General features: G+C 67.7%; 54 protein-coding genes, 2 tRNA genes and 1 pseudogene (1 of these 57 only partly in view). 45 read left to right on the top strand and 12 right to left on the bottom strand.

Going from position 1 to position 54,852, the window contains the following annotated elements:
* The 21 genes from rpsQ to prfA all read left to right on the top strand — a co-directional run.
* Positions 1 to 196 carry the 3' portion of a 30S ribosomal protein S17 gene (rpsQ, locus tag KQ305_RS00530; protein WP_015109409.1) on the top strand. Its footprint begins 56 nt before the window's first position, so the window shows 196 of its 252 coding nt (coding positions 57-252); its start codon lies off the left edge, out of view; it ends in the stop codon at positions 194 to 196.
* Positions 197 to 206: 10 nt separating this feature from the next.
* Positions 207 to 572 carry a 50S ribosomal protein L14 gene (gene rplN / locus KQ305_RS00525; RefSeq protein ID WP_015109410.1) on the top strand — a complete coding sequence of 122 codons (366 nt, stop codon included), beginning with the start codon at positions 207 to 209 and terminating at the stop codon, positions 570 to 572.
* A 1-nt stretch (position 573) separates the two neighbouring features.
* On the top strand, positions 574 to 930 hold the full coding sequence (rplX, locus tag KQ305_RS00520; RefSeq protein ID WP_259723512.1) for a 50S ribosomal protein L24: 357 nt from the start codon (positions 574 to 576) through the stop codon (positions 928 to 930).
* Positions 931 to 1,052: 122 nt separating this feature from the next.
* Positions 1,053 to 1,592, top strand: coding sequence for a 50S ribosomal protein L5 (gene rplE / locus KQ305_RS00515; protein WP_015109412.1), 540 nt, complete (start codon positions 1,053 to 1,055; stop codon positions 1,590 to 1,592).
* 20 nt (positions 1,593 to 1,612) lie between these two features.
* On the top strand, positions 1,613 to 2,014 hold the full coding sequence (rpsH, locus tag KQ305_RS00510; protein ID WP_259723511.1) for a 30S ribosomal protein S8: 402 nt from the start codon (positions 1,613 to 1,615) through the stop codon (positions 2,012 to 2,014).
* 16 nt (positions 2,015 to 2,030) lie between these two features.
* Positions 2,031 to 2,570, top strand: a complete 540-nt coding sequence (gene rplF, locus KQ305_RS00505) for a 50S ribosomal protein L6 (protein WP_259723510.1) — start codon at positions 2,031 to 2,033, stop codon at positions 2,568 to 2,570.
* Between the two features lie 32 nt (positions 2,571 to 2,602).
* Entirely contained in the window at positions 2,603 to 2,968 is a 366-nt protein-coding gene (gene rplR, locus KQ305_RS00500; RefSeq protein WP_259723509.1) for a 50S ribosomal protein L18, read from the top strand.
* A 14-nt stretch (positions 2,969 to 2,982) separates the two neighbouring features.
* On the top strand, positions 2,983 to 3,657 hold the full coding sequence (gene rpsE / locus KQ305_RS00495) for a 30S ribosomal protein S5 (RefSeq protein WP_259723508.1): 675 nt from the start codon (positions 2,983 to 2,985) through the stop codon (positions 3,655 to 3,657).
* 8 nt (positions 3,658 to 3,665) lie between these two features.
* On the top strand, positions 3,666 to 4,121 hold the full coding sequence (gene rplO, locus KQ305_RS00490; protein ID WP_216910421.1) for a 50S ribosomal protein L15: 456 nt from the start codon (positions 3,666 to 3,668) through the stop codon (positions 4,119 to 4,121).
* Positions 4,122 to 4,229: 108 nt separating this feature from the next.
* Positions 4,230 to 5,549: a preprotein translocase subunit SecY gene (gene secY / locus KQ305_RS00485; protein ID WP_254951718.1), complete on the top strand. Its 1,320-nt coding sequence runs from the start codon at positions 4,230 to 4,232 to the stop codon at positions 5,547 to 5,549.
* A 24-nt stretch (positions 5,550 to 5,573) separates the two neighbouring features.
* Positions 5,574 to 6,125: an adenylate kinase gene (locus KQ305_RS00480; protein WP_259723507.1), complete on the top strand. Its 552-nt coding sequence runs from the start codon at positions 5,574 to 5,576 to the stop codon at positions 6,123 to 6,125.
* A gap of 43 nt (positions 6,126 to 6,168) precedes the next feature.
* Complete coding sequence (gene rpmJ / locus KQ305_RS00475; protein ID WP_006173336.1) at positions 6,169 to 6,282, top strand: 50S ribosomal protein L36; 114 nt, start codon at positions 6,169 to 6,171, stop codon at positions 6,280 to 6,282.
* A gap of 66 nt (positions 6,283 to 6,348) precedes the next feature.
* A complete protein-coding gene (gene rpsM / locus KQ305_RS00470) occupies positions 6,349 to 6,714 on the top strand; it encodes a 30S ribosomal protein S13 (RefSeq protein WP_094586010.1) in 366 nt (121 codons plus the stop codon).
* Between the two features lie 170 nt (positions 6,715 to 6,884).
* Positions 6,885 to 7,277, top strand: a complete 393-nt coding sequence (gene rpsK, locus KQ305_RS00465; protein WP_094586009.1) for a 30S ribosomal protein S11 — start codon at positions 6,885 to 6,887, stop codon at positions 7,275 to 7,277.
* A gap of 82 nt (positions 7,278 to 7,359) precedes the next feature.
* Positions 7,360 to 8,298, top strand: coding sequence for a DNA-directed RNA polymerase subunit alpha (locus KQ305_RS00460; protein ID WP_259723506.1), 939 nt, complete (start codon positions 7,360 to 7,362; stop codon positions 8,296 to 8,298).
* A 46-nt stretch (positions 8,299 to 8,344) separates the two neighbouring features.
* Positions 8,345 to 8,695 (top strand): 50S ribosomal protein L17, encoded by a 351-nt coding sequence (gene rplQ / locus KQ305_RS00455; RefSeq protein WP_259723505.1) that lies wholly within the window; start codon positions 8,345 to 8,347, stop codon positions 8,693 to 8,695.
* A complete protein-coding gene (gene truA / locus KQ305_RS00450; RefSeq protein WP_259723523.1) occupies positions 8,692 to 9,537 on the top strand; it encodes a tRNA pseudouridine(38-40) synthase TruA in 846 nt (281 codons plus the stop codon). Before rplQ ends, truA begins: the two co-directional genes overlap by 4 nt.
* Positions 9,538 to 9,687: 150 nt before the next feature.
* Positions 9,688 to 10,140, top strand: coding sequence for a 50S ribosomal protein L13 (gene rplM / locus KQ305_RS00445; RefSeq protein ID WP_259723504.1), 453 nt, complete (start codon positions 9,688 to 9,690; stop codon positions 10,138 to 10,140).
* Complete coding sequence (gene rpsI, locus KQ305_RS00440; protein WP_015109426.1) at positions 10,137 to 10,544, top strand: 30S ribosomal protein S9; 408 nt, start codon at positions 10,137 to 10,139, stop codon at positions 10,542 to 10,544. Before rplM ends, rpsI begins: the two co-directional genes overlap by 4 nt.
* Positions 10,545 to 10,552: 8 nt before the next feature.
* A complete protein-coding gene (gene rpmE, locus KQ305_RS00435) occupies positions 10,553 to 10,852 on the top strand; it encodes a 50S ribosomal protein L31 (protein ID WP_259723503.1) in 300 nt (99 codons plus the stop codon).
* Positions 10,853 to 10,973: 121 nt separating this feature from the next.
* Positions 10,974 to 12,089 (top strand): peptide chain release factor 1, encoded by a 1,116-nt coding sequence (gene prfA / locus KQ305_RS00430; protein ID WP_259723502.1) that lies wholly within the window; start codon positions 10,974 to 10,976, stop codon positions 12,087 to 12,089.
* A 27-nt stretch (positions 12,090 to 12,116) separates the two neighbouring features.
* Here prfA and KQ305_RS00425 read toward each other — a convergent pair whose 3' ends face one another.
* Positions 12,117 to 12,617: an HNH endonuclease gene (locus tag KQ305_RS00425; RefSeq protein ID WP_259723501.1), complete on the bottom strand. Its 501-nt coding sequence runs from the start codon at positions 12,615 to 12,617 to the stop codon at positions 12,117 to 12,119.
* Between the two features lie 74 nt (positions 12,618 to 12,691).
* Here KQ305_RS00425 and alr point away from each other — a divergent pair, with 74 nt between their 5' ends.
* Together alr and KQ305_RS00415 are read left to right on the top strand one after the other, a co-directional pair.
* Positions 12,692 to 13,891, top strand: a complete 1,200-nt coding sequence (alr, locus tag KQ305_RS00420) for an alanine racemase (protein WP_259723500.1) — start codon at positions 12,692 to 12,694, stop codon at positions 13,889 to 13,891.
* Between the two features lie 18 nt (positions 13,892 to 13,909).
* Positions 13,910 to 13,998, top strand: a tRNA-Ser gene (locus KQ305_RS00415).
* 80 nt (positions 13,999 to 14,078) lie between these two features.
* Here KQ305_RS00415 and KQ305_RS00410 read toward each other — a convergent pair.
* A complete protein-coding gene (locus tag KQ305_RS00410; RefSeq protein WP_259723499.1) occupies positions 14,079 to 14,999 on the bottom strand; it encodes a serine hydrolase in 921 nt (306 codons plus the stop codon).
* Positions 15,000 to 15,018: 19 nt separating this feature from the next.
* On the opposite strand from KQ305_RS00410, the gene KQ305_RS00405 reads away from it, so the two are divergent.
* From KQ305_RS00405 to KQ305_RS00390, 4 genes are all read left to right on the top strand, one after another.
* Entirely contained in the window at positions 15,019 to 15,753 is a 735-nt protein-coding gene (locus KQ305_RS00405; protein WP_259723498.1) for a C40 family peptidase, read from the top strand.
* A 55-nt stretch (positions 15,754 to 15,808) separates the two neighbouring features.
* A complete protein-coding gene (locus tag KQ305_RS00400) occupies positions 15,809 to 16,774 on the top strand; it encodes a glycosyltransferase family 2 protein (protein WP_259723497.1) in 966 nt (321 codons plus the stop codon).
* An 83-nt stretch (positions 16,775 to 16,857) separates the two neighbouring features.
* Complete coding sequence (locus KQ305_RS00395; RefSeq protein ID WP_015109434.1) at positions 16,858 to 16,974, top strand: photosystem I reaction center subunit VIII; 117 nt, start codon at positions 16,858 to 16,860, stop codon at positions 16,972 to 16,974.
* A gap of 62 nt (positions 16,975 to 17,036) precedes the next feature.
* Positions 17,037 to 17,528: a photosystem I reaction center subunit XI gene (locus tag KQ305_RS00390; RefSeq protein ID WP_259723496.1), complete on the top strand. Its 492-nt coding sequence runs from the start codon at positions 17,037 to 17,039 to the stop codon at positions 17,526 to 17,528.
* A gap of 481 nt (positions 17,529 to 18,009) precedes the next feature.
* Here the strand turns inward: KQ305_RS00390 and psaB are convergent, their stop codons facing one another.
* The gene (gene psaB / locus KQ305_RS00385) at positions 18,010 to 20,223 is read right to left on the bottom strand and encodes a photosystem I core protein PsaB (protein ID WP_259723495.1); all 2,214 of its coding nucleotides are present in this window, start codon (positions 20,221 to 20,223) and stop codon (positions 18,010 to 18,012) included.
* Between the two features lie 20 nt (positions 20,224 to 20,243).
* A complete protein-coding gene (gene psaA, locus KQ305_RS00380; RefSeq protein WP_259723494.1) occupies positions 20,244 to 22,547 on the bottom strand; it encodes a photosystem I core protein PsaA in 2,304 nt (767 codons plus the stop codon).
* 480 nt (positions 22,548 to 23,027) lie between these two features.
* On the opposite strand from psaA, the gene KQ305_RS00375 reads away from it, so the two are divergent.
* Positions 23,028 to 24,149 (top strand): hypothetical protein, encoded by a 1,122-nt coding sequence (locus tag KQ305_RS00375; protein ID WP_259723493.1) that lies wholly within the window; start codon positions 23,028 to 23,030, stop codon positions 24,147 to 24,149.
* 53 nt (positions 24,150 to 24,202) lie between these two features.
* Positions 24,203 to 25,924: a precorrin-3B C(17)-methyltransferase gene (gene cobJ / locus KQ305_RS00370; RefSeq protein ID WP_259723522.1), complete on the top strand. Its 1,722-nt coding sequence runs from the start codon at positions 24,203 to 24,205 to the stop codon at positions 25,922 to 25,924.
* 18 nt (positions 25,925 to 25,942) lie between these two features.
* Here the strand turns inward: cobJ and KQ305_RS00365 are convergent.
* Positions 25,943 to 26,016 (bottom strand) — tRNA-Pro (locus tag KQ305_RS00365).
* A gap of 75 nt (positions 26,017 to 26,091) precedes the next feature.
* Here KQ305_RS00365 and lipA point away from each other — a divergent pair.
* Both lipA and KQ305_RS00355 read left to right on the top strand, forming a co-directional pair.
* Positions 26,092 to 26,982, top strand: coding sequence for a lipoyl synthase (lipA, locus tag KQ305_RS00360; protein WP_399230117.1), 891 nt, complete (start codon positions 26,092 to 26,094; stop codon positions 26,980 to 26,982).
* 54 nt (positions 26,983 to 27,036) lie between these two features.
* Entirely contained in the window at positions 27,037 to 27,378 is a 342-nt protein-coding gene (locus KQ305_RS00355) for a hypothetical protein (protein WP_259723491.1), read from the top strand.
* Positions 27,379 to 27,396: 18 nt separating this feature from the next.
* Here KQ305_RS00355 and gltB read toward each other — a convergent pair whose 3' ends face one another.
* Positions 27,397 to 32,001 (bottom strand): glutamate synthase large subunit, encoded by a 4,605-nt coding sequence (gene gltB / locus KQ305_RS00350; protein ID WP_259723490.1) that lies wholly within the window; start codon positions 31,999 to 32,001, stop codon positions 27,397 to 27,399.
* A gap of 210 nt (positions 32,002 to 32,211) precedes the next feature.
* Between gltB and KQ305_RS00345 the strand changes: the two genes are divergently transcribed.
* The 9 genes from KQ305_RS00345 to KQ305_RS00305 all read left to right on the top strand — a co-directional run bounded on the left by KQ305_RS00345 (position 32,212) and on the right by KQ305_RS00305 (position 41,117).
* A complete protein-coding gene (locus tag KQ305_RS00345; protein ID WP_259723489.1) occupies positions 32,212 to 34,059 on the top strand; it encodes a phosphodiester glycosidase family protein in 1,848 nt (615 codons plus the stop codon).
* 19 nt (positions 34,060 to 34,078) lie between these two features.
* The gene (locus KQ305_RS00340) at positions 34,079 to 34,414 is read left to right on the top strand and encodes an AIR synthase (protein WP_259723488.1); all 336 of its coding nucleotides are present in this window, start codon (positions 34,079 to 34,081) and stop codon (positions 34,412 to 34,414) included.
* A gap of 110 nt (positions 34,415 to 34,524) precedes the next feature.
* Complete coding sequence (gene rpsL, locus KQ305_RS00335; RefSeq protein ID WP_015109448.1) at positions 34,525 to 34,899, top strand: 30S ribosomal protein S12; 375 nt, start codon at positions 34,525 to 34,527, stop codon at positions 34,897 to 34,899.
* Positions 34,900 to 34,963: 64 nt separating this feature from the next.
* Positions 34,964 to 35,434 carry a 30S ribosomal protein S7 gene (gene rpsG, locus KQ305_RS00330; RefSeq protein ID WP_015109449.1) on the top strand — a complete coding sequence of 157 codons (471 nt, stop codon included), beginning with the start codon at positions 34,964 to 34,966 and terminating at the stop codon, positions 35,432 to 35,434.
* Between the two features lie 113 nt (positions 35,435 to 35,547).
* Positions 35,548 to 37,623, top strand: a complete 2,076-nt coding sequence (gene fusA, locus KQ305_RS00325; protein ID WP_259723487.1) for an elongation factor G — start codon at positions 35,548 to 35,550, stop codon at positions 37,621 to 37,623.
* A 42-nt stretch (positions 37,624 to 37,665) separates the two neighbouring features.
* The gene (tuf, locus tag KQ305_RS00320; RefSeq protein WP_259723486.1) at positions 37,666 to 38,895 is read left to right on the top strand and encodes an elongation factor Tu; all 1,230 of its coding nucleotides are present in this window, start codon (positions 37,666 to 37,668) and stop codon (positions 38,893 to 38,895) included.
* A gap of 131 nt (positions 38,896 to 39,026) precedes the next feature.
* On the top strand, positions 39,027 to 39,347 hold the full coding sequence (rpsJ, locus tag KQ305_RS00315; RefSeq protein ID WP_015109452.1) for a 30S ribosomal protein S10: 321 nt from the start codon (positions 39,027 to 39,029) through the stop codon (positions 39,345 to 39,347).
* Between the two features lie 139 nt (positions 39,348 to 39,486).
* Entirely contained in the window at positions 39,487 to 40,155 is a 669-nt protein-coding gene (locus KQ305_RS00310) for an LON peptidase substrate-binding domain-containing protein (protein ID WP_259723485.1), read from the top strand.
* Positions 40,156 to 40,157: 2 nt separating this feature from the next.
* Complete coding sequence (locus tag KQ305_RS00305; RefSeq protein WP_259723484.1) at positions 40,158 to 41,117, top strand: methyltransferase domain-containing protein; 960 nt, start codon at positions 40,158 to 40,160, stop codon at positions 41,115 to 41,117.
* A 45-nt stretch (positions 41,118 to 41,162) separates the two neighbouring features.
* Here KQ305_RS00305 and pheA read toward each other — a convergent pair whose 3' ends face one another.
* Positions 41,163 to 42,008: a prephenate dehydratase gene (gene pheA / locus KQ305_RS00300; protein ID WP_259723521.1), complete on the bottom strand. Its 846-nt coding sequence runs from the start codon at positions 42,006 to 42,008 to the stop codon at positions 41,163 to 41,165.
* A 56-nt stretch (positions 42,009 to 42,064) separates the two neighbouring features.
* On the opposite strand from pheA, the gene KQ305_RS00295 reads away from it, so the two are divergent.
* Positions 42,065 to 42,577 (top strand): DUF1997 domain-containing protein, encoded by a 513-nt coding sequence (locus tag KQ305_RS00295; protein WP_259723483.1) that lies wholly within the window; start codon positions 42,065 to 42,067, stop codon positions 42,575 to 42,577.
* Here the strand turns inward: KQ305_RS00295 and KQ305_RS00290 are convergent.
* The 3 genes from KQ305_RS00290 to KQ305_RS00280 all read right to left on the bottom strand — a co-directional run bounded on the left by KQ305_RS00290 (position 42,516) and on the right by KQ305_RS00280 (position 48,301).
* A complete protein-coding gene (locus KQ305_RS00290) occupies positions 42,516 to 43,112 on the bottom strand; it encodes a ribonuclease HII (RefSeq protein WP_259723482.1) in 597 nt (198 codons plus the stop codon). The two genes, KQ305_RS00295 and KQ305_RS00290, sit on opposite strands and share 62 nt — an antisense overlap.
* 76 nt (positions 43,113 to 43,188) lie before the next feature.
* The gene (locus KQ305_RS00285) at positions 43,189 to 45,234 is read right to left on the bottom strand and encodes an Rne/Rng family ribonuclease (protein WP_259723481.1); all 2,046 of its coding nucleotides are present in this window, start codon (positions 45,232 to 45,234) and stop codon (positions 43,189 to 43,191) included.
* 376 nt (positions 45,235 to 45,610) lie between these two features.
* Entirely contained in the window at positions 45,611 to 48,301 is a 2,691-nt protein-coding gene (locus tag KQ305_RS00280; protein WP_259723480.1) for a TIGR03960 family B12-binding radical SAM protein, read from the bottom strand.
* 47 nt (positions 48,302 to 48,348) lie between these two features.
* Between KQ305_RS00280 and KQ305_RS00275 the strand changes: the two genes are divergently transcribed.
* The 3 genes from KQ305_RS00275 to KQ305_RS00265 are packed head-to-tail and all read left to right on the top strand — an operon-like array spanning position 48,349 to position 50,777.
* Positions 48,349 to 49,575, top strand: coding sequence for an LL-diaminopimelate aminotransferase (locus KQ305_RS00275; protein ID WP_259723479.1), 1,227 nt, complete (start codon positions 48,349 to 48,351; stop codon positions 49,573 to 49,575).
* A 29-nt stretch (positions 49,576 to 49,604) separates the two neighbouring features.
* Positions 49,605 to 49,937, top strand: a complete 333-nt coding sequence (clpS, locus tag KQ305_RS00270) for an ATP-dependent Clp protease adapter ClpS (RefSeq protein WP_254951654.1) — start codon at positions 49,605 to 49,607, stop codon at positions 49,935 to 49,937.
* A complete protein-coding gene (locus KQ305_RS00265; RefSeq protein WP_259723478.1) occupies positions 49,938 to 50,777 on the top strand; it encodes a type II CAAX prenyl endopeptidase Rce1 family protein in 840 nt (279 codons plus the stop codon).
* Between the two features lie 108 nt (positions 50,778 to 50,885).
* On the opposite strand, the gene KQ305_RS00260 is transcribed toward KQ305_RS00265, so the two are convergent.
* Both KQ305_RS00260 and KQ305_RS00255 read right to left on the bottom strand, forming a co-directional pair.
* Entirely contained in the window at positions 50,886 to 52,787 is a 1,902-nt protein-coding gene (locus KQ305_RS00260; protein ID WP_259723477.1) for a calcium-binding protein, read from the bottom strand.
* A gap of 161 nt (positions 52,788 to 52,948) precedes the next feature.
* Positions 52,949 to 54,520, bottom strand: coding sequence for a photosystem II high light acclimation radical SAM protein (locus KQ305_RS00255; protein WP_259723476.1), 1,572 nt, complete (start codon positions 54,518 to 54,520; stop codon positions 52,949 to 52,951).
* 204 nt (positions 54,521 to 54,724) lie between these two features.
* On the opposite strand from KQ305_RS00255, the pseudogene KQ305_RS00250 reads away from it, so the two are divergent.
* Positions 54,725 to 54,852: pseudogene (locus KQ305_RS00250) on the top strand (photosystem II q(b) protein); the annotation flags it as partial.

Below are 54,852 nucleotides of genomic sequence, written 5' to 3'. Positions count from 1 at the left end.
GGTGGTGGCGGTGGAAAACCGCTTCCCTCACCCCATCTATCAGAAGACCGTCCGCCGCACCACTCGCTACAAAGCCCACGACGAAGCCAACAGCTGCCGCGTGGGTGACCGGGTCCGGATCACCGAGACCCGTCCCCTCAGCCGCACCAAACGTTGGGCCGTGGCCGAAGTTCTCTCCACCACCAGCGCCGGCTGAGGAACCCCCCATGATTCAGCAGGAAACCTTCCTCAACGTCGCTGACAACAGCGGCGCCAAGCGCATCCAGTGCATCCGGGTGCTCGGCACCAACCGTCGCTACGCCCACGTGGGCGATGTGATCGTGGCCGCCGTCAAGGACGCCATGCCCAACATGGGCGTCAAGAAGTCGGATGTCGTCAAGGCCGTTGTGGTGCGCACCCGGGCCACGCTGCGCCGTGACACCGGCAACGCCATCCGCTTCGACGACAACGCTGCGGTGATCCTGGGCAACGACAACAACCCCAAGGGCACCCGGGTCTTCGGTCCGGTCGCCAGGGAGCTGCGCGAGCGCAACTTCACCAAGATCGTGTCCCTCGCCCCGGAGGTGATCTGAGATGGCCACCGCAACCCCCAAGGCCAGGCCCGTCGAGCGCATCAAGATGCGCATCCGCAAAGGTGACACCGTCCAGGTGATCGCCGGCAAGGATCGGGGCAAGACCGGCGAGGTGCTGCGCACCCTGCCCAATGAGAACCGTGTCGTGGTGCAGGGCATCAACCTGCGCACCCGCCACGTCAAACCCACCCAGGAAGGCGAGACGGGCCGCATCGTCACCGAGGAAGCGTCCCTGCACGCCTCCAACGTGATGCTGTACTCCACCGCCAACAAAGTGGCCAGCCGGGTGGAGATCGTCCTCCAGGACGACGGCAGCAAGAAGCGCCGCCTCAAGAAGACCGGGGAGGTACTCGACTGACCGCCCCCCACCGCGTCGCCCCCCACGCCCCACCGCGCGACGCCCCCCCCGCTCCGCGACCCTGTTCCCCTCCCCCGTCCGCCTTCTGACCACGTCCAGAAGCGCCCCCCCATCCCCCCGTCATGTCACTCAAACAGCGCTACCGGGAGACGATCCAGCCCAAGCTGCTGAAGGATCTCAACCTCTCCAACGTCCACGAGGTTCCCAAGGTGGTCAAGGTCACCGTCAACCGGGGCCTCGGTGAAGCCGCCCAGAACGCCAAGGCTCTCGAAGCCTCGATCACCGAACTGGCGACCATCACCGGTCAGAAGGTGGTGGTGACCCGCGCCAAGAAGGCCATCGCCGGCTTCAAGATCCGCCAGGGCATGCCGATCGGCGTGGCCGTCACCCTGCGGGGCGAGCGGATGTATGCCTTCCTGGAGCGTCTCATCCACCTGGCGCTGCCACGCATCCGCGACTTCCGCGGCGTGAGCCCCAAGAGCTTCGACGGCCGGGGCAACTACACCCTGGGGATCCGGGAGCAGATCATCTTCCCCGAGATCTCCTTCGACAAGATCGATGCCATCCGGGGGATGGACGTCACGATCGTGACCAACGCCCGTAACGACGAAGAGGGCCGGGCCCTCCTCCGCGAAATGGGAATGCCGTTCCGCAATACCTGAGCCCCCTCCCGGACACGACCATGGCCAACCACGACCCAGTTTCAGACATGCTCACCCGCCTTCGCAACGCGAGTGAGAAGCGCCACGAGCGCACCAAGATTCCCGCCTCCCGGCTTTCCCGCAGCATCGCCAACGTGCTGCAGCAGGAAGGCTTCATCGCCGCCATCGCCGAAGAAGGCGAAGGCGTGCAGCGCCACCTGGTGCTTGAGCTGAAATACAGCGGCAAGCACCGCCAGCCCACCATCCGCTCCGTGCAGCGGGTGAGCAAGCCCGGTCTGCGCATCTACAAGAACACCCGCCAGCTGCCCAAGGTGCTGGGCGGCCTCGGCGTGGCGATCATCTCCACCTCCCGGGGTGTGATGAGCGACCGTGATGCCCGCAAGCAGGGCGTCGGCGGCGAAGTGCTCTGCTACGTCTACTGATCCCAGGAGTTGTTCCATGTCTCGTATCGGTAAAGCCCCGATCCCCATTCCCGACAAGGTCACCGTCAGCCTCGATGGTCTGGCGGTCACCGTGAAGGGTCCCAAAGGGGAACTCAGCCGCGTTCTCCCGGAGGGCGTCAGCGTCAGCCAGGACGGCGGCACGGTGGTGGTGAGCCCCACCAGCACCCACCGACGCTCCCGCGAGCGCCACGGCCTCAGCCGCACCCTCGTCGCCAACATGGTCGAAGGGGTCAGCCAAGGCTTCACCCGCAAGCTCGAGATCATCGGCGTGGGTTACCGCGCCCAGGTCCAGGGCCGCAAGCTCGTGGTCAGCGCCGGCTACAGCCACCCTGTGGAGATGGTCCCCCCCGAAGGGGTCACCTTCTCAGTCGAGAACAACACCTCGGTCTTCGTCTCCGGCCCCGACAAGGAGCTGGTGGGCAACGAGGCGGCCAAGATCCGCGGCATTCGTCCGCCCGAGCCCTACAAGGGCAAAGGCATCAAGTACGAAGGTGAGCGGATTCTGCGCAAGGCCGGCAAGACCGGCAAGAAATGAGGTCTGCTCGAGCGTCATCCGTCTGATCCCCCATGTCTACCCTCCCCCGCAAACAGCAGACCCAGAAGCGTCACCGCCGCCTGCGTCGTCTGCTCTCCGGCACCGCCAACCGTCCCAGGCTGGCTGTGTTCCGCTCCAACAATCACATCTACGCCCAGGTCATCGACGACGACGCCCAGAGCACCCTCTGCGCCGCGTCCACCCTCGACAAGGACCTGCGCACCAGCGTCCAGGCCAGCTCCACGTGTGACGCCTCCGTCGCCGTGGGCCAACTCGTCGCCCAGCGCGCCCTCGCCAAGGGCATCCAGCAGGTGGTCTTCGATCGCGGCGGCAACCTGTACCACGGCAGGGTCAAGGCCCTTGCTGACGCCGCCCGGGAAGCGGGCCTTCAGTTCTGATCCCTGCTCTCACCATGACCGAAACCAACGACCAGATCCAGACCGGCGCCGTGCCTGCGGCCTCCGACGTCCCCGCCGCTGCTGAAGGCCAGCAGGAGCAGCGCCGTGGCGGTGGCGGCGGCGGCGGTGGCCGTGGCGATGCCAAAGGCGACCGCCGCGGCGGTGGCGGCGGCCGCGGCCGTGACAACCGCCGCGGCCAGGAACGCGACTCCGAATGGCAGGAGCGGGTGGTGCAGATCCGCCGTGTCTCCAAGACCGTCAAGGGCGGCAAGAAGATGAGCTTCCGGGCCATCGTCGTCGTCGGCAACGAACGCGGCCAGGTGGGCGTGGGTGTCGGCAAGGCCGGCGATGTCATCGGCGCCGTCCGCAAGGGCGTGGCCGACGGCAAGAAGCATCTGGTCAAGGTGCCCCTCACCCGCAACAGTTCAATCCCCACCCTCAGCAACGGCCGCGACGGCGCCGCCAGCGTGCTGATCCGGCCGGCTGCCCCCGGTACCGGGGTGATCGCGGGCGGTTCGATCCGCACCGTGCTCGAACTGGCCGGTATCAAGAACGTGCTGGCGAAGCGGCTGGGCTCCAAGACCCCGCTCAACAACGCCCGCGCCGCCATGCAGGCCCTCGAAGGCCTGCGCACCCACAAGGAGACCGCCAAGGAGCGGGGCATCTCCCTCGAGCAGATTTACTCCTGAAGCCCGCCATGACGTCCTTCTCTCTCAACAACCTCCAGCCCCAGAAGGGTTCCCGCAAGCGCAAGCTGCGCAAGGGTCGCGGCATTGCCGCCGGCCAGGGCGCCAGCTGCGGTTTCGGCATGCGCGGCCAGAAATCCCGCTCCGGCAGCCCCACTCGGCCCGGCTTCGAGGGTGGCCAGATGCCCCTCTACCGCCGGATCCCGAAGCTCAAGCACTTTCCGGTCATCAACCCCACCCACTACACCGTGATCAACGTGTCACGGCTGGGTGAGCTGAAGGCGGGCAGCACCGTCAGTCTCGACTCCCTCGAGCAGGCGGGCCTGGTCACCAGCCCCCGGTACCCGCTCAAGGTGCTCGGCAACGGCGAGCTCACGGTGAAACTGACGGTCCAGGCCGCCGCCTTCACCGCCTCGGCCCGCGCCAAGATCGAAGCCGCCGGTGGCAGCTGCGAGATCATCGACTGAGCCCGGGCCGCTGCCCTGCCTCCAGCCCGGAGCCGTCTGCCCGTAGCCTTGTGCTGCGGCAGGCGGCTCCGGTCGTATCGACCCGTTCCCCCCACTCCCGTCATCACCATGCTCCTCAGCAGGGGGCGCAATCCGAGCGCCGCTGAAATCCTCGTCCAGCTGGTCCAGTCGAAGGGCCTGAGGGATCGGGTGCTCACCACCCTGGGCCTGCTGCTGCTGGTGCGACTCGGCATCTACATCCCGGTGCCCGGCATCGACCGGGTGGCCTTCCAGGACTTCATCCGCCAGGGCGGCCAGTTGATCGGCTTCCTGGACATCTTCACCGGTGGCGGCCTGTCCACGCTGGGCGTGTTCGCCCTGGGCATCCTGCCCTTCATCAATGCCTCGATCATCATCCAGCTGATGACGGCGGCCCTGCCCCAGCTCGAGGAGCTGCAGAAAAACGAAGGGGAGGCCGGCCGGCGCAAGCTGGCCCAGATCACCCGTTACGTGGCCCTGGGCTGGGGCATCCTGCAGAGCGTCGTTTTTGCCCTGATCCTGCGGCAGTACGCCCTGCCGGGCCTGCCGGAATGGCTGTTCGTCGTGCAGACCAGCCTGGCCCTCGTCACCGGTTCGATGGTGGTGATGTGGGTCAGTGAGGTGATCACCGAACGGGGCATCGGCCAGGGGGCCTCCCTGGTGATCTTCATCAACATCGTGGCCACCCTGCCCAAGGCCCTGGGATCCACCATCCAGCTGGCCCAGAGCGGCGACCGGGCCACGGTGGGGGGCATCGTCGTCCTTGTGCTCGTCTTCCTGGTGACGATCGTGGGGATCATCTTTCTGCAGGAGGGCAGCCGTCGCATTCCGATCGTCAGCGCCAAGCGCCAGGTGGGCGGAGCCAGCACCCTGGCCTCGCGCCAGAGCTACCTTCCCCTGAAGCTCAATGCCGGCGGCGTGATGCCGATCATCTTCGCCTCGGCCGTGGTGTTCCTGCCGCTCACCATCGCCAACCTCACCAAAAGTGCCTGGCTGATCCGGGTGGCGGGCTATCTCAACCCCACCAGCAGCACCCCCTGGGTCTATGCGTTGGTGTACTTCGCCCTGATCTGCGGCTTCGCCTTCTTCTACGCCTCGCTCACCGTCAACCCGGTGGACATCGCCACCAACCTGAAACGCTCCGGCGTCGCCATCCCCGGCGTGCGCCCCGGCTCGGCCACCGCCGACTACCTCTCGGGCGTCTCCAACCGGCTCACCCTGCTCGGTGGCCTGTTCCTGGGCGCCATCGCGATCATTCCCTCGGCCGTGGAGGGCGCCACCCAGGTGCGCACCTTCCAGGGCCTGGGGGCCACCTCCCTGCTGATCCTGGTGGGCGTGGCCATCGATACCGCCAAGCAGGTGCAGACCTACGTGATCTCCCAGCGCTACGAAGGGCTGGTCCGGCAGTAGGCCCCTTTCCCCGTCTTCCCTCCCATGAAACAGCGTCTCCTCTTCCTCGGCCCCCCCGGCGCCGGCAAGGGCACCCAGGCCGAGCTCCTGGCCGCACATCACCAGCTGCTGCATCTCTCCACCGGGGAACTGCTGCGGGCGGAAGTGAAGGCCGGCAGCGCCCTGGGCCAGGAGGCGGAGGCGGTGATGGCCCGCGGCGAGCTGGTCAGCGATGCGCTGGTGCTGGCCATCGTGCGCAGCCGCCTGGAGGGGCACCAGGGGGGCTGGCTCCTGGATGGTTTTCCCCGCAACCTGGCCCAGGCCGAAGCCCTTGACGGGCTGCTGGCCGAGCTCGATCAGCGCATCGAACGGGTGCTGCTGCTGGAGCTGGAGGACGGGGTGCTGATCCAGCGCCTGCTCTCCCGCGGCCGGGCCGACGACAACGAAGCGGTGATCCGCAACCGCCTGGTGGTGTACCAGGAGCAGACCGCCCCCCTGATCGAGCACTACCGGAATCTGGGCCTGCTCCGCAGCGTCGAGGCCTCCGGCACGGTGGCGGAGATCGGGGGGAGGATCGTAGCCAGCCTTGTTGACTGATGTGGTACGGTAGCTGTTTGCAAATTCGGAGAGCACAACGCCCATGAAGGTGCGTGCCTCAGTCAAGAAGATGTGCGACAAATGCCGGGTGATTCGTCGCCACGGCAGGGTCATGGTCATCTGCACCAACCCCAAGCACAAGCAGCGTCAGGGTTGACTCCCCACGCTTCAACGGCGGCCGCCTTCGGCCGCCACCCCCCTTACCCTCTGATCGTTTCCTGACGTGGCTCGGATCGCCGGTGTCGATATCCCTCGTGACAAGAGGGTTGAGATCTCACTCACTTACGTGTACGGGATCGGGCTCACCAGGGCCCGCAAGATTCTCGCCAAATCGGGGGTCAGCCCCGACATCCGGGTGAAGGACCTCAGCGATGGCGACGTGCAGAAGCTGCGCGGCGCCGCCGACTCCTTCGTTCTCGAAGGCGACCTGCGCCGCGAAGAGGGCATGGCCCTCAAGCGCCTCCAGGACATCGGCTGCCTGCGGGGACGCCGCCATCGCATGGGTCTGCCCGTGCGCGGTCAGCGCACCCGCACCAACGCCCGCACCCGCCGCGGCGCCCGCAAGACCGTGGCCGGCAAGAAGAAGTGAGTCCCGGGCCTCCGGGCCCGCTCCCCTTTCCCTGCCTGCACCATCCCCCGGCCCGTGGCCCCTCGCGGCAGCCACCGGGCCCCAGTCCCGCCGCCTTCCCTCACCGGAGGTCGTCACCGGGACTCCCCCCAGTCCTTCGATCACCTCCCTGCCTTCGCAGGGTCACCGCCATGGCCAAGCCAGCCAAGAAGACAGGCCCCAAAAAGGCCAAGCGCAATGTCCCCAACGGGGTCGCGCACATCCAGAGCACCTTCAACAACACGATCGTCTCCATCACCGACACCGCCGGTGAAGTGGTGAGCTGGTCGTCGGCCGGTGCCAGCGGCTTCAAGGGAGCCCGCAAGGGCACGCCCTTCGCCGCCCAGACCGCCGCCGAAGCGGCCGCCCGCCGTGCCCTCGAGCAAGGCATGCGCCAGATCGAAGTGCTGGTGCGCGGTCCAGGCTCCGGGCGCGAAACCGCCATCCGGGCCCTGCAGGTGGCCGGTCTCGAGATCACCCTGATCCGCGACGTCACCCCCCTGCCCCACAACGGCTGTCGTCGGGCCAAGCGCCGCCGGGTCTGAGTCGTCCTGACTCCCCCGGACTCCCGTCCGACTGCCCAGGGCCGCTGCCGCGGCCACCGTTCCTTTCCCACCTCCTCAGACCGTGTTGCACTACCAGATCGATCGGGTCGAGCACCAGGTTGCCGACGACCGTTCCCAGACGGGCGTCTTCCTGATCGGCCCCCTGGATCGGGGCCAGGCGACCACCCTCGGCAACGCCCTCCGGCGCGTGCTGATCGGTGGTCTCGAAGGAAGCGCCATCACGGCGGTGCGTCTCTCCGGGGTCAACCACGAGTACGCCACGGTGCCCGGGGTGCGCGAGGACGTGCTCGACATCCTGCTCAACTGCAAGTCGGTTCCCGTCAACAGCCGCAGCCGTGATCTGGAGATCGGTCGCCTGATGGTCAACGGTCCGGCCAGGGTCACCGCCTCGGATCTGCAGTTCTCCCCCCAGGTTCAGGTCATCGACGGCGATCGGGAGATCGCCACCGTGGCCGAAGGCCACAGCCTCGAGATGGAAGTCCACGTGGAGCGCGGCATCGGTTACCGACCGGTGGACCGCCACAACGAGGACACCGCCGCCATCGACCTGCTCCAGATCGACGCGGTCTTCATGCCGGTGCGTCGGGTCAACTACACCGTCGATGAAACGGCGGTCGGGGAAGGCGGTTCGGCCCACGAACGCCTGCGCATCGAGATCGAGACCACTGGCAGTGTCACCCCCGACGACGCCATGGCCCAGGCTGCCAACCAGCTGATGGAGCTGTTCCAGCCCCTGGCCACCCTCACCATGACCGAGGAGCCTGGCCTGGAACCCGAGCCTTCGGCCGAGGCCCAGATCCCCCTGGAGGAACTGAACCTCTCCGTCCGCGCCTACAACTGTCTGAAGCGGGCCCAGGTCAACTCCGTCTCCGACCTCATGGGCTTCAGCTACGAAGACCTCCTGGAGATCAAGAACTTCGGATCCAAGTCCGCCGACGAGGTGATCGAGGCTCTCGAGAGGATCGGCATCTCCCTGCCCCAGAGCCGCACCAGCGGCTGAAAGGCGGTTTCCCCTTCCCCGTTACGCCACCCGCCCCGTCCCCACCATGCGACACCAGTGCCGAGTCCCCCTGTTGGGACTCCCCGCCGACCAACGAAAAGCCTTGCTGCGTGGTCTGACCACCCAGCTCATCCGTGAAGGCCGCGTCACCACCACCAAGGCCAGGGCCAAGGCCCTCCGTGATGAAACGGAGCGCATGATCACCCTGGCCAAGGACGGCACCCTCGCCGCCCGTCGCCGCGCCATGGGCTACATCTACGACAAGCAGCTGGTCCACGCCCTGTTCGACAAGGCCCAGGACCGCTACGGCGATCGCCAGGGTGGTTACACCCGAATCATCCGCACGGTGCGCCGCCGCGGCGACAATGCCGAGATGGCGATCATCGAGCTGGTCTGAAACGCATCGCCCTTTCGCTGCAGTACGAGGGCTCCTCGTTCCACGGCTGGCAGCGTCAGGCCCACCACAGCAGCGTTCAGGAAACCCTGGAAGGGGCCATTGCTGCGCTCGACCCGCACCGGCCCGCCCAGGCGGTGGCCGCGGGCCGCACTGACACTGGCGTCCATGCTGCCGCCCAGGTGGTCCACTTCGATGCCAGTGGACCTATCCCTGTCTCGCGCTGGGCCAAGGCCCTCAACGGCCGTCTGCCGCCCACGATCCGGGTGAGGGCCGCCGCCGAGGTCTCAGCCGACTGGCACGCCTGCTACGGCGCCACCTACCGGCGCTACCGCTACACGATCTTCAACGGCCGCACCCCCAACCTGTTCCTGGCCCCCTGGAGCTGGCATCGCTACCAGCGGCGCCTCGACGAAGGCCGCATGGCCCGCTGCCTGGAGGCCCTGCTCGGGGAACACGATTTCTCCGCCTTCCAACGGGCCGGCAGCCGTCGCGCCCATGCCCGCACCACCCTCCAGGAGGTACGGATCGATCGCCAGGGGGATCTGCTGGTCACCGAAGTCCAGGCCAGCGGCTTTCTTTACGGCATGGTGCGCCTGCTGATGGGCCAGCTGGTGGCCGTCGGGGAGGGCCGCCTCGAGGCTGAGGAGTTTCTGCACCGCTGGCGCAGCGGCGCCCGCCACGCTGTGAAGGAGGCCGCCCCGCCCCAGGGCCTCTGCCTGCTGCGGGTGGGCTATCCACAGGCCATCTTCCCTGAGGCCGCCTGGTATGATTGTCAACCGCGATTTCTGTTGGAATCGCGCGATCCTCCCGCCGATCCGTTCGTCGGCGATCCGATCGGTTGAGCGGCCTGCAGGGAGCCCCGTTCGGTGGCCCCACCCACGCAGAGCGTGTCTCTCCGAACTCGCCGGATCCGGCGACACGGTAGGGTCGAATCTCCCTGTCCCGACCCATCCGGCTGCGATGGGCTCACCCCAAACCGGCCCGCCGGCGCGATGAACAAGACAACCTCACCCTCCATCGATTCGCTTGAGCGCCAGTGGTATCTGGTCGACGCCGCGGATCAGACCCTCGGCCGTCTCGCCAGCGAAGTGGCCCAGGTGCTGCGCGGCAAGAACAAGCCCACCTTCACGCCTCACCTCGACACCGGTGATTTCGTGGTGATCATCAACGCCGACAAGGTGCGTGTGAGCGGCAACAAGGCCACCCAGAAGATCTACCGGCGCCATTCCGGTCGTCCTGGCGGCATGAAGACCGAAACCTTTGAGCACCTCCAGGCCCGCCTGCCGGAGCGCATCATCGAGAAGGCGATCAAGGGCATGCTTCCCCACAACGCCCTGGGTCGCCAGCTGTTCCGCAAGCTCAAGGTCTACAAGGGCGCCGAGCATCCCCACGCCGCCCAGCAGCCCCAGCCCCTCGCCCTCGATCCCGCCGCCGCCGCCCAATGACCAGCACCTCCAACCGCGTCGTCTATTGGGGCACCGGCCGTCGCAAGACCGCCGTGGCCCGTGTGCGGGTCGTTCCCGGCAGCGGCAGCGTCACCATCAACGGCCGCCCCGGTGACAACTATCTCAACTACAACCCCGTCTATCTGGCGGCGGTGAAAGCCCCCCTGCAGACCCTGGGCCTCGAAGCCCAGTACGACCTGCTGGTGAACGTGCGCGGCGGTGGCCTCACAGGCCAGGCCGATGCCATCAAGCAGGGCGCCGCCCGCGCCCTCTGCGATCTGTCCCCTGACAACCGCAAGCCGCTCAAGATCGAAGGCCACCTGAGCCGCGATCCCCGGGCCAAGGAGCGTCGCAAGTACGGCCTCAAGAAAGCCCGCAAGGCTCCCCAGTTCTCCAAGCGCTGATTTCCGTCATGCCGAAAGCCGACATCCATCCCACCTGGTATCCGGACGCCAAGGTGATCTGCAACGGGGAGGTGGTGATGACCACCGGCTCCACCCACCCCGAGCTCACGGTCGACGTGTGGAGCGGCAACCACCCCTTCTACACCGGGACCCAGAAGATCCTCGACACCGAAGGCCGGGTGGATCGCTTCATGCGCAAGTACGGCATGGGCAGCACCGATTCCGCCTCCGGAGCCAAGAAGGCCGCCAAGCCTGCCGAGGCCCCTGCCGCCGTCGAGCCTGAAGCGCCAGTTGCCACCGAAGCCTGAACCCCTCAGCCTGAACCGCTCAGCCTGGAGCCGGTCGCCCGAATCGGACAGATGATTCGGCCCGGTCTTTCTCTCGCCGGGTGCCTCCAGCACCCGGCTTTTTCCGTTTCGGGTGCCGCCCATGGATTCCGAGCTGCTGCGATCCCGGCTGGACACCGCCTGCCGCACCTTCCAGACCCTGGAGCGCCAGCTGGCGGACCCGGCGGTGGCCTCCGATCCGGATCGCCTCCAGTCGATCGCCCGGGAGCGGGCGCGGCTGGAGCCCCTGGTCAATGATTACCAGCGGCTGCGCAAATTGGAGCAGGAACGGGACGAGGCCCGCTCCCTGCTGAAGGCCCACCGCGACGACCCCGCTGCCGAGGAACTGGTGGCCCTGGCCAGTGAGGAGCTGGTCAGCCTCGAGGGCCTGATCAGCACCCTGAACAGCCGGCTCACCCTGAGCCTGTTGCCCTCGGATCCCCGCGACGAGCGCAGCGTCATGCTGGAGATCCGCGCCGGGGCCGGCGGCGACGAGGCCGGCCTCTGGGCAGGCGATCTGGCCCGCATGTACGAGCGCTACGCCCAGAGCCAGGGCTGGCAGGTGCAACCCGTCAGTGCCTCGGAGGCCGACCTCGGCGGATACAAGGAACTGATCCTTGCCATTCGCGGCGATGGGGTCTACAGCCAGCTGAAGTTCGAGGCGGGCGTGCATCGGGTGCAGCGGGTGCCGGCCACCGAATCCCAGGGGCGGGTTCACACCTCCACCGCCACCGTGGCGGTGATGCCTGAGGCCGATCCTGTGGAGGTGCAGATCGATCCGGGGGATCTCGACATCAGCACGGCCCGCTCGGGTGGCGCCGGTGGCCAGAACGTCAACAAGGTGGAGACGGCCGTCGACCTCCTGCACAAACCCACCGGCATCCGGGTGTTCTGCACCCAGGAACGCTCCCAGATGCAGAACCGCGAACGGGCGATGGAGATCCTGCGGGCCAAGCTCTATGAGCGCCAGCTGGCGGAAGCGAATGCGGAAGAGCGCTCCGTGCGCCGCGCCCAGGTGGGGAGCGGCGACCGCAGCGAGAAGATCCGCACCTACAACGCCAAGGACAACCGGGTGACCGACCATCGCCTGGGACGCAACTTCTCCCTCGAGCCCGTGCTGGCCGGCCAGATCGAGGACCTGATTGGCGCCTGCATCGCGGAGGAGCAGCGCCAGGGTCTTGAGGCGCTTGCCCTCGAGGCCACCGGCACCGGTGGTTGAGCACGGTGGATGAGGGGCGGCGGCGGTTCAGGCGCCGATGACGTACTTGGCCCACTCCTGATGCTGGCCGGAGCGAATGCGCCGGTTGGCCTCGAAGCTGAGGCTGCCCAGGGGGCGGCGGGGCTCCCGAGTCAGGGGCATGCCCGCCTCCCGCGGGGTGCGGTTGCCCTTGCGCACGTTGCAGGGCAGACAGGCGGTGGTGACGTTCTCCCAGACGTCGGTGCCGCCCCGGCTGCGGGGCACCACATGGTCGATGGAGAGCTGCTCGCCACTGAAGCCGCAGTACTGGCAGGCGTGGCCGTCGCGGTGGAAGACGTTGCGGCGCGTGAGAGGGAGGGGCTTGTAGGGCACCCGCACGAACTGGCGCAACCGGATCACCGTGGGCAGGAAATGGTCGGGACGAATCACCTTTTCAGGGTCGTGCTCGAGACCCTCGGCCTTCCCCTTGAGCAGCATCACCATGGCCCGGCGCCAGGTGGTGATGTTCAGCGGTTCGTAGGACGCATTCAGAACGAGTACGTGGCCCATTCCAGTCCGCTGGATACGCGGCATGCTAACGGGATTCCCATGAATTCCATGGTCCACCCCCTGCACCGGCGTCCATGACCAGCTCCTCACTCGCCCCCACCAGCGCGACGGAGGAGACCCAGCCGTCGCGGCAGCGGGCCTGGGTGGAGGTGAACACCGCGGCCATCCAGGCCAACGTGCGCGCGCTGCAGCGCCACATCGGCCCGGCCACCCAGGTGATGGCCGTGGTCAAGGCCGATGCCTACGGCCATGGCGCCCTGGCAGTGGCCCGCGCCACCCTGGAGGCGGGGGCGACCTGTTTCGGAGTCGCCACCCTGGCCGAAGGGGTGCAGTTGCGCCGCGCCGGCATCTCCGCTCCGGTGCTGGTGCTGGGCAACCTCACCCAGCCCGAGGAACTGCGCAGCTGTCAGCGCTGGCAGCTGATGCCGACGCTGAGCAGCATGCGGGAAGCCCTGCTCTGCCAGAACCTGGCCAGCGGCAGCGGCCGCACCATGGCCGTCCAGCTCAAGCTGGACACCGGCATGGCCCGGCTCGGCGCCGACTGGCAGGAGGGCCCGAGGCTGGTGGCGGCCCTGCGGGGGATGGAAGCGATCGACCTGGCCGGGATCTATTCGCACCTGGCCTGCGCCGATGCCGCTCCGGACGAAGACGACGGCCTCAACGACCTTCAGCAGCGGCGCTTCGAGAGCGTCCTCGCCAGCCTGGCCGAGCAGGGGCTCCCGGCCGGCTGCCGCCACCTCGCCAATTCGGCCGGCACCTTGCGGGGGCACCAGCAGCACTACGACCTGGTCCGGGTGGGCCTGGCCCTCTACGGCCAGCCGCCGGCGGCCCACCTGGCTGGCGTGGTGCCCCTGCGGCCAGCCCTCCAGATCCACGCCCGCGTCACCCTGCTGCGCCAGGTGGGGGCGGGGGTCGGGGTCAGCTACGGCCACCGCTTCCGCACCAGCCGGCCCAGCCGCCTGGCGGTGGTGTCGATCGGCTACGCCGACGGGGTGCCCCGCCAGCTCTCCAACCGGATGGAGGTGCTCTTCGACGGCCGACGCCTGCCCCAGGTGGGCGCCATCACCATGGACCAGCTGGTGATCGACGCCACCGAGGCCCCCCGGATTGAGGTGGGCAGCATGGTCACCCTGCTGGGCGAGCAGGAAGGGGAGATCATCAGCCCCCTCGACTGGAGTGAGCGCTGCGGCACGATCCCCTGGGAGATCCTCTGCGGCTTCAAGCACCGCCTACCGCGCCTGGCCGTGCCCCCGGAGACAGCGTCCGAGCCCTGATAAGCTCTCTGGGCCACTGGAGAGGTGGCTGAGTGGTTGAAAGCGGCTCCCTGCTAAGGAGTTACAGAGGGCAACTTCTGTCGAGGGTTCGAATCCCTCCCTCTCCGTTTCCGGCCCTTCCAGGGGCCAACCCGCCAGGTGCACTCAGAGCCTGGCGAGGCCGCTCCGGCCCCATCTAACGGCAGGCTCAGGCGTCCAGCAGGGCGGAGGCAATCGCCGGCAGCACGGTGGCATCGGCGGCCCGGGCCCGTCCCTCGCTGAAGACAACCAGCAGCATCGGGGCCTTGCCGTCCACCTCCACATAAGCGGCGTCGTGGCGGGCCTGGCTCATCCAGCCGGCCTTGCTCCATAGCCGGGCCCCATCCGGCAGTCCGGCCCCGAGGAAGCCATCCACCTGATTCTCGGGATCGGCGGCCCGCGCCTGGGGATCCAGTGAGCGTCCCAGCAGGGCCATCATGCGGCGGCAGGCCGGCGGGGACACCGCGGCTCCGGCCATCACCGCGTGCAACAGGCGGGCCGTGAAATCCGTGCTGAGGCGGTTGCGGTTTTCCAGCTGGGGCCCATAAAACTCCCGCTCGCGGCCATAGGGCCCCTCCGCCCAGGTCTTCTGGCAGGCGTTCACCCCCGCCACCTCGTGCCAGCCGAGGCGCGCCAGCCAGTCGTTGACCACCTGGCGCTGGCGGCACCAGGCGGCCGACCGCCCGGGGGGCAGGACCGGGCCACTGGTGGTGCCGGTGAGCAGATCCACCACCAGGCTGGTGGCGTCGTTGCCGGAGTCACGCACCATGTCGGCCAGGGCTCGGCGCAGCTCCGGCCCCTCCTCGATCAGCTGGCGTTGCAGCCAGGCTTCGGCGGCCACCAGATACACCAGCTTCACCACGCTGGCGGGGTAGCGCGGCCTCTCCCCCTCCCAGCCGGCGCCGGTCACGGTCTGGCCCCAGAAGGCCTCCTGGCCCAGCCCTTCAGCCCCGCCCACCAGCGAAGCCCCGTAGCGGAGCCAGGTGATCGAGAGCTGCTCCCCCAGTCCCGGGCGCCCCTCCTGTTCCAGTTGGCCGATGAGCTGGCGCAGGGTCTGGCCCATGGCCGGATCCGGGCTGTAGAACGCCATCAGCGGCGGCACCTTTGCGATGGCGACCTTAGGCACCCTGCCGGCGCCCGGACGTATCTGGACCCTGACCCGGCCGCTGCCGGCCTACAGCCGGCCGCAGGGCCCGGGCCTGGCCACTGAGATCCGGGCGGGCCGGCACCTGAGGGTGCTGGCCGCGCCCCCCGCCGCCTCCGGCGCCGAGATCCGCCTGCGGGTGCGGCTGCACGGGGACGGCTACCCCTGCTGGGTGGAGGCGCTCGCCCTCGAGAGCCACGGGCACCCCGCCCCGCCGCCGCCGCTGCCGCGCCTCGATCGCGACAGGATCGCCGCCCGGCTGGGGGCGGTGCTCGCCTTCGCCGAGGCCGCCCGTCACCAGCCCAACCACTACCTCTGGGGGGGCACCCTGGGCCCGGATTTCGACTGTTCGGGGCTGGTGCAGACCGCCTTCGCCCAGGCCGGCATCTGGCTGCCCCGGGATGCCTACCTGCAGGAGCGCTTCTGCCGCCCGGTGGCGGTGGCCAGCGGCGTCACCAGCCTGCTGCTGCCGGGGGATCTGCTCTTCTTCGGCACCCCGCAGCGCTGCACCCACGTGGCCCTGCACCTCGGCGGGGGCCGCTACCTGCACAGCTCCGGCCGCCAGCATGGCCGCGATGGCATCGGCATCGACGACCTCCATCCCCGCAACCGGGATCCGGTGGCCTGCCACTACCGCGCCGAGCTGCGGGGCGCAGGGCGGGTGATGCACAGCCACGACGGCAGTCCCCTGCCTCCTTGAGCACAGGGACCCGGGGCCCGGGGCGGGTACGGTGCAGCCTGAGCTGGGAGGGGCCATGGCGGAGACCGCCAGCCTGTCGGTGGTGGTGCCCCTCTACAACGAGGAGGCCAGCGTGCCCCTGCTCGTGGAGAAGCTGCTGGCGGCCCTGAGGCCCCTGGGGCAGCCGTTCGAGCTGGTGCTGGTGGACGACGGATCGAAGGACGGTACCCAGGCCGTGCTGCGGCACCTGGCCGGCCAGGTGCCGGAACTGGTGGCCGTGTTGTTGCGGCGCAACTACGGGCAGACGGCCGCCATGGCGGCCGGGTTCGATGCCAGCGGCGGCGGGGTGATCGTCACCCTCGACGGGGACCTCCAGAACGATCCCGCCGACATCCCGCTGCTGCTGGCCCGGCTGGAGCAGGACGACCTCGACCTGGTGAGCGGCTGGCGACAGCAGCGCCAGGACGGGGCCCTCAACCGGCTGCTGCCCTCCCTGGTGGCCAACCGTCTGATCGCCCGGGTCACCGGTGTGCAGCTGCACGACTACGGCTGCTCCCTGAAGGCGTACCGGCGGGAGGTGGTCAGCGACATGAACCTCTACGGGGAACTGCACCGCTTCCTGCCGGCCCTGGCCTTCATCGAAGGCGCCCGCATCGGCGAGGTGAGGGTGTCCCACCAGGCCCGCCGCTACGGCCGCAGCAACTACGGCATCGACCGCACCTTCCGGGTGTTGATGGACCTGCTGACGGTGTGGTTCATGAAGCGGTTCCTGACCCGGCCGATGCATGTGTTCGGCTTCGCCGGGCTGCTGGCCCTGGGGGCGGGCCTGGCGATCGCCTTCTGGCTCGTGGGCGAGAAGCTGCTGCTGGGGGCCGACATCGGCAACCGTCCCCTGCTGCTGATGGCGGTGCTGGCGATCCTCAGCGGGGTGCAGCTGTTCAGTTTCGGGTTGCTGGCGGAACTGCAGATGCGCACGTACCACGAGAGCCAGGGCCGGCCGATTTACCGGGTGCGAGCCACGGTGCGCGGCGGCGCCAGCTGAACTTTTATGTCGCCCCCCACTCCCCCGAGAAGCCAGGCAGGAAGGGGTCCTTACAGTACCCGCGGTTCCTATTGGCCCAAGCCATGACTGGTGAATTTGCCGTTGCCTGGATGCCGTCCGTGATGGTTCCCCTGGTGGGAATCCTCGGCGCAGCGGTGGCCATGGCCCTGCTGTTCAACGTGATCGAGGCGACCGACTGACGACCGGCCCAGGCCCCAGCGTCACTCGCCTCCCCTTCTGACGACCCCCCGATCCGCCCCCCATGACCGTGACCCCCGTCGCCGACCCGACCGTCGGCAATCTGGCCACCCCCGTCAACAGCAGCTACTTCACCAAGGCCTTCCTGAACGCCCTGCCGGCGTACAGGCCCTCCCTCTCCCCCAACCGTCGTGGTCTTGAGGTGGGCATGGCCCACGGCTACTTCCTGTACGGACCCTTCGCCTACGCCGGCCCCCTGCGCGCCACCGAGTTCGCCAGCACTGCCGGCCTGCTGGCCGCCATCGGCCTGGTGTCGATCCTGACCGTCTGCCTGTCGATCTACGGAACCGCCGGCAGCGGTCCCAACGTCCAGCCCCCCGACGCCACCATCGACAACCCCCCCGCCGACCTGTTCACCAAAGCCGGCTGGGCGGAATTCGCCAGCGGCTTCTGGCTGGGTGGCTGCGGCGGCGCGGCCTTTGCCTGGTTCCTCTGCAGCACCGCGATTCAATCGCCACTGGCCAACATCGCCGGCGGCGTCTGGAGCGTCGGCTGAGCTAGCCCTGCTCACCGGATGTCCGCTGAAACCCTGCCTCGGCAGGGTTTTTTTATTGGCCAGGCAACGACTCTCGCCTCGGCCGGCCAGAGGCAAGGCGGTGGAGCCCGGTGCGGCGCCTGCTTGGTGGCAGAGAGCAGGCGTCACCGTGACATCGTTGCCAACCGCAGCGATCCGCTTATCGGCCAGCACCCCACCTATCACCTGCTTCAGCACACTCTTTGGGTTCGTGGGACGCCTTGTCCCGCCCAGAAGAGAGCGGCCTGGATCAAGAAACCCAGCCCCGTCAAACAACCGGACCTGATCGCCCAGAGCATCGAACCTGATCCAGCGATGACGGGGCCCTGAAGAGCGACCACCTAACAACAAGCTGGTCCCTGAAGGGATCGCAGGACAAGAAAAAACCCCCGGTGGTGACCGGGGGTATGGGGGTCCCTCGAAGATTCGAGAAGGGGCGTAGATGGGGCTCGGGAGCCGAGGCTCAGCCGAACTTGCCTGACGTCGACGCGATCAGGAAGGCCGCGTACGTAAGGATGTAGCCGATCGTGAAGTGGGCGAGACCCACCACACGGGCCTGAACGATCGAGAGAGCGACGGGCTTGTCGCGCCAGCCCACCAGGTTGGCGAGAGGCGTGCGCTGATGCGCCCAGACGATGGTTTCGATCAGCTCCTGCCAGTAACCCCGCCAGGAGATCAGGAACATGAAGCCGGTGGCCCACACCAGGTGGCCGAAGAGGAACATCCAGGCCCAGACGGCCAGGTTGTTGGATCCCATCGGGTTGTACCCGTTGATCAGCTGGGAGCTGTTGAGCCACAGGTAGTCGCGGAACCAGCCCATGAGATAGGTGCTGGATTCGTTGAACTGGGCCACGTTGCCCTGCCAGATGGCGAGGTGCTTCCAGTGCCAGTAGAAGGTGACCCAACCCACGGTGTTCAGGGCCCAGAAGACAGCCAGATAGAAGGCGTCCCAGGCCGAGATGTCGCAGGTGCCGCCACGGCCGGGGCCGTCGCAGGGGAAGGAGTAGCCGAAGTCCTTCTTATCTGGCATCAGCTTGGAACCCCGGGCATCCAGGGCCCCCTTCACCAGGATCAGGGTGGTGGTGTGCAGACCCAGGGCGATGGCGTGGTGGACCAGGAAGTCACCAGGGCCGATCTGCAGGAACAGGGAGTTGTTGCCTGCATTGATGGAATCCAGCCAACCGGGAAGCCAGGGGGCACCTGTGTTGGCGACGCTGCTGGGGTTGGCCAGCAGCACATCCATCCCGTAGAGGGCCTTGCCACTGGCGGCTTGAACGAACTGGGCGAAGACGGGCTCCACCAGGATCTGCTTCTCGGGGGTACCGAAGGCGACCACCACGTCGTTGTGGACGTAAAGACCCAGGGTGTGGAAGCCGAGGAACAGGGAGACCCAGCTCAGGTGGCTGATGATGGCTTCCTTGTGCTCAAGCATCCGGGCAAGAACGTTGTTCTTGTTGGCTTCCGGGTCGTAGTCGCGGATGAAGAAGATCGCACCGTGGGCAAAGGCACCGCACATCAGGAAGATGGCGATGTACTGGTGGTGCGTGTAGAGCGCCGCCTGGGTGGTGTAGTCCTTGGCGATGAACGCGTAGGACGGCAGCGCGTACATGTGCTGCGCCACCAGGCTCGTCGCCACACCAAGGGAAGCCAGGGCCAGGCCCAGCTGGAAATGGAGGGAGTTGTTGATGGTGTCGTACAGCCCCCTGTGACCGGCCCCGAGAGCGCCTCCGAAGGGAGTTCCCTTCGGAGGGTTATGGGCTTCGAGGATCTCCCGGATCGAGTGGCCAATCCCGAAGTTGGTCCGGTACATGTGGCCGGCGATCACGAAGATGCAACCGATGGCCAGATGGTGGTGGGCAATGTCCGTGAGCCACAGCGCTTCGGTCTGGGGGTGGAAACCACCCAGGAAGGTGAGGATCGCGGTGCCTGCTCCATCCGAGGTACCGAACAGCTGATTGGCGGTGTCGGGGTTCTGGGCATAGACCCCCCAGTTGCCGGTGAAGAACGGAGCCAGACCGGCGGGGTGGGGCGAGACCGAGAGGAAGTTGTCCCAACCGACGTGCTGTCCCCTGGATTCGGGAATGGCGACGTGGACCAGGTGACCGGTCCAGGCAATGGAACTGAAGCCGAACAGCACAGCCAGGTGATGGTTGAGCCGGGATTCGGCGTTCTTGAACCAGGCCAGGGAAGGCTGGAACTTGGGCTGGAGATGCAGCCAGCCGGCGAACAGGGCCCATGCCGAGAGGATCAGCATGAAGATGGAACCCTGGTAGAGCTCCATGTTGGTCGTCATGCCGATCGTGTACCACCAGTGGTACAGACCGGAATAGGCGATGTTCACCGGGGAGGAAGCGCCCGCCTGGGTGAAGGCGTCGATGGCGCCCTGCCCGAAGTGGGGATCCCAGATCGCGTGAGCGATGGGACGTACATGCAGCGGATCGGCGACCCACTGCTCAAAGTTGCCCTGCCAGGCGATATGGAACAGGTTGCCCGAAACCCAGAGGCCGATGATCGCCAGGTGACCGAAGTGGGTGGAGAACAGCTTTTGGTAAAGCCGCTCCTCCGTCATTCCGTCGTGGCTCTCGAAGTCGTGAGCCGTGGCGATGCCGTACCAGATACGGCGGGTTGTCGGGTCCTGTGCCAGACCCTGGCTGAACGAAGGAAATTTCGTTGCCATTGGGGAAGGTCAGGTGGAGGTCAGCCGACCGCGATGAGTCGGGACAGGAAGAAGGCCCAGGTGGTCGCGATACCGCCCAGCAGATAGTGGGCGACACCGACGGCACGGCCTTGGGTGATGGAAAGCGCCCGCGGTTGGATGGCGGGAGCCACCTTCAGCTTGTTGTGAGCCCAGACGATGGACTCAATCAGCTCCTGCCAGTAGCCGCGGCCACTGAAGAGGAACATGAGACTGAAGGCCCAGACGAAGTGGGCACCCAGGAACATCAGACCGTAGGCACTGGAGGACGAGCCGTAGCTGTTCACCACCTGGGCGGCCTGAGCCCACAGGAAGTCCCGGAGCCAGCCATTGATGGTGATGGCGCCCTGGGCGAAGTTGCCGTTGGTGATGTGCTGGACGGTGCCGTCAGCATTGACGGTGCCCCACACGTCGCTCTGCATCTTCCAGCTGAAGTGGAAAATGACGATCGACAGGGAGTTGTACATCCAGAACAGGCCGAGGAACACATGGTCCCAGGCCGACACCTGACAGGTACCGCCACGGCCTGGGCCGTCGCAGGGGAAGCGGAAGCCCAGGTTCGCCTTGTCGGGGACGAGGCGGGAGCTGCGCGCGTAGAGCACGCCCTTCAGCAGGATCAGCACGGTGACGTGGATCGTGAAGGCGTGGATGTGGTGGACCATGAAGTCGGCCGTTCCCAGGGGGATCGGCGCGGCGGCCACCTTGCCGCCAACGGCCACGACGGCGCCGTTGAACACTTCGCTCACACCAGCCAGCGCATTGGGAGCGGTGGTGCCGGCGGCAGCGGCGTGCAGACCCTGGATCCATTGCGCGAAGACGGGCTTCAGCTGGATCGCAGTGTCGCTGAACATGTCCTGGGGACGACCCAGGGCACTCATGGTGTCGTTGTGGATGTAGAGGCCGAAGCTGTGGAAGCCCAGGAAAATGCACACCCAGTTGAGGTGGCTGATCAGGGCATCACGGGCTTTCAGCACCCGATCCAGCACGTTGTCGACGTTCTTGGCCGGGTCGTAGTCGCGGATGAGTGCGATGGCCGAGTGAGCGCCGGCGCCGACGATAAAGAAGCCGCCGATCCACATGTGGTGGGTGAACAGCGACAGCTGGGTCGGGTAGTCGATGCCGATGTAGGGATACGGAGGCATCGCATACATGTGATGCGCCACGATGATCGTGAGCGAACCCAAGAGTGCGAGGTTGATACCCAGCTGGGCATGCCAGGAGGTGGTCAGGAATTCGTAGAGCCCATCGTGACCTTTGGGCGCGGGGAACAGCAGGGGATCGCCCTTCTGGCCCTCGAGAATTTCCTTGATGCTGTGGCCGATGCCCCAGTTGGTGCGGTACATGTGGCCAGCCACGATGAACAGCACCGCGATCGCCAGGTGGTGATGCGCAATGTCGGTCATCCAGAGGCTGCCGGTCACAGGATTCAGACCACCTTTGAAGGTGAGGAAATCGCTGTAGGCGGCCCAGTTGCCGGTGAAGAAGGCGGAGATCCCCGCGCCGAAGCCGGGGAACAACTGAGCCAGCAGATCCTGGTTGAGAAACTCGTGGGGGAGCGGGATGTCGGCCACCGAAGCGATGGTCTTGCCGTTCAGCACCAGCGGGTTGCCGGCGTCGATGGCGTCCATCAACTGGGTGGTGGGCAGCGACACGTGCAGCAGGTGACCTGTCCAGGACAGGGACCCGAGCCCGAGCAGGCCGGCCAGGTGGTGGTTGAGCATGGACTCAACGTTCTGGAACCACTCCAGCTTCGGCGCTGCCTTGTGGTAGTGGAAGACACCGGCGTTGAGCATCAGGCCGGCCATCACCAGAGCACCGATGGCGGTGCAGAGGAGTTGGAACTCGCTGGTGAAACCCCAGGCTCTCCACACGTGGAAGAGGCCGGAGGTGATCTGGATGCCGTGGAAGCCGGCACCCACATCGCCATTGAGAATTTCCTGGCCGAAGATCGGCCAGACCACCTGAGCACTGGGTTTGACGTGCAGGGGGTCGGCCAGCCAGCCGGTGTAGTTGGAGAAGCGGGCTCCGTGATAGAAGGCGCCGCTCAGCCAGATGAAGATGACGGCCAGATGGCCGAAGTGAGCGCTGAAGATCTTCCGGGAGACCTCTTCAAGATCGCTCGTGTGGCTGTCGAAATCGTGAGCGTTGGCGTGGAGGTTCCAAACCCAGGTGGTGGTTTTGGGACCTTTGGCGAGGGTGCGATCGAAATGCCCGGGCTTGCCGAGAACATCGAAGTCGACTGGAACGGGGTTCCGGTCAACCATGTCCTTCGCCTTGTTCCCACGCTCTGGTGGGCTGATGGTCATCGAGACGTTCCTCGAGGGACGGGGTCGAGGTGGAGGTCCACCCCTTCGACGGACGCCGGGGACAGGTCATGCGACCGTCCCGGGCCCATCGGTGGGCCCCATGGCCGGGAAGACCCGACCATGGGCACCAGTCGCGAGGTGGGGGAAATCCCTTGCCACGACTGGGGCTTTGGGCCCCGAAAGGGGACCGCTGGCGGAAGTATAGGGGTCGAAAACAAGGCGAATCGGCCGCCAGTTACAAAGGTTTAATCCCAGCGGTTCCAAGGCTGCGACAGCGGTCTGAGCGCGTGTTGTCAACAACGTAACAATCAGAGATAACGTGGGGTTTCTATAACCTGCTGCTGCATTTGTCGGCCATTTCGACAGCCGATCTGCCCCCTTCAGGCCCCGAAGCAGAATGGCGCCACGCATGAGGGAGCCCGCGTGAGCGACAGGGATGGGAGGCCAGGGGCCGCAGGGCGAGGGGCTGGCACGACGCCCGTGTGGGCCGCCCTGCTGACGGCGGTCCTCCTGCTGGTGCTCACCCTGGCTCCGCCGGCCGCCCTGGCCTTCACCCTGCCTGGCCGCCGGCCGCCCTCGCCGGCGGCACCGCCCCAGCTGCAGGGTCGTTCCAGCCAGCAGGAAGTGGCGCCCCCCCTGGCGGTGCAGCAGCTGCAGGAGGCCCTGGATGGGCGGCGGCCCCAGCTGGGGATCCTCTCCCCCGCCGACGGCGCCCTGCTGCCGGCCGGTCCCTGGACCCTGCGGCTTCAGGTGGAGGACTGGCCCCTGGTGGACGCCGGCCCCCTCGGCCTCGGCCCCCATGTGGTGGTGCAGCTGGATGGGGATCCCCCCCTGCCGCTGACCGGCACCACCACCACCATGCGGCCGCTGGAACCGGGCAGCCATCGGCTCACCGTCTATGCCGCCAGGCCCTGGGGCGAGGCGGTGAAAGGTCCGGGTGCCCAGCGCCAGATCCGGCTGCACCGGGTCGCGGCCAACCCCTTGAGCCAACCCGCCCCGGGCAGCCCCCAGCTGATTGCCGTCAGCCCCCGGGGAACGGCGGCCAGCACCCCCCTGCTGCTCGACTGGCTGCTGCTAGAGGCCCCGCTGCAGAACCTGCGCAGTGGTGATGCCAGCTGGCGACTGCGGGTCAGCCTCAACGGCGACAGCTTCCTGGTGGATCAACAGACGCCCCTCTGGCTGGAGGGCTGGCGCATGGGTAGCAATGCGATCCAGCTCGACCTGCTCGATGGCCTCGGCGAACCCCTCAACCCACCGTTCAACAGCCTGGTGTCCGAAGTGACCCTCCAGCCCGGCGCCGAAGCACCCCGCTGGCAGGGGGGTCGCCTGGAGCCCACGGAGCTGGCGATCCTGCTGGGCGAGGCGCCACCGCCGTCGGCGCCGGAGCCTGATCCAGAGCCCGAGTCCATACCCGAAGCGGAGGCCGAGGCCCTGATGGCAGCCGAGCCGGACCCTGAAGCCGAGCTGGGAACTGAGGACCAGCTTGGGGTCGGGAACCTGGCGGAGATCGAGGCTGCGACAACAGACGTTCCCGACCCACCGGTGCCCCCAACATCTGCTGAGGTGGCCGAGCCCCCCCTGGATGGGAGTGTGGCCCCGTGAGCGGCACCCATCGCTACATCGTCGGCCTCGGCTTCGGCGCGACGGCCACGCCGATGCTCGAGCGGCTCTCCCAGGCCGGCCTGCTGCAGATCGTGCGCGATCAAGGCGACAAGGCGGCGGCCGTCTGGCTGGCCGAGCAATGGGGGGCCGCCGAAGCGGTGGTGGCCGTCGGCGCCTGCGGCCTGGTGACCCGCCTGATCGCCCCCCTGATCGCAGACAAGGACAGCGATCCGGCCGTGCTGGTGGTGGATCCCCTGGGCCGGTTCGTGGTGCCGCTGCTGGGGGGCCACTACGCCGGCGGGGATCAGCTCAGCCAGGAGATCGCCGCCCTGATCGGCGGCGAGGCCGTGCTCACCGGCGCCAGCGCCGCCCGCGGCCGGCTGCCCCTGGATGCCTTCGGCCAGGCCTGGGGCTGGCGCCGGGGCGGGGGCGACTGGCGGGGCCTGATGGTGGAGGCAGCCCGCGACAACCGGATCAGCCTGCGGCAGGAGAGCGGCAACACCCTCTGGCAGACGTTGGAGGCCGCCGGCACTGGAGAGCCGGCCGGCCCGGCGGCCCTGGTGATCAGTCCCCACGGTGGCGACGGCTGCCGCTGGCATCCCCCCGCCCTGTGGCTGGGCCTCGGCTGCGAGCGGGACACGAGCCTGGCCGTGCTGGAGCGCCTGGTGGCGGAGGGGCTGGCGCAGCAGGGGCTGGCCCCCGAGGCCGTGGCCGGCCTGGCCAGCATCGATCGCAAGGGGGATGAGCCGGCCCTGCTGGCCCTCGCGGAGCAGCGGGGCTGGCCCCTGCGGCTTTACGACGCCCCCACCCTGGCGGAGGTGACCGTCCCCCATCCCTCTGAGGCGGTGGCCAGGGAGATGGGCACGCCCAGCGTGGCCGAGGCCGCCGCTCTCCAGGCAGCGTCCCAGGCGGGGGGGCCGGCCCGCCTGCTGGTGGAGAAGCGGATCGAGCGCGCCGGGGCCGGGGAGCGGGGTGCCGCCACCCTGGCGGTGGCCCTGGCCGGACGCCAGTGGGCTCCGCAGCGGGGCAGTCTGCAGTTGGTGGGCAGCGGTCCGGGTGCGCTCGCCCTGCTCACGGGCGAGGCCCGCCAGGCGTTGGCCGCCACGACAGTGTGGGTGGGCTACGGGCTCTACCTCGACCTGCTTGAACCGCTCCGGCGGCCCGACCAGCTGCGCCGCGAGGGTCGCCTGACCGAGGAAACGGCCCGTTGCGCCGAGGCCCTCGACCTGGCCCGCCAAGGCCTCGACGTGGCGCTGATCTCCTCAGGAGACAGCGGCATCTACGGCATGGCGGGGCTGGCCCTGGAGCTCTGGCTGCAGCTACCGGTCCTCGACCGTCCTGAATTCACGGTGCACCCGGGACTGTCGGCCCTGCAGCTGGCCGCCGCCCGGGCCGGCGCTCCGCTGATGCACGATTTCTGCACCATCAGCCTCAGCGACCGCCTCACCCCCTGGGAGGTGATCGAACGGCGGTTGAAGGGCGCCGCCAGCGGCGATTTCGTGGTGGCCCTTTACAACCCCCGTTCCCTGGGCAGGCCCTGGCAGCTTGGCCGGGCCATCGAACTGCTGGGCGAGGGCCGACCGGCCACCACGCCGGTGCTGCTGGCCCGTCAGCTCGGGCGCACCGAAGAGACGCTCAGCCTGCACACCCTGGACTCCCTGCCCGAAGACGAGGTGGACATGCTCACCCTGGTGCTGGTCGGCAACAGCTCCACCCGGGTTCAGGACGGCCGCATGGTGACCCCCCGCGGCTACCCAGGAGCAGCTCTGGCCTGAGGGCCGGCGTGAAAAAAATCGGGATGACAGGATTCGAACCTGCGGCCCCTTCGTCCCGAACGAAGTGCGCTACCAAGCTGCGCCACATCCCGATCGCCAAACTTTAGGGGATGGAGCGCGGCGGCCGTCCTGCCTACAGTCCGCCCAGCCCAGCGACCTCCGTGACCATCAGCGACCCCCGGCCCGCCCCTGCCAAGCCGCCCTGGTTGCGGGTCAAGGCGCCGCAGCGGGAACGGATCGGGGCGGTGGCGGACCTGCTGGTCGACCTCAAGCTCAACACGGTCTGCCAGGAGGCCAGCTGCCCGAACATCGGCGAGTGCTTCGCCGGCGGCACCGCCACCTTCCTGATCATGGGGCCGGGCTGCACCCGGGCTTGCCCCTACTGCGACATCGACTTCGACCGCAGCGTGCGGGCACTGGACCCCACCGAGCCCGAGCGACTGGGGGAAGCCGTGCGGCGCCTGGGCCTGAGCCATGTGGTGATCACCTCGGTCAACCGGGACGACCTGGCCGATGGCGGGGCCAGCCAGTTCGTCGCCTGCATCGAGGCCGTGCGCCGCAACGCGCCCCTGACCACGATCGAGGTGCTGCTGCCGGACCTCTGCGGCACCTGGGAAGCCCTTGCGGTGGTGATGGCGGCGGCGCCGGAGGTGCTCAATCACAACATCGAAACCGTGCCCCGGCTCTACCGGCAGGTGCGGCCCCAGGGGGTCTACGAACGCTCGCTGGAGCTGCTGCGCCGGGTGCGGGAGGGCTGGCCGCGCACCTACACCAAATCAGGCCTGATGGTGGGCCTGGGGGAAAGCGACGCCGAGGTGCAGAGCGTCATGGCCGATCTGCGCGCCCATGCCGTCGACATCGTCACGATCGGCCAGTACCTCTCCCCCGGCCCCAAACACCTGCCGGTGCAGCGCTTCGTTTCCCCTGAGGTGTTCGAAGGCTTCCGCCGCCACGGGGAAACCGACCTGGGCTTCCTGCAGGTGGTGAGCAGTCCGCTCACCCGGAGCAGTTATCACGCCGGCGAGGTGCGGCGCCTGATGCGCGAGCACCCGCGCTGATCAAGACTGGACCCAGATGGGGGATTCTGAATCCTCAGCACCCAGGGTCCGGTCATGAGCAAACTCGCCTCCCTCGGCCTTTTGGTGGCCCTGCTCACGCCGGGGGAGCCTGCCCAGGCCGTGCCGCACGTCTATTCGGACGTGGTGCTGGGGGTGAACGACCTGATGGCCTGCGTCGAGAACGCCAGGAAGGTGGCCAGCAAGAACGGCTTCACCGACGATGTCCAGGTGATCGGCACCGGCGAGACCCGCTCCGTGTACGCCGACCACACCAGCCTTCCCATGGCCCTCTCGATCAGCTGCAGCACAAAGCTGGGTGCCGCATCCATCGCCGTGGCCGGCATGAACAACGACGACACCTTTGCGTCGTTCAAGCAGGTCTACGACGACTTCTGAGCTGAACCGCAGGCCCGCTCAGGCCGCCACCGCTTCCCGTTGGATCAGGCCCACGGTGGCCTTCTCGCTGGGGGGCACCAGCACCTGGAAGCGGCCCTTCCACGTGGGCCAGTCAGCGAGGATCGCCGCGGCCCTGGTGCTGCCGGTGGCCTCCAGGTGGGCCTCCAGAAGAGGCCGCAGCAGCCCCTCCTGTTCAGGGGTGGTGAGGGGCAGCAGCTCCACCGACTCGGGGTTGAGGCGGGCGGCCAGGCCACCGCTCTCGTCGAGCAGGAAGGCCACCCCGCCGGTCATGCCGGCGGCCACGTTGCGGCCGGTGCCGCCCAGGACCACCACCACGCCGCCGGTCATGTACTCACAGCAGTGGTCGCCGACCCCCTCCACCACAGTGCGGGCGCCGCTGTTGCGCACGGCGAAGCGTTCGCCGGCCCGGCCGAGGGCGAACAGCTCACCTCCCGTGGCGCCATACAGGCAGGTGTTACCGAGGATCACCTGGTCGCCGGGGTCGTTGAGGCCGCTGGGGGGCACCACGGTGATGCGCCCCCCGTTGAGGCCCTTACCGACGTAATCGTTGGCCTCACCCACCAGGCGCAGGTCCATGCCCTGGAGCACGAAGGCGCCGAAGCTCTGGCCGGCCGCACCGTGGAAGGTGAGGGCCAGGCCCCCCTGGAAACCGGTGTTGCCATGCAGGGCCGCAATTTCACCGCTCAGGCGGGCCCCAACGCTGCGGTCGGTGTTGACGATCGGCAGCTGACGCACCACATGGCCATGGGCATCGATCGCCGCACGCAGCTCCGGATCAGCGAGCAGCTGGTCCTCGAGCACCGGGCCGTTGTCGTGGGCGACGTCGTCGTGGCGCAGCCAGGAGCGGTCGGCCGCCGCAGGGATCGGATCGAGCAGACAGGAGAGATCCAGGGCACCGGTCTTGGTGAGGCGGACGTCACGGGGAGCCAGCAGATCCGTGCGGCCGATCAGGTCCTCGAGGCGGGCCACGCCCAACACGCTGAGCAGCTGGCGCACCTCCTCGGCCACGAAGAAGAAGAAGTTGACGACCTGCTCGGGCAGGCCGGTGAAGCGCTTGCGCAGGGCTTCCTTCTGGGTAGCGACCCCCACCGGGCAGTTGTTGGTGTGGCAGACGCGGGCCATGATGCAGCCCTCGGCGATCATGGCCACGGAGCCGAAGCCGTACTCCTCGGCCCCCAGCAGGGCGGCGATCAGCACGTCCCAGCCGCTCTTGAGGCCCCCGTCGGCCCGCAGCAGGACGCGATCCCGCAAGCCGTTCTCCAGCAGGCTGCGGTGCACTTCCGTCAGGCCCAGCTCCCAGGGGCTGCCGGCGTGCTTGATCGAACTCAGCGGCGAGGCCCCGGTGCCGCCATCGTGGCCTGAGATCTGGATCACATCGGCATTGGCCTTGGCCACCCCAGCGGCGATCGTGCCGATGCCGATCTCGGCCACCAACTTCACCGAGACCCGGGCGGCGGGATTCACTTGGTGCAGGTCGTGGATCAGCTGGGCCAGATCCTCGATGGAATAGATGTCATGGTGCGGGGGCGGTGAGATCAGCGCCACGCCTGGCTTGCTGTTGCGCAACCAGGCGATATAGGCATCCACCTTGGGGCCAGGGAGCTGGCCACCTTCGCCGGGCTTGGCGCCCTGGGCCACCTTGATCTCCAGCTGCCGACCGCTGCGCAGGTAGGCCGGGGTGACGCCGAAGCGGCCCGAAGCGATCTGCTTGATGGCGGAGCAGGCGCTGTCGCCGTTGCGCAGGCCGCGCAGGGTGGGGAGGGTGGGCGAGTGACCGTCGCCGTCGACGTCGTTGAGGGGGTGATAGCGGGCCGGGTCCTCGCCGCCCTCGCCGCAGTTGCTCTTGCCGCCGATGCGGTTCATCGCCACCGCCAGCACCTCGTGGGCCTCCCGCGAGAGGGCCCCCAGGCTCATGCCACCGGTGCAGAAACGGCTGCAGATGCTCTCGACACTCTCCACCTGCTCGATCGGCAGGGGCACAGGGGCCGGCCTGAGCTCGAGCAGATCCCGCAAGGCGGTCACCGGCCGGTTCTCCAGCAGCGTGCGGTAGGTGGAGAAATGGTCGTAGCCAGGGCCGGCGGCGACGGCGGCGTGCAGGGCCTTGGCCATCTCCGGGTTGTTGAGGTGGAATTCCCCGCCGGTGCGGTACTGCACGAAGCCCATGAACTCCAGCTTGGTGCGGTTCAGCTCCGGGTAGGCCTTGGCATGGAAGGCCAGGGTCTCGCTGGCCAGATCCTGAAGGCTGAGGCCGGCGACCCGGCTGGTGGTGCCGGTGAAGGCCAGATCGATCAGATCGGCACCGATGCCGATGGCTTCGAAGATCTGGGCGCCGTGATAGCTGGCGAGCAGGGAGATTCCCATCTTGGAGAGGATCTTGCGCAGCCCTTCCTCAAGGGCCTTGCGCACGTTGGCCTGGGCCTTGTCGGCGTCGAGGGCGGGCAGTTTGCCCCGCTCGATCATCGACTGGGTGCGCGGATGGGCCAGCCAGTGGCGGGTGGTCTCCCAGGTGAGCCACGGGCAGACCGCACTGGCGCCGTAGCCGATCAGGCAGGCCAGGTGGTGGGTGCTCCAGCACTGGGCGGTGTCCACCACCAGGGAGCACTGCAGGCGCAGGCCGAGCCGCAGCAGGTGGTGGTGCACGGCACCCACCCCCAGCAGGGGCGGGATCGCCGTGGTGCCAGCGGAAATACCGCCATCGGGGCGGTCGGAGAGCACCAGGATCTGGAGGCCGCTGCGTACGGCCGCCTCCGCCTCGAAGCAGAGGCGATGCAGGGCCTGCTCAAGGCCGTCGGGGCCGCTGGCCACCGGCAGGAGCGTGGAGAGGGTGGTGAGCCCGAGGCCGTGGGAGCCCAGGGCCTGGAGTTCGGCCTCGTTGAGCACCGGGGTGGTGAGATGCAGCACGGCGGCACCGGAGGCATCCGGCCGCAGGGCCGAACCGCGCCGGCCCAGGTGCATCTCCAGGCTCATGACCAGCTTCTCGCGCAGCGGGTCGATGGGGGGGTTCGTGACCTGGGCGAAGCGCTGCTTGAAGTAGTCGTAGAGGAGATGGGGCTTTGAGGAGAGCACCGCCAGGGGGATGTCGTCACCCATGCAGTAGGTGGGTTCCTTGCCCTGGCCAGCCATGTCCTCGATCACCAGATCCAGGTCCTCGGCCGTGAAGCCAGAGGCCGTCTGGTGCTGCAGGAGCTCGAGGTCGCCCAGGGAATGCTCCTTCTGCCAGGTGCCGGGGGTGAGGCTGCGGCGATGGTCGAGCAGCCAGCCGGCATAGGGAAGCCGCGCCGCGGTCTCCTCTTTCACATCCCAGTTGCGCAGCAGACGGTGCTGCTCCAGATCCACGGCCAGCATCTGGCCAGGGCCGAGGCGTCCCTTCTCGATGATGCGGGATTCCTCCAGCTCCACCACGCCCGTCTCGGAGCCCATCACCACGTAACCGTCGCTGGTGATGCAGTAGCGGGCGGGACGCAGGCCGTTGCGATCCAGGGTGGCCCCCACCATGCGGCCATCGCTGAAGACCAGCAAAGCGGGGCCGTCCCAGGGCTCCTGCAGACAGGCGCTGTATTCGTAAAAGGCCTTGATCGCCGGGCGCTCGTCAAGCTCGGGCTGGTCGCGGAAGGCCTCCGGCACCAGGGTGAGCAGGCTGTCGGTGATCGGCCGGCCGCTGCGCACCATCAGTTCGAGGGTGGCGTCGAGATTGGCCGAATCGCTGAAGGCGGCGTTGACCAGGGGCCGCAGGTCCCGGGCGGCATCGCCCCAGACGGCCTCGAGATGGGATTCGGCGGCCCTGGCCCAGTTGATGTTGCCCAGCAGCGTATTGATCTCGCCGTTGTGGCCCAGAAGGCGCATCGGCTGGGCCAGGGGCCAGCGGGGCAGGGTGTTGGTGCTGAAGCGGCGGTGGTACACAGCAAAGGCGACGCTGAAACGTTCGTCGCGCAGGTCGGCGTAGAAGGCATCGAGCACCTCCGAACGCACCATGCCCTTGTAAACGACGGTGCGGCCGCTGATCGAGGCGAAATAGAGATCGGTGGTGTCGTCGCCCCACACCTCCCTCACCCGGTCGACCGCACGACGCCGCAGGCGGAACAGCAGGGATTCGAGGGCATCCACATCAGCCATGACGCCGGGCACGGCATCAGGGGCGGCCAGCAGCCACTGCTCGATGGCCGGGGCGTTCTCCCGGGCCAGGGGCCCGAGCACCTCGGGGACGATGGGGACGTCCCGCCAGCCGAGGCTGAGCAGCCCGAGGCGCTCGGCCTCCTCGTCGCAGATCCGGCGGGCCAGGTCGCGCCGTTCCTCGTCGGCGGGCAGGAACAGCATTCCCAGGCCCCGCACCATGGCCGTGGAGGCGGCGGCCGCTGGCCAGACGGCCTCCAAGTAGATCCAGGGGATCGCGGTCAGCAGACCGGCCCCGTCGCCGGAATCCCCATCACCGCCGCAGCCGCCCCGGTGCTCCATGCAACGGAGGCCCCGCAGAGCCTGCTGGAGCACCCAGTGGTTGGGCACCCCATCGAGGTGGGCCAGGAAACCCACGCCGCACGCGTCCGTCTCTCCAGGGCCTGGGGCCGAGCTGTCGCGATGGGGCCAGAGCGGAGCGGAGGAGGACATAGGCCGAGGTGGTGCTGCTGAAACGGAGCTGGAGATGGCTTGAAAAACCAAGCCTGAAGATGCCGGCAGGGTGGAACCGCCGAGGAGCTGCCGTGTCATCCGTGCAGCGGCCGTGTCCGCGACGACAGGGCGAGCCGCCAATCCTAGGCAGCTGCCCCTACCTGAAAGTGATGGGACTAACTTTTTCTATTGACCGGCAGGACTCCGTTGATGGCCAGGACCCTTCCGATCGCCTTCTTCCTGCTGGCCCTGATCGGCGGCTCACCGGTCACCCGGGCGGCCCCGCCACCAATGCCACCGGCTCTGCCGGAGCTGGAACCCCCGCGCCGCAGCCGGCCCCAGCCTTTGCCGGTGCGCCCCACGGCGGAGGTCGGTGGCACCCGGCTGGCGCTGAACGGCCTCAGCCAGCAGGCCGCCTGGCGCTGGGGGGGGCTGGAGGCCCGCCAGCCCCAGGCGCTGTGGCTGCCCTTGGAGGTGCTGGAAGGCCAGCTGGGCTTCAGTAGCCGGTCCAGGCCCGACGGGGGCCTGGCGCTGGAGTGGTTCGGCCGGGAACTGGTGGTGCCCCCCGGCCAGCAGCGGTCGCTGGCGGATGAGGTGGCCGTCGATGTGGCGGCGATCCTGCGCGACGTCGGCGTGGCGGTGGAGCGCCGCGGCGAACTGCTGGATCTGCGCCTGCCGGCGCCCCGTCTGCTCCAGGTGCGCAGCTCCGAGCAAGCCGGCTTCCGGCGGGTGGTGCTCGACCTCGATGGCCCCACCCTGGTGCGCAGCAGCGATGGCGGCGTCCAGCTGACCCTGCTCAGCCGGGCCGACCAGCTGGCCCAGCTCACCGCCCGGGGCCTGCGCAGCGGTTCCGACGGCGTGGTCCTGAACCTGAGCGTCCCGGGTGTCACCGCCCCCCTGCGCCTGTTCACCCTGGGGGAGCCCGCCCGGGTGGTCATTGACCTGCCCCAGAGCGGCACCGCCACCGGCACGGCAACGACGCCACCGACGGCTCCGGCGCCGATCGATCCGCGGCTTCTGGCGCTGCTGGGGCCGCAGCTGCGCTGGGACCAGCAGGTGCGCGCCGTGGGGGGCACCAGGGTCCAGATCAATGCCGTCAGGATCGATCCCCGCAGCGGGCCGCTGGAACTGCGGACCCTCAGCCGTCCCGATGGGATGGCGGGCCTGAGCTCCCTGGCGACCCTGGCCCAGCGCCAGGACGCCCTGGTGGCGATCAACGGCGGCTTCTTCAACCGGGTGCGCCGGCTTCCCCTCGGTGCCCTGCGGGACCAGGGCCGCTGGCTCTCCGGGCCGATCCTCAACCGCGGCGCCGTGGGCTGGGATCGCCGCAGCCTGCCGCGCTTCGGGCGCCTGCGGCTGGACGAATGGATCAGCGATGACCGTGGCCAGCGCTGGCCGCTGCTGACCGTGAACAGCGGCTACGCCCAGCGGGGCCTGAGCCGCTACACCGCCGAGTGGGGCCGGCTCTACCAGGCCCTGACCGGCTCGGAGACGGGCGTGATGCTGCGTGGCAGCCGTGTGCAGCGGCGGATCGGCAGCAAGGAGCTGGCGGCGGGGGTGGCGCTGCAGCCGGAGGACACCCTGGTGGTGGCCCGCGGCGGGGCCGCCCTGCCCTGGAATGAAGGGGAGACACTGCGCCTCGACAGTCGCCCCAGCGACCCCTTGGGCAACGCCAGCTCGGTGATGGGAGGCGGGCCGCTGCTGCTCCAGAACGGCCGCATCGTGCTCAACGGCAGCGCCGAAGGGTTCGGAGCCGCCTTCCTGCGCCAGGGGGCCCCCCGCACGGTTGTGGGCAGTGATGGCAGCCTCCTCTGGCTGGTGACCTTGGAGGGCGCCGGCGGCGGCGGCGGCCCCACTCTCTCCGAGACCGCCTGGCTGCTGCAGCAGCTGGGGCTGGTGGATGCGCTCAACCTCGACGGCGGCAGTTCCACGGGCCTGGTGATGGGCGGCAGCCACCGGGTCAAGGGCCGGGGTGTGGCCGGCTCTGTTCACAACGGGCTGGGCTTGGTGCCGATCGGTGGGGGCGAGGGGGCCAACAGCCAGCGGCTGGCAAACTGATGCGATTCGCCACTCCACCGTGCCCCGGGGCCACAGCCTTCGCCTCACCCCCGCCGCCGCCGCCGAGCTGTGCCGCCAGGCGGCCGTGGCGGGCACCCCGGGGATGATGCACCTGGAGCTGCTGGAGGGGGCCTGCGAAGCCTGGGCGATCCGGCTGCGCCCCGGCCACCTGGCCGGCACCCCCGTGGCCCGGGCCGACGGCATCACCCTTTATTCGCCTGGCGAGCAGTTGCCCATGCTGCGGGGCCTGCAGCTCGACTACAGGGGCGACCTCAGCGGCGGTGGCTTTTTGGTGCGCCCTGGGCCTGGCGTGCGCACCTGCGCCTGCGGTGCCGCCTTCAGTCGCGAACCCTGAGGGGGACGGCGACGAAGTAAGGTGTCGGATTGTCGAAACAGTCGGACAACCGACCTGTCCACCCGACCCGTCCACTCAGACGTCCACTCCGAGCAGCACCCCGGCTTTCGATGCCCACTATCCAGCAGCTGATCCGCACCGAGCGGCAGCGTCTCACCCGCAAGACGAAGTCGCCCGCCCTGCGCGCCTGCCCCGAGCGGCGTGGCGTCTGCACCAGGGTGTACACCTCCACCCCGAAGAAGCCCAACTCAGCGCTGCGCAAGGTGGCCCGGGTGCGCCTCACCTCCGGGTTTGAGGTCACGGCCTACATCCCCGGCATCGGCCACAACCTTCAGGAGCACTCGGTGGTTCTGATCCGCGGCGGCCGCGTCAAGGATCTGCCCGGTGTCCGGTACCACATCATCCGCGGGACCCTCGACACCTCAGGGGTCAAGGACCGGCGGCAGTCCCGCTCCAAGTACGGCGCCAAGACACCGAAGGCCTGAGCCTTCGCTTCACCGGCTCCCCGCGGCCGGACCAGCCCTCTCCCGCTTTTTCTCCCTCCGTTCCATGTCCCGCCGCAACGCCGCCGAGAAACGCCCGGTACTCCCGGATCCTCAGTTCAACAGCCGTCTGGCCTCGATGATCGTGGCCCGGCTGATGAAGCACGGCAAGAAATCCACGGCCCAGCGCATCCTTTCCGATGCCTTCACCCTGATCAACGAGCGCACCGGCGCCGACCCGCTTGACCTGTTCGAAACGGCGGTACGCAACGCCACCCCCTTGGTGGAAGTGCGCGCCCGACGGGTCGGTGGCGCCACCTATCAGGTGCCGATGGAAGTGCGCCAGGAGCGTGGCACCGCGATGGCGCTGCGCTGGCTGGTCAACTTCTCCCGGGCCCGCAACGGCCGGAGCATGGCCCAGAAACTGGCCGGTGAGCTGATGGACGCGGCCAACGAAGCCGGCAGTGCCGTCCGCAAGCGGGAGGAGACACACAAGATGGCCGAAGCCAACAAGGCCTTCGCCCACTACCGCTACTAAGCCATCCCAGAGGGGCCGGATCCCTGGGCTGATCCGGTTTCCACAGATCGATCCATCACCGGTCTGTAAAATTACGCCCGCTTTTTGTCGACCCACCCCCGGAGAACTTTCCCGTGGCCCGCGCCTACCCCCTGGAACGCGTCAGAAATATTGGTATTGCCGCTCACATTGACGCGGGCAAGACCACCACGACCGAACGGATTCTGTTCTATTCCGGCGTGGTTCACAAGATGGGCGAGGTGCACGATGGCGCCGCCGTCACCGACTGGATGGAGCAGGAGCGAGAGCGTGGAATCACCATCACCGCTGCCGCCATCTCCACCAGTTGGAAAGACAACCGGATCAACATCATCGACACGCCCGGCCACGTCGATTTCACGATCGAGGTGGAGCGCTCGATGCGGGTGCTCGACGGCGTCGTTGCGGTGTTCTGCGCCGTGGGTGGCGTGCAGCCCCAGTCGGAAACTGTCTGGCGCCAGGCCGATCGCTACAACGTGCCCCGGATCGTCTTCGTCAACAAGATGGATCGCACCGGTGCCAACTTCCTGAAGGTCTACGATCAGATCAAGGATCGCCTCAAGGCCAACGCCGTTCCCATCCAGCTGCCGATCGGAGCGGAGGGTGATCTCAAGGGCATCATCGACCTGGTGCGCAATAAAGCGATCATCTATACCAATGATCTCGGCACCGACATCCTCGAAGAGGAGATTCCCGCCGACATGCAGGACGAGGCCGCGGAGTGGCGTCAGAAGCTGATGGAATCGGTGGCCGAGACCGATGAAGAGCTGATTGAAGCCTTCCTTGAGAACGGTGAGCTCACCCAGGAGCAACTGATGCGTGGCATTCGCCTCGGGGTGCTGCAACACGGCATGGTGCCGATCCTCTGCGGCTCCGCCTTCAAAAACAAGGGCGTCCAGCTGGTGCTTGATGCGGTGGTTGACTACCTGCCTGCCCCCGTCGATGTGCCGCCGATCCATGGCCTCCTGGCCGACGGCAGCGAAGCCACCCGCGCCTGCGACGACAGCGCCCCCTTCAGTGCCCTGGCCTTCAAGGTCATGGCCGACCCCTACGGCAAGCTCACCTTCATCCGCATGTATAGCGGCGTGCTGCAGAAGGGCAGCTACGTGCTCAACTCCACCAAGGACAAAAAGGAGCGCATTTCCCGCCTGATCCTGCTCAAGGCCGATGAGCGCGAGGAGGTCGACGAGCTGCGGGCCGGTGACCTGGGTGCCGTTCTTGGCCTCAAGGACACCACCACGGGCGACACCCTCTGCGTCGACTCCGATCCGATCATCCTGGAATCCCTGTTCATCCCCGAACCGGTGATCTCCGTGGCCGTGGAGCCCAAGACCAAGGGCGACATGGAGAAACTCGGCAAGGCCCTGCAGTCCCTCTCCGAGGAAGACCCCACCTTCCGGGTCTCCACCGATCCGGAAACCAACCAGACCGTGATCGCCGGCATGGGCGAACTGCACCTGGAGATCCTGGTCGACCGCATGCTGCGGGAGTTCAAGGTGGAGGCCAACATCGGCGCCCCCCAGGTGTCCTACCGGGAAACCATCCGCGGTAGTGCCAAGGGTGAGGGCAAATTCGCCCGCCAGACAGGCGGCAAGGGCCAGTACGGCCACGTGGTGATCGAAATGCAGCCCGGCGAGCCGGGTTCAGGGTTCGAATTCGTCAACAAGATCGTTGGCGGCATCGTTCCCAAGGAGTACATCGGTCCGGCGGAAGCCGGCATGAAGAAAACCTGCCAGTCCGGTGTGATTGCCGGTTTCCCCATGATCGATGTCCGGGTCACCATGGTGGACGGCTCCTATCACGACGTCGACTCTTCGGAGATGGCGTTCAAGATCGCGGGTTCCTTGGCCTTCAAAGATGGCGTCAAGAAGTGCAATCCCGTACTGCTTGAGCCGATGATGAAGGTTGAGGTCGAGGTCCCCGAGGATTACCTCGGTTCGGTCATCGGCGACCTTTCCTCCCGCCGCGGTCAGGTCGAAGGACAGTCCGTCGACAACGGACAGTCCAAAGTCCAGTCCAAAGTGCCTCTGGCCGAAATGTTCGGCTACGCCACCCAGCTCCGATCCATGACCCAGGGTCGGGGTATCTTCTCGATGGAGTTCAGCCATTACGAGGAAGTTCCTCGCAATGTGGCGGAAGCCATCATCTCCAAGAATCAGGGCAATTCCTGATCTTTCTTTCCATCCAACCCACCCCCCCGATTCTTTCCTTCCATGGCACGCGAGAAGTTCGAGAGGAACAAGCCTCACGTCAACATCGGCACCATCGGTCACGTTGACCACGGCAAGACCACCCTCACCGCCGCCATCACCAACGTGCTGGCGTCCCAGGGCATGGCCAAGGCCCAGGCCTACGACGAGATCGATGGAGCCCCTGAGGAGAAGGAGCGGGGGATCACGATCAACACGGCCCACGTCGAGTACGAGACCACCAAGCGTCACTACGCCCACGTCGACTGCCCGGGCCACGCCGACTACGTCAAGAACATGATCACCGGTGCCGCCCAGATGGACGGCGCCATCTTGGTGGTCGCCGCCACTGACGGCCCCATGGCCCAGACCAAGGAGCACATCCTGCTGGCCAAACAGGTGGGCGTGCCCGCGCTGGTGGTCTTCCTCAACAAGAAGGACATGGTCGACGACGAGGAGATCCTCGAACTCGTCGAACTGGAGATGCGTGAACTGCTCAGCAGCTACGACTTCCCCGGCGACGACATCCCCGTGATCGCCGGTTCGGCCCTTAAGGCCCTCGAGTACATCCAGGGCGGCAAGAAGGCGGTGCGTGGCGAAGACGAGTGGGTCGACAAGATCCTCGACCTGATGGACGCGGTTGACGAGTCGATCCCAGAGCCCGAGCGTGAGATCGACAAGCCCTTCCTGATGGCCGTCGAAGACGTCTTCTCGATCACCGGCCGCGGCACCGTCGCCACCGGCCGAATCGAGCGCGGCAAGGTGAAAGTGGGCGAAACCGTCCAGATCGTTGGCATCCGCGACACGCGGGAAACCACCGTCACGGGTGTGGAAATGTTCCGCAAGCTGCTCGACGAGGGCATGGCCGGTGACAACGTCGGTCTGCTCCTGCGCGGCGTCCAGAAAGAAGACATCGAGCGCGGCATGGTGCTGGTGAAGCCCAACTCCATCAAGCCCCACACCAAGTTCGAAGGTGAGGTCTACGTGCTCAAGAAGGAAGAGGGTGGCCGCCACACCCCCTTCTTCGCCGGCTACCGCCCGCAGTTCTACATCCGCACCACCGACGTGACCGGCCAGATCACCGCCTTCACCGCCGATGACGGCACCAACGTGGAGATGGTGATGCCCGGCGACCGCATCAAGATGAGCGCCGAGCTCATCTGCCCGGTCGCCATCGAGCAGGGCATGCGCTTCGCCATTCGCGAAGGCGGCCGCACCATCGGTGCCGGCGTGGTGTCCAAGATCGTTCTGTGAGGCTGATCTAGCCTTTTGGCGGGAGCCTCTCCTGAGGGAGGCTCCCCTTTTCGGAACCACCGGTTCCCTGTGCACCTCGACAATCCATTCCAGCGGCGCTGCCGCCGCCCTCCGCCCGCGCTTCCCTTCCGATGACCGCCTCCATCCCCCAGCAGAAGATCCGCATCCGCCTGAAGGCCTTCGATCGCCGCATGCTGGATCTCTCCTGCGAAAAAATCATCGAAACCGCTGATCACACCGCTGCCACGGCGATCGGCCCGATCCCCCTGCCCACCAAGCGCAAGATTTACTGCGTGCTGCGCTCGCCTCACGTTGACAAGGATTCCCGTGAGCACTTCGAGACCCGCACCCACCGCAGGATCATCGACATCTACAGCCCGAGCTCCAAGACCATCGACGCGCTCATGAAGCTCGACCTGCCGAGTGGTGTGGACATCGAGGTCAAGCTCTGATGGCAATGGGGCCTTTCGGCCTTCGCCGCGCAGGTCGGACTTTCTAGGATCGATCCATCCTTGAGATGCTCTTGTTGATCCTTTCGTTCCCGACCCGCGATCGCCCCTTCCCAGCTGCCGCCAGCGGCAACAGGCTCGCGTGACTGATCTGGCCGTCAGGGAGCTGCCCCTGTTCCCCCTGCCTGATGTGGTGCTCTTCCCCCAAGAGGTGTTGCCGCTCCACATCTTTGAGCCGCGTTATCGCATGATGCTGCAAACGGCGATGTCGGAAGATCGACGTTTCGGCGTGGTGCGCTGGGACCCCCAGAGCAAACGCATGGCCGAAGTGGGCTGTTGCGCCGAAATCCTTCACTGCCAGGTGCAGGACGACGACCGCAGCAACATCGTCACCATGGGCCAGCAGCGCTTCCGGGTCCTTGACATCGTGCGCGATACGCCGTTCCGGGTGGGCATGGTCAGCTGGATCGAGGACACCGTGAGCGAAAGCCATGAGGAGCTCGAGACCCTTACCAGCACTGTCACCCGGGCCCTGCGGGACGTCGTTGATCTGACCGGCAAGCTGATCGGCAAACCTTCCTCCCTGCCCGCTGATCTGCCCGATCTGCCAAGGGAGCTGTCCTTCTGGATCGGCGCCCATCTCGGCGGTCCGGTGGCCGATCACCAGCAGGCCCTGCTGGAGATCACCGACACCGGCGAACGCTTGCGCCAGGAATACGAACTGCTCGACCAGACCCGGCGGCAGCTGGCGGCCCGCACCGTCCTCAAGGACACCTTCTCCAGCCTCGGCAACGACGACGGCGAGGCCTGACCATGGCGAGCCTGCTGCCCTTCCTCCTGACGGGGGGTGTCCTTGTCGCGGTCCTGGTGGCCCTGCTCTGGCAGCGTCGGTCGCGGGCCTACCTGTCAGCCGCCAGCGTTGCCGCCGCCTACGACCGGTGGACGGACGACCGGCTGCTGGAGCGTCTCTGGGGCGAGCATGTGCATCTGGGGCACTACGGCGATCCCCCCGAATCGCGGGATTTCCGGTCCGCCAAGGCCGCCTTCGTCCACGAACTGGTCCATTGGAGCGGGCTCGACCGCCTGCCGCCCGGCAGCCGGGTACTGGATGTGGGCTGCGGCATCGGCGGCAGCGCCAGGATCCTGGCCCGGGATTACGGCTTCGAGGTGCTGGGCATCAGCATCAGTCCGGCCCAGATCGCCCGGGCTCGGGACCTGACCCCGGCCGATCTGCCGGGGTGCCGCTTCGCCGTCATGGATGCCCTGGCCCTGGATCTGCCGGACGGGGGGCCTGAGGCGGGATTCGACGCGGTCTGGAGTGTGGAGGCCGGCCCCCACATGCCCGACAAGCAGCGCTACGCCGATGAGATGCTGCGCGTGCTGCGCCCTGGCGGCTGCCTGGCGGTGGCCGACTGGAACCGTCGCGATCCGGCCGTCGCCCCCATGAACCGCCTCGAGCGTTGGGTGATGCGCCAGCTGCTCGACCAGTGGGCCCATCCGGAGTTCGCCAGCATCCCTTCCCTGAGGAGAAACCTGGAGACCAGCCCCTGGAACCGCGGCCTTCCGATCAGCACCGATGACTGGACCGGTCCCACCCTGCCCTCCTGGCTGGATTCGATCCTCGAGGGGGTGCGCCGCCCCGGGGCGGTGCTGGGGCTGGGGCCAAGAGCCGTTGTGCAGGGTCTGCGGGAAACGCCGACGCTGCTGTTGATGCACTGGGCCTTTCGCACCGGTCTGATGCAGTTCGGCGTCTTCCGCGGGCCCCTGCCTTGAGGCGATGGCGCCCGCGGGCCGTCGCATGGATCCCAGCGCCAGCCCTCAGAGCCCCTTCTCCTCGGCGGCGAGGTTGGTGAGCGGGTAGGCACCGAAGAGGGCCAGATGCTCGCAGAGGGGGGTGAGATCAGCGATGGCCCCCTCCAGTGGGGCGGATCCCTCGGGAAGCTCGAGATCGACAAAGAAGATGTATTCGCCCATCTCCCGCTTGGAAGGGCGCGACTCGATCCGGCTCATGTTCAGCCCCTGCCGGGCGAAACAGCCCAGGGACTCCAGCAGGGCGCCGGGGCGGTTTGAGTGGAGCGAGAACGCCAGGCTGGCGTAGGGACCCCGCTGGGAGCGTTCCCCACGCCGGAGCAGCAGGAAACGGGTGCAGTTGCCGGGCACATCGTTGATCGGATAGGCCAGCACCTCCAGGCCATGCTCGGCGGCCGCCTCCAGGGAAGCGATGGCGCCCCGGAAGCGGCTGCCGCGCACCAGCCGGGCCGCCTCGGCGGTGGAGCTGGTGGGCAGCTGCAGGGCCTGGGGCAGCTGCTCCCCCAGCCACAGGCTGCACTGGGCCAGGGCCTGGGGATGGGAGAGCACCTCACTGATCGCCTCGAGCGGACCACTGCCCACCAGGGCATGGCGGATGGGCAGCACCAGGGCCCGGGCCACCGCCAGGTCCGGGTGCTCCCAGAGGGCATCGAGACAGCTGGTGACGCCCCCCTCCACGGAGTTCTCCACCGGCACCACCGCCAGCTCGCAATCGCCGTCGGCCAGGGCCCGGATCACGCCGCGGATACCCTGCTGGGGCACGAAATTCACGTCCTCCAGGCTCTCCAGAGCCGCCAGTCGATGCGCCGCCTGCTCGCCATAGGTGCCGACGGGACCGAGAAAGGCAAGACGCATGGCGGTGGGGCGGTCTGGGGTGATCGGTAGGATCATGCCCTGCCGGCCCGCAGGCCATGTCTCTGGCCTTCAGCGCCTGCCAGCAACTCGACCTTCCGGTGGTCAGCGAAGCGGATCGCCTGCCCGCCTATCTGGACGACGAGGAGCGGGTGGTGCACGCCCTGCTCGATCCCCGCCAGCTCGAACCCCTCGGCCCGGGCCGCTATCGCTACACGGTGAGCCAGGTGAAGGTGTTCCAGCTGAAGATCCAGCCGGTGGTGGAGCTGCAGGTCGTGCATCGCAACGGCCGGCTGGAGTTGGAGGCCCTCGACTGCCAGCTCGAGGGGCTGGGGCTGGTGGAGGATTTTCGCCTCGGCCTCTGCTCCTGGCTCGCCGCAGCCGACGGCGGCCTGACGGGCGAAGCCAGCCTCTCGGTGACGGTCAGCCGCCCCACCCTGCTGCAAGTGATCCCCCCCAAGGTGCTGGAGGCCACCGGCCGCTCGGTGCTCGGCGGCATCCTCCTGGGCATCAGCAGCCGGGTGAGTCAGCAACTGCTGGGCGACTTCCAGCGCTGGTGCCGATCGAGCTGAGAAAGCTGCGGCGGTGCAAGGGGGTGGGACCCAGCCGCAGAATCGCCTCCCGGTGCTGGGGGGTTCCATAGCCGGCATGGCGCTCCAGCCCGTAGCCGGGATGGCGCAGCGCCAGGCGCCCCAGCAGGGCATCCCGTTCCTGCTTGGCCAGCACGCTGGCGGCAGCGATCGCGGCGCAACGGCCATCTCCCCCCACCAGGGTGGTCTGCGGCCCGGACCACGGCCTCAGCGGCAGGACCCCATCCACCAGCAGCAGCAGGGGTGGCCGGGGCAGCCGTTGCAGCGCCCGCAACATCGCCCATTCCGTGGCCACGCGCAGACCCCAGCGGTCGATTTCGCTGGCGCTCGCCTGCCCCAGGGCCCAGGCCAGGGCCTGCTGCCGCAGCAGGGGAACCAGGGCCTGGCGGCGTCTGGCGGTGAGCTTCTTGCTGTCGTTGAGACCCGCCGCCGCCAGGGGGCCGAGGGCCGTGGCCGGCAGCACCACGGCCGCCGCAAACACCGGCCCGAACAGGCTGCCCCGGCCGACCTCATCCACCCCGGCACAGGCGGACGGGTCTTGACCTCCCCACTCCGGAGCGTCGGATCGCCCAAGGGCGTCCTGAGCGTGCCGATCAGCCCGAGGCAGAGGAACGGCGCCGGCGCCGGCGCGGTTCGCCGGCCTCGCCGGAGCTCGCCTCGGCCACGAAGACCGCCGTCGTGGCAGCGACCGGAACCGGCGCCGCCACAGGTGCGGCTCGGCCGGGGGAGCGACGGCTGGGTGGCGCCACACTGACGGGTTCGGCAGTGACAGCGTCGGCCTCAGGTTCGAACGGGGCCGGAGTGATCTCCAGGATCGGAACCATGTCGTGGTGATCCCGGGCGTCGGGGGCGACTGAGGCGTAGGCGGCGCCTGAGGCTTGGGGGGCTTCAAAGACGTCGGAAGCCTCCGTGGCTTCGGCCGACCCGTTGCGCCCTTCGCCGTTCCTGCCGCGGCGACGGCGACGGGTGCCGCTGGCGGCCAGTTGCTGGCGGGCTTCCTCGATCACAGCCTCCGGATCAGCGTCGGGGCGAACCACGCGCACCATCAAACTTTCCCCGGTGGGGACCGGATCCAGCAGCAGGGCAGGGCTCAGGCCCATCCAGCCGTAGACCAGCTCCTGTTCCGCGTCCATCGGCACGGCCAGGACTTCAGGCTCCTGGCGGCGCTGGGGAGCGTCGGTGGAGGCCATGGGCTCCTGGGGGGAAGCCACGGTGGCGACGCCGTTGCCACCACCCTCCGAGAAGCCACTCGCCACAGGGACCTCGGCATCGGAACCCCGGCCGCCACGTCCGCCGCGCCGCCGACGGCTGCTACCGCCGACCTCCCCGCTCCCGTTGGAGGGGCTGGCCACGTCGGCCCGGGCCGAAGCGGCCGAACGCACCAGACCAGAGACCGTGGCCAGGGGCTGAAGGGTGTCCTTACCGGGGAGCACGGCCACATGCCCGAGGCCCCCACAGCTGGGACAGGCCCGGCCGAACAGCTCATAGATGTTCTGACCCTGGCGCTTGCGGGTCAGCTCAACCAGGCCGAGCTCGGTGAGCTGAGCGATCTGGGGACGGGCCGTGTCGTCCCGGGACGCCTGGGTGAAGTGCTCCAGCAGCTGCAGCTGGTCGCGCCGGGACTCCATGTCAATGAAGTCGATGATCACGACGCCACCGATGTTGCGCAGCTTCAGCTGGCGGGCGATCTCCAGCGCCGCTTCGCAATTGGTCCACAGAACCGTCTCGCGGGCATTGGCCGAGCGGGTAAACGATCCGGAGTTGACGTCGATGACCGTCAGGGCTTCGGTGGGCTCGATGATCACGTAACCACCGGAGGGGAGATCAACCCGGGGCTTGAGGGCATCGCGAATGGCCGCGTTGACCCGGTAATGCTCCAGGATCTCGGTGGATTCAGCGTGGTGCTCCACCAGGAGATTGGCCTGATCGGAGCCGAGGAAGGCGTTGACCCGCGCCACCGCATCGGCGCTGTCGACCACCACCCGCAGCACATCGGGGCTGTAGAGATCGCGCAGCACCCGATGGATGAAATCCTCGTCGCGGTTGAGCAGCACCGGCGGCGACGCCGTCTCGGCCGCCTGTTGGATCGACTCCCACTGGCGCAGCAGACCCTCGAGGTCGTCAATCAGCATGTCTTCGCTGACGTCCTCGGCCTCGGTGCGGATCAGCAGACCGGCGCCGGGGGGCTTGATCAGCACACCAAGGGCCCGCAGCCGGTTGCGCTCGTTCTCGCCGTCGATGCGGCGGGAGATGTTGACCCCCTGGCCGTGGGGCTGGAGCACCAGGAAGCGGCCCGGCAGGGAGAGGTTGCCGGTGAGGCGCGGTCCCTTGGTGCCCGTGGGCTCCTTCATCACCTGGACGAGCACCTTCTGCCTGGGCTCGAGCAGCTCGGTGATCCCGGCGCCGCCCTTCTTCAGACGCAGGGGCCCAAGATCGGTGATGTGGATGAAGCCGTTCTTCTCGCTTTCTCCGATATTGACGAACGCCGCATCGATCCCGGGCAACACGTTTTCAACGGTTCCGAGATAGACGTCGCCGATCTGATAGCGACCCTGGGCAACGATCAGTTCATCAACGCGCTCGTCGTTGAGCACTGCGGCGATCCGCAACTGCTCAGCGATGACGATCTGCTGGGGCATGGAAGAGATGGTGGGCTCAGTGGAGCCGTGCCAAAGGGCAGGTGGGGGAAGGAATCGGACGCCGACCATGGCGGTCGCGCAGCCACTGAAAAGGAACAGACCAGACCCCGGAAGCAATGGAGTTGGCTGTTTGCCTGGTACAGAACCCTGGAGCCTGGGGCCTGAGGGGGAGCAGAAACGTCGTCGGGCTGGCAGCGTGACGGCAAGGAAAATTTCCCTTCCCGATGCGAAGCAACGAAGACCGAACCAAGCAGTGTTGACTGAAACCGCGCTTTCGCAGAGGAGCTTCTAGAAAGCGTCCCTTGTGCAGAAGCGTCTGGGCGGAGGAGGACGAAAGGGAGGATCCCCGCGATTCCTTTCTCCGTCTAGGGCGAACTTAGCATGCGTCCAGCAGCAGGCATCGGCGCTGGACCGACCCCAGCACCAGGGTTCGGCCGAGGGACTCGCCCAGCCAGTGACGCAGATGTTCGGGCCGCAGACTGCGGCCCTGCAGATCCACTGCAGCCTCCAGATCCAGCACCTGCCCAGCTCCCCCCGGAACCTGGGCCTCCAGCGGCGCTGGGCGGAGGTCGAGCAGGTAGGGGCGGCAGTCCCGTTGACGTGGGCGGCCTTTCTTGTCCTTGTCTTGCCAGGGGAGGGTGGTGGCGGCCAGCAACGCAGCGATGACGGCCGACCACTGGGACGGTGCCGGGGTTGGCTGATCCGGTGCAGGAAGCAGCGAGATCCGCCAGTGGGCGGCGCGGATCTGCTGGGCCAGGCCGGGGGTCGTCAAGGGCACCGCCTGCACCGAGAGCAAGGTCAGCTCGGCGCTGAGCTCTGCCTGGAGGCGCTGGCAGGCCGTCTCCGGATCGATCGGGGCGGCGAAGTCGAGGTCGAGCCACTCCCCCAGACCCTCTACCCCCAGGGGCAGGGGCAGCGCCATCTGCAGCCGGGGCAGGGGGTGGAAACCGCCCGTGAAGCTCACCGGCAGGCCGCTGCGCCGCAGGGCGCGCTCCAGCAGGCGCAGGGTGTCGAGATGGCTGATCAGGGCCAGGGACCCGGTCTTGGCGAAGCCGAAGCGCAGCCGGCAGACGCGCTCGCTGGCAGGGGCCCGTGGCGGGATCGGCGGCGGAATCGGCGGCGGCGGGATCACCACGTTGTGGCCCAGCTCCGGGCCGCAGACACCGCAGCTGCTGCAGCCGTCGAAGGAGCAATCCGGCACCACGGCCGCCGCCAGGGCCCTAAGGAGGTCCTCGGCCAGCCAGGCCTTGTCGACGCCGGAATCAATGTGATCCCAGGGGAGGGGCTGGCGGCAGAAGGCCTCCAGATCGCCTGTGGCGAAGGCCTCCGCCGCGCTCCAGCCGCCCATCTCCAGGGCCCGGTAGGAGCCCCCCAGGCCGGCGGCCTCGATGGCGCCGGTCCAGGCGGCATGGGTGCGATCGGCGGATTCGAACCAGGCGTCCAGCCCCGCTCCGGCCCGCCAGGCCGCCACGATCACCGGCGCCAGCCGCCGGTCCCCACGACCCACGAAGTCCTCCACCGCCGACAGGCGCACGTCGGTGAAGTTCGTCTTGAGGCCCCGCATGGGCCGCAGGGCGTCACGCAGCAACTGCTGCCGGCGCCGGAATTCCGCGGTTGACACGCTGTGCCACTGGAACGGCGTGTGGGGCTTGGGGGTGAAATTGCTGATCGTGATGTTGAGCTGCAACCGGCCCAGATCTCGGCACTGCTGCTGCAACGCCCGGCAGGTGTCGACGATGCCGAGCACATCGGCGTCGGTCTCGCCCGGCAGACCAATCATGAAATAGAGCTTCACCCGGCTGTAGCCGTTCTCCATGGCGGTGCGGATGCCGCGCAGCAGTTCCGCATCGGTGAGCCCCTTGTTGACGATGTCCCGCAGGCGCTGGGTGCCGGCTTCGGGGGCGAAGGTCAGCCCGGCGCGGCGGGTGCCGCCGAGGATGTGGGCGATGGAATTGTCGAAGCGGTCGACCCGCTGGCTTGGCAAGGTGAGGCTGACGTTGTGCTCGGCCAGCCGGTTGCGCAGCTCCACCCCCACCGCCGGCAGGGACAGGTAATCACTGCAGCTGAGCGACAGCAACGAGAAGTCGCTGTAGCCGGTGCGCAGCATGCCCTCCTCCACCGCTTCGATCACCGCCTCGGGCTCCACATCCCTGGCAGGGCGCGTCAGCATTCCCGGCTGGCAGAAGCGGCAACCGCGGGTGCAGCCGCGGCGGATCTCCACGGTGAGCCGGTCGTGGACCGTTTCGATGTGGGGAACCAGGCCCATGGCGTAGTGGGGCATGGGGGTGGCGGTGCGCCGCTGGATCCGGGGGGCCAGGCCAGGCTCCAGCGGCAGCAGGCTCACCCCATCGGGCCCCGGCGCGTACAGGGCGGGCACATAGACCCCCGGCACCTCGGCAAGATCCCGCAGCAGAGCCCGGCGGCCCAGGCCAGCGGCCCTGCCCTCGGCCACCACCAGGCCGATCTCGGGCAGCAGCTCCTCCCCATCCCCCAGGGCCAGGAAATCGAAGAACGGCGCGAAGGGCTCGGGGTTGCCGGTGGCGGTGGGTCCGCCGGCGAAGATCAGCGGCGCTGCCGCCGGATCGTCCAGGGGCAGGTCGCCCCGGTCGGCGGCCAGGATCGGGAGGCCCGCCAGATCCAGCATCTCAAGGATGTTGGTGCCACCCAGTTCGTAGCTGAGGCTGAAGCCGAGGATGTCGAAGGCCGCCAGGGGCCGGTGGCTTTCCACCGCGAACAGGGGCGCGCCCCGCTCCCGCAGCCGGGCCGCCAGATCGGGCGCCGGCAGGTAGGCCCGATCGCAGAGCTGGCCGGGGACGGCGTTGAGGATCGCGTAGAGCAGCATGTGGCCGAGGTTGCTGGCGCCGACCTCGTAGACCTCCGGATAGGTGAGGGCCCAGCGCACCCGCGCCGCCGACCAGTCCCGGGGCTCCACCCCGCGCTCATTGCCCAGGTACCGGGCTGGCCGGGAGATGCTGCTGTCCACCAGCGCGGCGAAGTCGATCGGCGCAACGGTCAAGGCCAGGGACTGCGAGCTGAAACCGATCGTAGGCAGGCCGCACCGCGCCATAGGAAGATGCCGCCTGGCCCAGCCGCTACGCCTTCCGCTTCCCTCCCATGGTTCAGGTCAACGACAGCTATCTCAAGCTCAAGGCGGGCTATCTGTTCCCCGAGATCGCCCGGCGCGTCAAGGCCTTCAGTGAGGCCCACCCCGAGGCTCCCGTGATCCGCCTGGGCATCGGCGACGTCACCGAACCCCTGCCGGCGGCTTGCCGGGAGGCGATGAAGCAGGCCATCGAAGCCATGGGCACCCGGGAGGGCTTCCACGGCTACGGGCCCGAACAGGGCTACGCCTGGCTGCGGGAGGCGATCGCCCGCCACGACTTCCAGTCCCGCGGCTGCGAGGTGAGCGCCGAGGAGATCTTCGTCTCCGACGGCTCCAAGTGCGACAGCAGCAACATCCTCGACATCCTTGGGGCCGGCAACCGCATCGCCGTCACCGATCCGGTCTACCCGGTGTACGTGGACAGCAACGTGATGGCGGGCCGCACCGGCGAAGCCGACGCCGGCGGGCGCTACGGGGGCCTCACTTACCTGCCGATCACCGCGGCCAACGGCTTCGTCGCCCCCCTGCCCGAGCAGCCGGTGGATCTGATCTATCTCTGTTTCCCCAACAACCCCACCGGGGCCGTCGCCACCCGGGAGCAGCTGAAGCAGTGGGTGGACTACGCCCTGGCCCACGGGGCCCTGATCCTGTTCGACGCCGCCTACGAGGCGTTCATCACTGATCCCGACCTGCCCCATTCCATCTACGAGATCGAAGGGGCGCGCCGCTGCGCCATCGAGTTCCGCTCCTTCTCCAAGAACGCCGGCTTCACCGGCACCCGCTGCGCCTTCACCGTGGTGCCCCGGGGGCTCACCGGCACGTCGGCCAGCGGCGAACCGGTGGAGCTGTGGGGGCTCTGGAACCGGCGCCAGAGCACCAAATTCAACGGGGTGAGCTACATCGTGCAGCGGGGGGCGGCGGCGGTGTACTCCCCGGAAGGCCAGGAACAGGTGCGGGCCCTGGTGAGCTTTTACATGGAGAACGCGGCCATCATCCGCCGCGAACTGACGGCCGCCGGGCTGCAGGTGCACGGTGGCGAGCAGGCCCCCTACGTCTGGATCAAGACCCCCGAAGGCCTGGATTCCTGGGCCTTCTTCGACCATCTGCTCGGAAAGGCCCATGTGGTGGGCACCCCGGGCAGCGGCTTCGGCGCCGCCGGCGAAGGCTATTTCCGCCTGTCGGCGTTCAACTCCCGCGCCAAGGTCGACGAGGCAATGCGCCGGATCCGGGATCTTTAGAGTTGGGCCCTATGAGGACCGGAGCGGCCATGCCCATGACCATCCCGGCGGCGACTGAAACCCCCACCCGATCGCCGGGGGGCGCTGCTGTGATCGAGAAGGCGCCGGAGCGGGTGCGCAAGACCTCGCCCCGCTACAAGGTGCTGCTTCACAACGATCCGGTGAACAGCATGGAATACGTGGTGAACACCCTGCGCCAGGTGGTTCCCTCCCTGAGCGAGCAGGATGCCATCGCCGTGATGCTGGAAGCCCACAACACCGGCGTGGGGCTCGTGATCGTCTGCGATCTGGAGCCGGCGGAGTTCTACAGCGAAACCCTCAAGGCCAAGGGCCTCACCAGCACGATCGAGCCGGAGAGCTGAGTGCGCCCCCGCTGGATCGGCACGTTGCTCTACGTGCCCGTGCTCTACGGCCTGGGCTGGTTGCTTACGCGCCCCCTGGGCAGCCTCGCCCCTGGCCTGCGCCCCGATCAGGTCGATCTGGCCGGGGCCGTGGTGGCCCTGCTGCTGCTGCTGCTGACACTGCCCTTGCGGTTGCGGCGGGCCTGGGGGGAATCCCACCCCTGGCGCACCCTTGGGGTGGTGGCCCCACCGCTGGCGATCCTGGGATCCTTCGGGCGGGGACTGCTGAAGGCGCTGGCGCTGCTGGCCCTGGTGGTGGGCGCCCTGCTGGCCTCGGGAAGTGCCCGATGGATCGGCCTGGCCGGCCTGAATGGGAGCGAGTGGCTCAACGCCCTGGCCCTGGTGGTGGGGGTGGGCTTCGCCGAGGAACTGGTGTTCCGGGGCTGGTTGTGGGGCGAACTGCAGGGCCTGATGGCACCGCGGGCGGCCCTGCTGCTGCAGGCGGCCCTCTTCGCCCTGGTCCACCCCTGGAGCCGTGCCGGCCTGGTGGGGGCGGTAGGGCTGCTCGGCGGTCTGTTTCTGCTGGGGCTGAACCTGGCCCTGCTGCGCCGGGACGATCAGGGGATCCTCTGGGGCCCCATCGGTCTGCACGGAGGGCTTGTGGGGGGCTGGTTCGCCCTGCAGGCGGGCCTGCTGGAGCTGCTGCCCGACGCACCCCAATGGCTGGCCGGCCCGGGCAGCAGCCAGCCCAACCCCATCGGGGGGCTGGTGGGGTGGATCGGACTGGGGGGGCTGCTGGTGCTTCGGGGCTGCCGGAAGGGGCGGTGCCGAGAGGAGGCGATGGCCGACACAAGCGGTTGAGAATCTGGTTGTCAGTCCGGCTGGCGGTTCCTCAGCCCACGTGGTCAACCACCAAGGCCCATCCGGCCCATCGGCTGCAGGCCCTTGGCGGAGCAAACCGCAGGGGAATCAGAGGACGAAGTCGGTGGCAATAAAGGTATGCGACCCATTCACCTGGATCGTGAATTCCGCTCCACTCGCTCCTGTGGTGTTGCCCTCAACGATGGTGTTGGGGCCGTCCTGGAAGAAACGCAACTGACCCGCAGCCGAGAAAGCGGCATTGCCGATGAAGTTGAAGTTCTGGTTGCCAGCCACGCCGGTGTTCGCGTCAATGCCATTGACATCGATCAGATCACCGCCGGCGACCTCGGCTCCGACAAAATCCGTGATGGTGTCACGGGTCGCCGCCGTCGTTCCCGAATCGGCACTGAAGAGGTAGACAAACGTGTCATCGCCGAGTCCGCCGGTCAGGAGATCGACGTTCCCAGCCCCGTTCAGCCTGTTGTTGTTGTTGTCGCCAGTCAGGACGTCAGCCCCACCATTGGACCGCACATTTTCGATCCCGGAGATCGAAGAAAAGCCACTGGCCGTGCCAAGTGCCAGATTGACGGTGACTCCCCCAGCAGTCGATTCGTACAACAGCACATCTCCCGTACCTGCCCCCAGGTTGGCCGTCACTGACTCCACGTTGGTCAATGTTCCGCCTTCGAAGGCGGTGATGGAGGATCCGTTGAAGGTGACCGTGAGGATTTGATTGCCCCCACCAGACGTGAGCACCAGGGTATCGGTGTCAGTACCCCCATCCACCGAGTCGACACCATGGGAATCGACGGTGTAATTGATGGTGTCATTACCGGCCCCGCCGCGGACGGTGTCGTTACCGGTGCCGCCGGTGAGGGTGTCGTTGCCCCCACCCCCCAGCAGAACATCGGCCAGGTCACCGGTGGCAATGGAATCATTGCCGTCATCACCACTGACCCAGTCGGCGAAGCCGGCTGCAAGGGTGAGGGTGTCGTTGCCCTGCCCACCGGCGGTGAGCTTGGTGAAGGACGCACCATTAACGGTGCTGGTCCCGGTGAGACTGATGAACTTGTTATCGCCTGGGTCAACGTATTTGAGGGCAAGGCCAGGTCCGCTGAAGACGTTCGTACCGCTCAGAACCGGAAGCACCCCAATGGTTGGGCCATTGATGCGAAGGCCGAAGCCATTGGCAATGGTCGAAAACGTGTTCGATGTCAGCGTGATGAGCTTGCTGACATCGTAGAGATCAAGATAAGAACCATTCTGGAACTTATTTCCGGTCAGCGTAGCTGCAACGTTGCCGAGGATATTCCCCTGCGACCTAACGTTTTGGTTCTCTGAGCGGGTGAACGTATTGCCTGAGATCAGAACCGTACCGGCGGCAACGGAACCTGTGAAGTTGAGGATGTTGAAGCTGCTCAGGAACCCGGCTTCATCGAAGAGGCTGTCGAGGATCTGAACATTGCCGTTGTTGTTCCAGCTGTGCAGGAAAGCGGAGCCACCCCCGGTCACGGGATTGAATCCGGTCTGCCCCTTCAAGCTGACCGTGACATCGCGCAGGGTCAGATCCACCGTGATCGGTGCGGTGGCCAAAAACGAGGTCAACGACATGTAGAGGTTGCCGTTGCCGTTCCAGCCCGTGTGGGTGCCGGTGAAGGTGACATCGCTCACCAGGAACGACCCGGATGTGGCCCGCAGCAGGGCGCCGCCATCGGAGAGGCCACCCGCGGTGTACTCCAGGGTGAGGTTCTCGACGCTGCCCGGACCGAAGGCCCCATCCACGTTTCGCTGGAAGATGCGGGTGTCCTTGACGATGGTGCCCGCCTCGGAGGTGCCCCTCACCGTGTAGCCGGAGGCCTGGACGACCCCAGCGACGGAGGTCTGCTTGGCCAGGGACCGGACGGAGGCGTAGATGCCATTGTCCAGAAGGATGGTGTCCACTGCGGCCGCCGCATTGATCTCCTCACGGAGCGTGGGGGATCCGGAGGTGTTGACGTTGGTGGTGGCCATGCTGGGGAAGCGCTTGGGAGAGCCTGGGGTGGAAGAGGCCTGCAGGGCAGGCGCCTGCGACCGCGGCCGTGCCGCTTGAGTCGTAAGTTTACCTTAAATACCTTAAAATTCTCGAACAGCCCTTTTGCTGCAATCGTGACAGGGTTACTGCCGATCGCTGCTCAGAGCGTCGCCGTCGCCAGGGCCCGCCGCCCCTCCACCGGCGCCCGCAGCGCCTCCTCCAGGGGAGCCACGCCGTACTCCCGCTCCAGCAGGGCCATCACGGTGCGGCCAAAATCGGCCGGGTTGCGTTCGAAGGCCTCCAGGCAGATCCGGCCGAACACCCGCCCCATCGGCTCGGGGTTCCAGAGCAGCTTGCGGGCCGTCCAGGGCATCAGGCTCATGGGGTCGTAACCGGGCTTGAGCATCCCCTGGTCGAAGGCGTACTGCTCCAGGTGGGTGTGGGGCTGGAGGCCGATGAAGAAGATGGCCGGCTCCACCTTGTCGGCACCGAAGATCCGCTCCAGTTCCCTGTGGTAGGCAATCGTCTGGCGGATGGTCTCGGGCCGCTCGTCGATGACGTTGAACGAATAGTTGACGGAGACATGCTCACGGAAGCCCGCCGCCGCCAGCAGGCGGCAGTTCTCCAGCACCGTGCGCAGGTTGTAGCCCATGCGCATCTTGCGGACGAGCTCCTGGGACCCCGAGGTGATGCCGATCTCGAAGTAACTCATCCCTGTGGCCACCATCAGTTCGGCCAGCTCGGCGTCCAGGTTGTCGGCACGGATGTAGGCGGCCCAGCGGATATCTCTGAGGCCCTCAGCCTGAATGGCCCGCAGCAACTGCTTGGCATCGTCGATGTAGCGCCTGGCCGGGATGAACTGGGCATCGGTGAACCAGAAACCCCGCACCCCGCGGTCGTACAACTGCCGCATCTCCCCCACCACCTCGTCGATGGGGTTGACGCGCACCGCTTTCCCCTCCACGACGGTGTAGACGCAGTAGCAGCAGTTGTGCGGGCAGCCGCGCTTGGTCTGGACCCCGACGTAGAAGTCGCCGCCGTCCAGGTACCAGGGCAACTGGGGCCAGATCGAGGCGATGTAGGCGTAGTCGCAGGCGGTTTTCTCCAGGCCCGCCGGTTGCTCGTGGATCAGGCCCTGACGGGGGGCGTCCCCCACCACGTAGCAACGCTCCGATTGCAGCGACTGGCCGCGGATCAGCTTCTCCAGCAGCCCTTCCCCCTCCCCCACCGACACCACGGTGCCCCTGGGGAGACCGCGTCCCAACTGCTCATAGAAGACACTCACCGCCCCACCGCCGATCACGACCCGGGCCTCCGGGTGATGGCGCCGGGACCGCCGCAGGCCCCGGCGCACCAGCCGCAGGTTGCGCCATAGCTCTCCGTAGTAGGAGCCCATCAGCCGCAGTCCGCCAAACGCGCCGCGCAGGCGCTTGAGGGGATTGGAGGAATAGAACACCTCGAAGGAGTTCTGCAGCGGGTTGCCGCCCCGGCCATCCACCGGCGCATAGATCTGGATGTCCCGCCAGGAGAACACCAGCAGGGTGGGGCGGAACTGATCCACCACCTCCAGCAGCACCCGCTGGACATCGAGCAGGGGCACGGCCGCCAGGTCCAGGATGCGCTGGGGCAGGGCGGGGAAGCACTTGTGCAGGTGATCGGCCAAGTAGATGGGGCCAATCGGAAAGATCGGATTGCAGGGCAGCCGCACCAGCAGCACCCGTTGATCGCTCACGGCTCGCGCGGCTCGAGGGGGTGCTCGGACGCTAACAAGCTTGTCCTGACCGCCGGTGGCCGGGCCGAAGCACAGCTTTTCTTCATGAAGGCCCCGCTCACACTCCGCAACACTCTGTTACAGTCCGTTCAGGTGGGATTCCGCCTCTACCTCCTTCATCGGATCAGCGCTACCGCGCTGCCCGCTGTCACCTTCTCTGCACTCATGACCGCCACTCTCCAGCAGCGCTCCGGCGCTTCGGTGTGGAACCAGTTCTGTGAGTGGGTCACCTCCACCAACAACCGCCTCTACGTCGGTTGGTTCGGTGTGCTGATGATCCCCACCCTGCTGGC

It is taken from the genome of Synechococcus sp. CS-1332, from assembly GCF_025127995.1.
GTDB lineage: Bacteria > Cyanobacteriota > Cyanobacteriia > PCC-6307 > Cyanobiaceae > Cyanobium.
Note: the sequence above shows the minus strand (reverse complement) of the source record. Positions and strands in the feature narration are given on the sequence as shown.

What these genes read in the sequence shown, in the direction of transcription:
- rplN (WP_015109410.1), top strand. Translation starts at nt 207, where the DNA reads ATGATTCAGCAGGAAACCTTCCTCAACGTCGCTGACAACAGCGGCGCC.
- rplX (WP_259723512.1), top strand. Translation starts at nt 574, where the DNA reads ATGGCCACCGCAACCCCCAAGGCCAGGCCCGTCGAGCGCATCAAGATG.
- rplE (WP_015109412.1), top strand. Translation starts at nt 1,053, where the DNA reads ATGTCACTCAAACAGCGCTACCGGGAGACGATCCAGCCCAAGCTGCTG.
- rpsH (WP_259723511.1), top strand. Translation starts at nt 1,613, where the DNA reads ATGGCCAACCACGACCCAGTTTCAGACATGCTCACCCGCCTTCGCAAC.
- rplF (WP_259723510.1), top strand. Translation starts at nt 2,031, where the DNA reads ATGTCTCGTATCGGTAAAGCCCCGATCCCCATTCCCGACAAGGTCACC.
- rplR (WP_259723509.1), top strand. Translation starts at nt 2,603, where the DNA reads ATGTCTACCCTCCCCCGCAAACAGCAGACCCAGAAGCGTCACCGCCGC.
- rpsE (WP_259723508.1), top strand. Translation starts at nt 2,983, where the DNA reads ATGACCGAAACCAACGACCAGATCCAGACCGGCGCCGTGCCTGCGGCC.
- rplO (WP_216910421.1), top strand. Translation starts at nt 3,666, where the DNA reads ATGACGTCCTTCTCTCTCAACAACCTCCAGCCCCAGAAGGGTTCCCGC.
- secY (WP_254951718.1), top strand. Translation starts at nt 4,230, where the DNA reads ATGCTCCTCAGCAGGGGGCGCAATCCGAGCGCCGCTGAAATCCTCGTC.
- KQ305_RS00480 (WP_259723507.1), top strand. Translation starts at nt 5,574, where the DNA reads ATGAAACAGCGTCTCCTCTTCCTCGGCCCCCCCGGCGCCGGCAAGGGC.
- rpmJ (WP_006173336.1), top strand. Translation starts at nt 6,169, where the DNA reads ATGAAGGTGCGTGCCTCAGTCAAGAAGATGTGCGACAAATGCCGGGTG.
- rpsK (WP_094586009.1), top strand. Translation starts at nt 6,885, where the DNA reads ATGGCCAAGCCAGCCAAGAAGACAGGCCCCAAAAAGGCCAAGCGCAAT.
- rplQ (WP_259723505.1), top strand. Translation starts at nt 8,345, where the DNA reads ATGCGACACCAGTGCCGAGTCCCCCTGTTGGGACTCCCCGCCGACCAA.
- rplM (WP_259723504.1), top strand. Translation starts at nt 9,688, where the DNA reads ATGAACAAGACAACCTCACCCTCCATCGATTCGCTTGAGCGCCAGTGG.
- rpsI (WP_015109426.1), top strand. Translation starts at nt 10,137, where the DNA reads ATGACCAGCACCTCCAACCGCGTCGTCTATTGGGGCACCGGCCGTCGC.
- rpmE (WP_259723503.1), top strand. Translation starts at nt 10,553, where the DNA reads ATGCCGAAAGCCGACATCCATCCCACCTGGTATCCGGACGCCAAGGTG.
- prfA (WP_259723502.1), top strand. Translation starts at nt 10,974, where the DNA reads ATGGATTCCGAGCTGCTGCGATCCCGGCTGGACACCGCCTGCCGCACC.
- KQ305_RS00425 (WP_259723501.1), bottom strand. Translation starts at nt 12,617, where the DNA reads ATGGGCCACGTACTCGTTCTGAATGCGTCCTACGAACCGCTGAACATC.
- alr (WP_259723500.1), top strand. Translation starts at nt 12,692, where the DNA reads ATGACCAGCTCCTCACTCGCCCCCACCAGCGCGACGGAGGAGACCCAG.
- KQ305_RS00410 (WP_259723499.1), bottom strand. Translation starts at nt 14,999, where the DNA reads ATGGCGTTCTACAGCCCGGATCCGGCCATGGGCCAGACCCTGCGCCAG.
- KQ305_RS00405 (WP_259723498.1), top strand. Translation starts at nt 15,019, where the DNA reads ATGGCGACCTTAGGCACCCTGCCGGCGCCCGGACGTATCTGGACCCTG.
- KQ305_RS00400 (WP_259723497.1), top strand. Translation starts at nt 15,809, where the DNA reads ATGGCGGAGACCGCCAGCCTGTCGGTGGTGGTGCCCCTCTACAACGAG.
- KQ305_RS00395 (WP_015109434.1), top strand. Translation starts at nt 16,858, where the DNA reads ATGACTGGTGAATTTGCCGTTGCCTGGATGCCGTCCGTGATGGTTCCC.
- KQ305_RS00390 (WP_259723496.1), top strand. Translation starts at nt 17,037, where the DNA reads ATGACCGTGACCCCCGTCGCCGACCCGACCGTCGGCAATCTGGCCACC.
- psaB (WP_259723495.1), bottom strand. Translation starts at nt 20,223, where the DNA reads ATGGCAACGAAATTTCCTTCGTTCAGCCAGGGTCTGGCACAGGACCCG.
- psaA (WP_259723494.1), bottom strand. Translation starts at nt 22,547, where the DNA reads ATGACCATCAGCCCACCAGAGCGTGGGAACAAGGCGAAGGACATGGTT.
- cobJ (WP_259723522.1), top strand. Translation starts at nt 24,203, where the DNA reads ATGCTCGAGCGGCTCTCCCAGGCCGGCCTGCTGCAGATCGTGCGCGAT.
- KQ305_RS00355 (WP_259723491.1), top strand. Translation starts at nt 27,037, where the DNA reads ATGAGCAAACTCGCCTCCCTCGGCCTTTTGGTGGCCCTGCTCACGCCG.
- gltB (WP_259723490.1), bottom strand. Translation starts at nt 32,001, where the DNA reads ATGTCCTCCTCCGCTCCGCTCTGGCCCCATCGCGACAGCTCGGCCCCA.
- KQ305_RS00345 (WP_259723489.1), top strand. Translation starts at nt 32,212, where the DNA reads ATGGCCAGGACCCTTCCGATCGCCTTCTTCCTGCTGGCCCTGATCGGC.
- rpsL (WP_015109448.1), top strand. Translation starts at nt 34,525, where the DNA reads ATGCCCACTATCCAGCAGCTGATCCGCACCGAGCGGCAGCGTCTCACC.
- rpsG (WP_015109449.1), top strand. Translation starts at nt 34,964, where the DNA reads ATGTCCCGCCGCAACGCCGCCGAGAAACGCCCGGTACTCCCGGATCCT.
- tuf (WP_259723486.1), top strand. Translation starts at nt 37,666, where the DNA reads ATGGCACGCGAGAAGTTCGAGAGGAACAAGCCTCACGTCAACATCGGC.
- rpsJ (WP_015109452.1), top strand. Translation starts at nt 39,027, where the DNA reads ATGACCGCCTCCATCCCCCAGCAGAAGATCCGCATCCGCCTGAAGGCC.
- KQ305_RS00305 (WP_259723484.1), top strand. Translation starts at nt 40,158, where the DNA reads ATGGCGAGCCTGCTGCCCTTCCTCCTGACGGGGGGTGTCCTTGTCGCG.
- pheA (WP_259723521.1), bottom strand. Translation starts at nt 42,008, where the DNA reads ATGCGTCTTGCCTTTCTCGGTCCCGTCGGCACCTATGGCGAGCAGGCG.
- KQ305_RS00295 (WP_259723483.1), top strand. Translation starts at nt 42,065, where the DNA reads ATGTCTCTGGCCTTCAGCGCCTGCCAGCAACTCGACCTTCCGGTGGTC.
- KQ305_RS00285 (WP_259723481.1), bottom strand. Translation starts at nt 45,234, where the DNA reads ATGCCCCAGCAGATCGTCATCGCTGAGCAGTTGCGGATCGCCGCAGTG.
- KQ305_RS00280 (WP_259723480.1), bottom strand. Translation starts at nt 48,301, where the DNA reads ATGGCGCGGTGCGGCCTGCCTACGATCGGTTTCAGCTCGCAGTCCCTG.
- KQ305_RS00275 (WP_259723479.1), top strand. Translation starts at nt 48,349, where the DNA reads ATGGTTCAGGTCAACGACAGCTATCTCAAGCTCAAGGCGGGCTATCTG.
- clpS (WP_254951654.1), top strand. Translation starts at nt 49,605, where the DNA reads ATGCCCATGACCATCCCGGCGGCGACTGAAACCCCCACCCGATCGCCG.
- KQ305_RS00260 (WP_259723477.1), bottom strand. Translation starts at nt 52,787, where the DNA reads ATGGCCACCACCAACGTCAACACCTCCGGATCCCCCACGCTCCGTGAG.